At 66.8% G+C, this 56,093-nt stretch carries 52 protein-coding genes; 23 read left to right on the forward strand and 29 right to left on the reverse strand.

All coding sequences use genetic code 11. The annotated features are described in order from the left end of the window. Positions 1 to 415 precede the first annotated feature (415 nt). Positions 416 to 997 (reverse strand): hypothetical protein, encoded by a 582-nt coding sequence (locus tag VB734_RS07895; protein WP_323243235.1) that lies wholly within the window; start codon positions 995 to 997, stop codon positions 416 to 418. 82 nt (positions 998 to 1,079) lie between these two features. Then, complete coding sequence (locus VB734_RS07900; RefSeq protein ID WP_197163825.1) at positions 1,080 to 1,319, reverse strand: DUF3136 domain-containing protein; 240 nt, start codon at positions 1,317 to 1,319, stop codon at positions 1,080 to 1,082. A gap of 362 nt (positions 1,320 to 1,681) precedes the next feature. Here VB734_RS07900 and VB734_RS07905 point away from each other — a divergent pair, with 362 nt between their 5' ends. Beyond that, positions 1,682 to 2,044, forward strand: a complete 363-nt coding sequence (locus VB734_RS07905) for a 4a-hydroxytetrahydrobiopterin dehydratase (protein WP_197163823.1) — start codon at positions 1,682 to 1,684, stop codon at positions 2,042 to 2,044. On the opposite strand, the gene VB734_RS07910 is transcribed toward VB734_RS07905, so the two are convergent. Both VB734_RS07910 and VB734_RS07915 read right to left on the reverse strand, forming a co-directional pair. Next, positions 2,041 to 2,922 (reverse strand): transglutaminase family protein, encoded by an 882-nt coding sequence (locus VB734_RS07910; protein WP_322781573.1) that lies wholly within the window; start codon positions 2,920 to 2,922, stop codon positions 2,041 to 2,043. The two genes, VB734_RS07905 and VB734_RS07910, sit on opposite strands and share 4 nt — an antisense overlap. Before the next feature lie 450 nt (positions 2,923 to 3,372). After that, positions 3,373 to 4,386 carry a sensor domain-containing diguanylate cyclase gene (locus VB734_RS07915; protein WP_197163819.1) on the reverse strand — a complete coding sequence of 338 codons (1,014 nt, stop codon included), beginning with the start codon at positions 4,384 to 4,386 and terminating at the stop codon, positions 3,373 to 3,375. A 131-nt stretch (positions 4,387 to 4,517) separates the two neighbouring features. On the opposite strand from VB734_RS07915, the gene VB734_RS07920 reads away from it, so the two are divergent. The 5 genes from VB734_RS07920 to VB734_RS07940 are packed head-to-tail and all read left to right on the forward strand — an operon-like array spanning position 4,518 to position 10,845. After that, on the forward strand, positions 4,518 to 5,150 hold the full coding sequence (locus VB734_RS07920) for a succinate dehydrogenase cytochrome b subunit (protein WP_197163817.1): 633 nt from the start codon (positions 4,518 to 4,520) through the stop codon (positions 5,148 to 5,150). Beyond that, positions 5,150 to 7,060, forward strand: coding sequence for a fumarate reductase/succinate dehydrogenase flavoprotein subunit (locus VB734_RS07925; RefSeq protein ID WP_197163815.1), 1,911 nt, complete (start codon positions 5,150 to 5,152; stop codon positions 7,058 to 7,060). Before VB734_RS07920 ends, VB734_RS07925 begins: the two co-directional genes overlap by 1 nt. Next, a complete protein-coding gene (locus tag VB734_RS07930) occupies positions 7,057 to 7,803 on the forward strand; it encodes a succinate dehydrogenase/fumarate reductase iron-sulfur subunit (RefSeq protein ID WP_197163813.1) in 747 nt (248 codons plus the stop codon). Before VB734_RS07925 ends, VB734_RS07930 begins: the two co-directional genes overlap by 4 nt. A 49-nt stretch (positions 7,804 to 7,852) precedes the next feature. Further along, positions 7,853 to 9,439, forward strand: coding sequence for a bifunctional orotidine-5'-phosphate decarboxylase/orotate phosphoribosyltransferase (locus tag VB734_RS07935; protein ID WP_322781574.1), 1,587 nt, complete (start codon positions 7,853 to 7,855; stop codon positions 9,437 to 9,439). Between the two features lie 35 nt (positions 9,440 to 9,474). Continuing rightward, a complete protein-coding gene (locus VB734_RS07940; protein WP_197163809.1) occupies positions 9,475 to 10,845 on the forward strand; it encodes a cation:proton antiporter in 1,371 nt (456 codons plus the stop codon). Here the strand turns inward: VB734_RS07940 and pyrC are convergent. Next, entirely contained in the window at positions 10,842 to 11,912 is a 1,071-nt protein-coding gene (gene pyrC / locus VB734_RS07945) for a dihydroorotase (RefSeq protein ID WP_322781575.1), read from the reverse strand. The two genes, VB734_RS07940 and pyrC, sit on opposite strands and share 4 nt — an antisense overlap. Positions 11,913 to 11,979: 67 nt before the next feature. Next, positions 11,980 to 13,422 (reverse strand): TrkH family potassium uptake protein, encoded by a 1,443-nt coding sequence (locus VB734_RS07950; RefSeq protein WP_322781576.1) that lies wholly within the window; start codon positions 13,420 to 13,422, stop codon positions 11,980 to 11,982. Between the two features lie 94 nt (positions 13,423 to 13,516). On the opposite strand from VB734_RS07950, the gene VB734_RS07955 reads away from it, so the two are divergent. Genes VB734_RS07955 through VB734_RS07970 form a run of 4 tightly spaced genes read left to right on the forward strand, consistent with a single transcriptional unit; the run spans position 13,517 to position 17,623 of the window. Further along, a complete protein-coding gene (locus VB734_RS07955) occupies positions 13,517 to 14,587 on the forward strand; it encodes an amino acid ABC transporter substrate-binding protein (protein ID WP_197163805.1) in 1,071 nt (356 codons plus the stop codon). 59 nt (positions 14,588 to 14,646) lie between these two features. Beyond that, positions 14,647 to 15,588: an ABC transporter permease subunit gene (locus VB734_RS07960; RefSeq protein WP_231595007.1), complete on the forward strand. Its 942-nt coding sequence runs from the start codon at positions 14,647 to 14,649 to the stop codon at positions 15,586 to 15,588. A gap of 4 nt (positions 15,589 to 15,592) precedes the next feature. Then, positions 15,593 to 16,876, forward strand: coding sequence for an amino acid ABC transporter permease (locus VB734_RS07965; protein WP_197163803.1), 1,284 nt, complete (start codon positions 15,593 to 15,595; stop codon positions 16,874 to 16,876). Positions 16,877 to 16,879: 3 nt separating this feature from the next. Then, positions 16,880 to 17,623 (forward strand): amino acid ABC transporter ATP-binding protein, encoded by a 744-nt coding sequence (locus VB734_RS07970; protein ID WP_304623243.1) that lies wholly within the window; start codon positions 16,880 to 16,882, stop codon positions 17,621 to 17,623. 19 nt (positions 17,624 to 17,642) lie between these two features. Here the strand turns inward: VB734_RS07970 and chrA are convergent, their stop codons facing one another. Beyond that, the gene (chrA, locus tag VB734_RS07975) at positions 17,643 to 19,070 is read right to left on the reverse strand and encodes a chromate efflux transporter (RefSeq protein ID WP_322781577.1); all 1,428 of its coding nucleotides are present in this window, start codon (positions 19,068 to 19,070) and stop codon (positions 17,643 to 17,645) included. Between the two features lie 261 nt (positions 19,071 to 19,331). On the opposite strand from chrA, the gene VB734_RS07980 reads away from it, so the two are divergent. Together VB734_RS07980 and VB734_RS07985 are read left to right on the forward strand one after the other, a co-directional pair. Continuing rightward, positions 19,332 to 19,670 carry a P-II family nitrogen regulator gene (locus VB734_RS07980; protein ID WP_197163799.1) on the forward strand — a complete coding sequence of 113 codons (339 nt, stop codon included), beginning with the start codon at positions 19,332 to 19,334 and terminating at the stop codon, positions 19,668 to 19,670. A 63-nt stretch (positions 19,671 to 19,733) separates the two neighbouring features. Continuing rightward, positions 19,734 to 20,483, forward strand: coding sequence for a GAP family protein (locus tag VB734_RS07985; RefSeq protein ID WP_231594690.1), 750 nt, complete (start codon positions 19,734 to 19,736; stop codon positions 20,481 to 20,483). A 9-nt stretch (positions 20,484 to 20,492) separates the two neighbouring features. Here the strand turns inward: VB734_RS07985 and VB734_RS07990 are convergent, their stop codons facing one another. The 8 genes from VB734_RS07990 to VB734_RS08025 form a co-directional block, all read right to left on the reverse strand. Continuing rightward, complete coding sequence (locus VB734_RS07990) at positions 20,493 to 20,894, reverse strand: fasciclin domain-containing protein (RefSeq protein WP_197163795.1); 402 nt, start codon at positions 20,892 to 20,894, stop codon at positions 20,493 to 20,495. A gap of 32 nt (positions 20,895 to 20,926) precedes the next feature. Beyond that, a complete protein-coding gene (locus VB734_RS07995; protein WP_197163793.1) occupies positions 20,927 to 22,219 on the reverse strand; it encodes a CO2 hydration protein in 1,293 nt (430 codons plus the stop codon). Continuing rightward, on the reverse strand, positions 22,216 to 23,697 hold the full coding sequence (locus VB734_RS08000) for an NADH-quinone oxidoreductase subunit M (protein WP_322781578.1): 1,482 nt from the start codon (positions 23,695 to 23,697) through the stop codon (positions 22,216 to 22,218). The genes VB734_RS07995 and VB734_RS08000 overlap by 4 nt, the downstream gene beginning before the upstream one ends. A 27-nt stretch (positions 23,698 to 23,724) precedes the next feature. Further along, positions 23,725 to 25,551 (reverse strand): NAD(P)H-quinone oxidoreductase subunit F, encoded by a 1,827-nt coding sequence (locus VB734_RS08005; RefSeq protein ID WP_322781579.1) that lies wholly within the window; start codon positions 25,549 to 25,551, stop codon positions 23,725 to 23,727. A gap of 128 nt (positions 25,552 to 25,679) precedes the next feature. Continuing rightward, positions 25,680 to 26,996: an SLC13 family permease gene (locus VB734_RS08010; RefSeq protein ID WP_322781580.1), complete on the reverse strand. Its 1,317-nt coding sequence runs from the start codon at positions 26,994 to 26,996 to the stop codon at positions 25,680 to 25,682. Then, the gene (locus VB734_RS08015; protein WP_322781581.1) at positions 26,993 to 29,719 is read right to left on the reverse strand and encodes an HAD-IC family P-type ATPase; all 2,727 of its coding nucleotides are present in this window, start codon (positions 29,717 to 29,719) and stop codon (positions 26,993 to 26,995) included. The genes VB734_RS08010 and VB734_RS08015 overlap by 4 nt, the downstream gene beginning before the upstream one ends. 66 nt (positions 29,720 to 29,785) lie before the next feature. Next, complete coding sequence (ppsA, locus tag VB734_RS08020) at positions 29,786 to 32,212, reverse strand: phosphoenolpyruvate synthase (protein WP_322781582.1); 2,427 nt, start codon at positions 32,210 to 32,212, stop codon at positions 29,786 to 29,788. A gap of 27 nt (positions 32,213 to 32,239) precedes the next feature. After that, positions 32,240 to 33,433 carry a histidine kinase gene (locus VB734_RS08025; RefSeq protein ID WP_322781583.1) on the reverse strand — a complete coding sequence of 398 codons (1,194 nt, stop codon included), beginning with the start codon at positions 33,431 to 33,433 and terminating at the stop codon, positions 32,240 to 32,242. 73 nt (positions 33,434 to 33,506) lie between these two features. Here VB734_RS08025 and VB734_RS08030 point away from each other — a divergent pair, with 73 nt between their 5' ends. Beyond that, on the forward strand, positions 33,507 to 34,304 hold the full coding sequence (locus tag VB734_RS08030; RefSeq protein ID WP_322781584.1) for a hypothetical protein: 798 nt from the start codon (positions 33,507 to 33,509) through the stop codon (positions 34,302 to 34,304). A 35-nt stretch (positions 34,305 to 34,339) separates the two neighbouring features. Here the strand turns inward: VB734_RS08030 and VB734_RS08035 are convergent, their stop codons facing one another. The 5 genes from VB734_RS08035 to hemH all read right to left on the reverse strand — a co-directional run bounded on the left by VB734_RS08035 (position 34,340) and on the right by hemH (position 38,683). Then, positions 34,340 to 34,555: a GIVxVP protein gene (locus VB734_RS08035; RefSeq protein WP_322781585.1), complete on the reverse strand. Its 216-nt coding sequence runs from the start codon at positions 34,553 to 34,555 to the stop codon at positions 34,340 to 34,342. Next, positions 34,552 to 34,932: a hypothetical protein gene (locus VB734_RS08040; RefSeq protein ID WP_322782664.1), complete on the reverse strand. Its 381-nt coding sequence runs from the start codon at positions 34,930 to 34,932 to the stop codon at positions 34,552 to 34,554. The genes VB734_RS08035 and VB734_RS08040 overlap by 4 nt, the downstream gene beginning before the upstream one ends. Positions 34,933 to 34,961: 29 nt before the next feature. Then, entirely contained in the window at positions 34,962 to 36,734 is a 1,773-nt protein-coding gene (gene ilvB, locus VB734_RS08045; protein ID WP_322781586.1) for a biosynthetic-type acetolactate synthase large subunit, read from the reverse strand. 196 nt (positions 36,735 to 36,930) lie between these two features. Further along, positions 36,931 to 37,527, reverse strand: coding sequence for a M23 family metallopeptidase (locus VB734_RS08050; RefSeq protein WP_322781587.1), 597 nt, complete (start codon positions 37,525 to 37,527; stop codon positions 36,931 to 36,933). Beyond that, a complete protein-coding gene (gene hemH, locus VB734_RS08055) occupies positions 37,508 to 38,683 on the reverse strand; it encodes a ferrochelatase (RefSeq protein ID WP_197163777.1) in 1,176 nt (391 codons plus the stop codon). The genes VB734_RS08050 and hemH overlap by 20 nt, the downstream gene beginning before the upstream one ends. Positions 38,684 to 38,801: 118 nt before the next feature. On the opposite strand from hemH, the gene VB734_RS08060 reads away from it, so the two are divergent. The 5 genes from VB734_RS08060 (at position 38,802) to VB734_RS08080 (ending at position 43,203) form a co-directional block, all read left to right on the forward strand. Next, positions 38,802 to 39,956: a site-specific integrase gene (locus tag VB734_RS08060; protein WP_370594597.1), complete on the forward strand. Its 1,155-nt coding sequence runs from the start codon at positions 38,802 to 38,804 to the stop codon at positions 39,954 to 39,956. A gap of 47 nt (positions 39,957 to 40,003) precedes the next feature. After that, complete coding sequence (gene cobO, locus VB734_RS08065) at positions 40,004 to 40,681, forward strand: cob(I)yrinic acid a,c-diamide adenosyltransferase (RefSeq protein ID WP_197163776.1); 678 nt, start codon at positions 40,004 to 40,006, stop codon at positions 40,679 to 40,681. An 80-nt stretch (positions 40,682 to 40,761) separates the two neighbouring features. Continuing rightward, positions 40,762 to 41,475 carry a UMP kinase gene (gene pyrH / locus VB734_RS08070; protein ID WP_197163774.1) on the forward strand — a complete coding sequence of 238 codons (714 nt, stop codon included), beginning with the start codon at positions 40,762 to 40,764 and terminating at the stop codon, positions 41,473 to 41,475. Positions 41,476 to 41,500: 25 nt separating this feature from the next. After that, positions 41,501 to 42,040 carry a ribosome recycling factor gene (frr, locus tag VB734_RS08075; protein WP_197163772.1) on the forward strand — a complete coding sequence of 180 codons (540 nt, stop codon included), beginning with the start codon at positions 41,501 to 41,503 and terminating at the stop codon, positions 42,038 to 42,040. Positions 42,041 to 42,042: 2 nt separating this feature from the next. After that, positions 42,043 to 43,203 carry an NAD(P)/FAD-dependent oxidoreductase gene (locus tag VB734_RS08080; RefSeq protein ID WP_197163770.1) on the forward strand — a complete coding sequence of 387 codons (1,161 nt, stop codon included), beginning with the start codon at positions 42,043 to 42,045 and terminating at the stop codon, positions 43,201 to 43,203. Here the strand turns inward: VB734_RS08080 and VB734_RS08085 are convergent. From VB734_RS08085 to VB734_RS08105, 5 genes are all read right to left on the reverse strand, one after another. Continuing rightward, positions 43,200 to 43,574 (reverse strand): Crp/Fnr family transcriptional regulator, encoded by a 375-nt coding sequence (locus VB734_RS08085; RefSeq protein WP_197163769.1) that lies wholly within the window; start codon positions 43,572 to 43,574, stop codon positions 43,200 to 43,202. The two genes, VB734_RS08080 and VB734_RS08085, sit on opposite strands and share 4 nt — an antisense overlap. Before the next feature lie 35 nt (positions 43,575 to 43,609). Next, positions 43,610 to 44,788 (reverse strand): transaldolase, encoded by a 1,179-nt coding sequence (locus VB734_RS08090; protein WP_197163767.1) that lies wholly within the window; start codon positions 44,786 to 44,788, stop codon positions 43,610 to 43,612. A 64-nt stretch (positions 44,789 to 44,852) separates the two neighbouring features. After that, on the reverse strand, positions 44,853 to 46,709 hold the full coding sequence (locus VB734_RS08095) for a peptidoglycan D,D-transpeptidase FtsI family protein (RefSeq protein ID WP_416238047.1): 1,857 nt from the start codon (positions 46,707 to 46,709) through the stop codon (positions 44,853 to 44,855). Positions 46,710 to 46,711: 2 nt separating this feature from the next. After that, positions 46,712 to 47,218 carry a hypothetical protein gene (locus VB734_RS08100; protein ID WP_197163765.1) on the reverse strand — a complete coding sequence of 169 codons (507 nt, stop codon included), beginning with the start codon at positions 47,216 to 47,218 and terminating at the stop codon, positions 46,712 to 46,714. A 59-nt stretch (positions 47,219 to 47,277) separates the two neighbouring features. Continuing rightward, entirely contained in the window at positions 47,278 to 48,648 is a 1,371-nt protein-coding gene (locus VB734_RS08105) for a CPBP family intramembrane glutamic endopeptidase (RefSeq protein WP_323243236.1), read from the reverse strand. A gap of 136 nt (positions 48,649 to 48,784) precedes the next feature. On the opposite strand from VB734_RS08105, the gene VB734_RS08110 reads away from it, so the two are divergent. Together VB734_RS08110 and VB734_RS08115 are read left to right on the forward strand one after the other, a co-directional pair. Continuing rightward, entirely contained in the window at positions 48,785 to 50,143 is a 1,359-nt protein-coding gene (locus VB734_RS08110; protein WP_197163761.1) for a histidine phosphatase family protein, read from the forward strand. Continuing rightward, positions 50,143 to 51,408 carry a dihydroorotase gene (locus VB734_RS08115; protein WP_197163759.1) on the forward strand — a complete coding sequence of 422 codons (1,266 nt, stop codon included), beginning with the start codon at positions 50,143 to 50,145 and terminating at the stop codon, positions 51,406 to 51,408. The genes VB734_RS08110 and VB734_RS08115 overlap by 1 nt, the downstream gene beginning before the upstream one ends. Here the strand turns inward: VB734_RS08115 and lepB are convergent. Further along, entirely contained in the window at positions 51,350 to 52,027 is a 678-nt protein-coding gene (gene lepB / locus VB734_RS08120; protein ID WP_197167565.1) for a signal peptidase I, read from the reverse strand. The genes VB734_RS08115 and lepB overlap by 59 nt on opposite strands. A 214-nt stretch (positions 52,028 to 52,241) precedes the next feature. On the opposite strand from lepB, the gene VB734_RS08125 reads away from it, so the two are divergent. Next, positions 52,242 to 53,783 carry a hypothetical protein gene (locus VB734_RS08125; RefSeq protein WP_231594686.1) on the forward strand — a complete coding sequence of 514 codons (1,542 nt, stop codon included), beginning with the start codon at positions 52,242 to 52,244 and terminating at the stop codon, positions 53,781 to 53,783. Here the strand turns inward: VB734_RS08125 and VB734_RS08130 are convergent. Further along, the gene (locus VB734_RS08130; RefSeq protein WP_197163757.1) at positions 53,692 to 54,120 is read right to left on the reverse strand and encodes a Spx/MgsR family RNA polymerase-binding regulatory protein; all 429 of its coding nucleotides are present in this window, start codon (positions 54,118 to 54,120) and stop codon (positions 53,692 to 53,694) included. The two genes, VB734_RS08125 and VB734_RS08130, sit on opposite strands and share 92 nt — an antisense overlap. Further along, positions 54,117 to 54,479, reverse strand: a complete 363-nt coding sequence (locus tag VB734_RS08135; RefSeq protein ID WP_197163748.1) for a 2Fe-2S iron-sulfur cluster-binding protein — start codon at positions 54,477 to 54,479, stop codon at positions 54,117 to 54,119. The genes VB734_RS08130 and VB734_RS08135 overlap by 4 nt, the downstream gene beginning before the upstream one ends. A gap of 128 nt (positions 54,480 to 54,607) precedes the next feature. Here VB734_RS08135 and VB734_RS08140 point away from each other — a divergent pair, with 128 nt between their 5' ends. Beyond that, positions 54,608 to 55,291, forward strand: a complete 684-nt coding sequence (locus tag VB734_RS08140; RefSeq protein ID WP_197163739.1) for a class I SAM-dependent methyltransferase — start codon at positions 54,608 to 54,610, stop codon at positions 55,289 to 55,291. On the opposite strand, the gene VB734_RS08145 is transcribed toward VB734_RS08140, so the two are convergent. After that, on the reverse strand, positions 55,258 to 55,803 hold the full coding sequence (locus tag VB734_RS08145) for an inorganic diphosphatase (protein ID WP_197163737.1): 546 nt from the start codon (positions 55,801 to 55,803) through the stop codon (positions 55,258 to 55,260). The two genes, VB734_RS08140 and VB734_RS08145, sit on opposite strands and share 34 nt — an antisense overlap. Here VB734_RS08145 and VB734_RS08150 point away from each other — a divergent pair. After that, positions 55,796 to 55,918 carry a hypothetical protein gene (locus VB734_RS08150; protein WP_255518509.1) on the forward strand — a complete coding sequence of 41 codons (123 nt, stop codon included), beginning with the start codon at positions 55,796 to 55,798 and terminating at the stop codon, positions 55,916 to 55,918. The genes VB734_RS08145 and VB734_RS08150 overlap by 8 nt on opposite strands. The last annotated feature ends 175 nt before the right edge of the window (positions 55,919 to 56,093 follow it).

Here is a 56,093-nt window from a genome sequence, read left to right on the forward strand (position 1 = left end):
AGGGTTCATAATGGATCAATGGAGCTGCGCAATCAGCTTCCAAGCAGTCATCCCCTGACTGCTCCTGTTCACCCTCCGGAGAGGGTCACAGGACCTCCTGAGTTACACCACTCGGAGGGGCGCTACCTCTTTGGATGTGCCTGGTTGCCACTGGTTGTGTTCCGAGCCTGCAACGAGTTGGATCTCTTGGCCGAAGCCTTCTCTCTGTACTGCTGTTGCACGATCGGTGCTTGGTCATGTGTTCGCATTGGCGAGACTGACCAGCCGACATGGAGTGGTTTCGTTCGTCTGGCCTGTGCTTGGCGTGTTCGTTCGTTTCAGCAGGTTGTCCAGCCAGTGATTGCATGGGCCGCTGGGCTGACTGAAACCGGCCGCCCAGAGGCCTGGACAGGCTGCTCTGAGCCCTCGAGAGGGCTCATGGTGCAGGCTTGCCAGCAGGCTTGGCTGTGGTGGGGCTGGCTTTCGGTTTTCTGGTGGCCCCAGGCTGGGCCGGGGCTTCCGTGGTGGTGTTCGGAACAGGCCGGGCATTGGCGCAGAGATTGGCCACCATCTGGTCTTCGCCGCCTGTGGTTGCCGATTCCTCCACGCTCAGCGGCAGCCGCCATGACTCCCACTCGGCATCGGCAACCTGGCGGCTGATGCGCAGGCTCGGGCAGAAGACCGCCACGTTGCCTGTGACCGGCGGGTCACCGCAGCGGTAGGAGGTGGTGCGTACCCCCTTCCCACTCAGGCGCCAGGAGGTCCAGTCGTACTGGCAGGAGCCGAAGCTGCGCCAGCGGGGGGCCTTCAGCTTGCGGATCTTCTCCAGCAACTCCTTCTCCTTGGCTGTCGGAGCATCAGAGGCTTCAGGAACGACGGTTTTGGCCGGCGTTTCCGGAGTTGCGGTATCCGCAGCATCGCCCTGTCGGGGCGCCGCCTCCTGGGCCTGGGCACGGCCCAGGTCCGCGAACGGCAGCAGCGCCACCAGCACGGCACTGATCAGGCAGGGAGCTCCCATGGTCATGCGTTCAGGCCTGAGGTTCATGCTCATCAGCCTCCAACAGCCTGGTCAGGCTGACAAGCCTGGCGATGAGAGCAGTCTATTTCGCCTCCTTCTTCTGCAGATGCTCACGTCGCAGCAGAGTGAAGAGATAATCAGGTGCCTTGTACATGCTCGGCAGGCAATTGTGCAGTGTCTCCAGTCGACTCCAGCACACGGTTCGTTGAATTTCCTGCGAGGTTCTCTCCTCCATGATCAACATTTTCATGGCTTTGCAATAGAGGTGATAGTTCGCCTCAAGCTCGCCGACCGTCAGGGAGGCTGCTTCAGTCATGGCCATTCAGAACCGGTTGTTTCAGTGGAATTGGATCGTTCGGATCCTGGTCTGGACGCTGGGTTGATCAGAACATCCGTGACACGAGACCGATTCGGCATTCAGCGGCTCACGGATACAGACCACCCTAAGCCTCCGTTGGGGGCTGTGTGATCGCTGCCCTCGACCCATCCAGCCGCTGGAGTCAAGAAGGAGCTTCTCACCAGTCTCTGGTAGGACTGTCACAACCATTGGATGTTCAAGTTGCCGATAGTTGAAAGATATCGTCACCAGTGTTAGCCGAAATCAGCTCGATTGCTGAGGGGAAATACCTAGTTCGGCGCGTTTCCGCCTTCTTCGCCAGACTTGGAGCTCTGATCCGCACTGCCATGGAACTGAGCGACGAGCGCTGCGTGCCCTGCCGCGATGGGGCCCCCACCCTCACAACCAGGGAGCTGGAGGAGCTTCTGCCCAGCCTGGACGGCTGGCAGGTGGTCGACCACCACCATCTCCACAAAGGCTGGTCGTTTGCCGATTTCCAATCGGCGCTCGACTGGATCAACCGGGCCGGAGCGGTCTGCGAGGCGGCCGGTCACCATGCCGATTTCTCCCTGGGCTGGGGCCGTGCCGAGGCTGACATCTACACCCACAAGGTGAATGGCCTGACCCGGGCGGATGTGGTGCTGGCCGCCAAGCTCGATGCCATCGACACCACGCCGGCCTCCACCGCTGGGGACCATGCCGCTGGCTAGCCGCGTCCTTCTTCCGGGTCCGAGACCTTGAGGACGATGGTGTAGCTCAGCTCGGAGCCCACGTCGGTGCCCCGGTACGTGCCCGTGGTGGGTGCTGCCATCAGGTGGTCGGGCGATGCCGCCAGGGCGACATGGCCGTCGGCCACCGCCAGCCCCAGGCTTGGGTCGTAGCCACGCCAGCCACCGCCCGGGAGATAAACCTCGGCCCAGGCATGCAGTTCGTGCTCGCTCACCTCAGGCGGGTGATGCATGGAGTAGCCACTCACAAACCGTGCTGCCAGCCCCTGGCTGCGGCAGGCCGTCACGTAGAGCATCGCCGTGTCACGGCAGGCGCCGCAGCGGCTGGAGAGGGTGTCCTCCGGGCTGAGTGGCTCGCCGTCCAGCCGGCCGATGTGGTGGAAGCCATGATGAATGTCATCGGCCAGTCGCGTCAGAAAGTCAGGGGTGGAATGCTCCACCTGGGCGGCTATCGCCGCCGCCCAGGTGCCCACGGGGCTGGAACCGGGATCGCCGCTTGCCGGCTCGGAGCGGCTGGGAGCCAGGGAGACCGCTTCGGCGGCGGGGTAAGCCGCCGGCAGCCGCTGCGCCTGGGGGTGGGTGAGGATCCAGTCGAAGGGATTGCAGCGCAGGGTCTCCACCACGGAGTGCACCTGAAGGTGCAGGTGCTCACGCTTGTCGCTGAACCAGAGCACTCTGGCGTCGGTGCCATCGGGTTCGATGATCAGGCTGTGACCCGCCGGAGCCTCCGACACGGTCAGGTCATGGGAGATCAGCCGCTGGGTCACATCCTGGCGGGGACTGAGCCGCACGGTCATCGGCTCGAGGAACACCGGCCGCTCATAGCGGAACCGGATGGAGTGGTGGATCTCAAACAGCATGCCTGTGGTTGCGCGGGCTTAGGTTTCCGCGCTTCCAGGGATGATGCCAGCCCTGGGCCGGATCCTGCCGTGTGGGATCAGCGGCGGCCGAGCAGGTCCTCCCAGCTCGGGGGGGCCTGGTGCTGGGAGCCTGGGGTCTTGTGGCCGCCTCGCTGGCCTGCGGCACTCCTGGTGGGCCGGTCAGTGGACGGGAGACCCGCCGGGGAAAAGGTGATGGTCATGGGAAAACAGGTGTGATCTGGATATGGTTTCTGCACCGGGCTGCACCCGCAGATCCTGGGGGACCGTTGTGGCGGATGGCGCTGGGAACCTGATGGCCGCCCCGGGAAGCGAAGGGGCTGACACGGTGCTGGATCAGGCTCTGTGCGAGCTGCGCGGCCCGCCGGCTTCAGCCTGACCCAATCAATCTAGCTCCACAAGGCGGTCAGTCGCTGGCGCCGTCGCATGCCGTCATGGTCTGAGCATGGAGGCAACCTGGTTGCGGCCATTGGTCTTGGCCAGCTCCAGGGCCCTTTCAGCCCGTTGCATCAGGTCGCCGAAGCAGGTGTCGTCGTGGGAGAGCGCCGACACTCCGCCGCTGATGCTCAGGTGATAGCCGGAGTCGGAGAACACGCCAGTCATGCGGCTGGTGGCGTTGCGGATCTGCTCGGCCATCTGCAGGGCCTCCTCGCCTCCCTGGCCGATCAGCAGGATCACGAACTCCTCATCACCGAGGCGGGCGATGAAATCCTGTTCACGCAGAAACCCCTTGCAGAGACGACTGAAATCGAGCAGCACCTGGTCGCCGGCGGGATGTCCCCAGCGGTTGTTGATCTGACGGAAGTTATCGATGTCGAGACAGATCAGGGCCATGGGTTCATCGGCCTTGCGGGCCTGATCCATCTCCCGTTGCCCAACACTGAACAGTGCGCCGCGGTTGGAGAGCCCCGTCACGGGACAGAGGCTCGAGTCGTGGCGCCATTCGATTTCGCGCATCACCAGGTCGGCCAGCATGCGCAACTGCTGCTTCTGCTCCGGGCTGAACTCCCTGGGTTTCTGATCGATCACGCACAGCGTGCCCAGGTTGTGACCGTCCTTGGTGCGCAGGGGAGCCCCGGCGTAAAAGCGGATTCCTGGTGGGGAGAGCACAAGGGGGTTGCTGCTGAAGCGTCCGTCCTGCAAGGCATCGGGCACCACCATCACCTCGTCACTGGCGATGGTGTGGGCGCAGAAGGCCACCTCCCGCGGGGTCTCGGTCACCTCCAGACCCTTCCTCGAGAGGAACCACTGCCGGTCGTGATCCACCAGGGAGATCAGGGCGATGGGCATGTCGAAGATGGCGCTCGCCAGTTTGGCGATCCGATCGAAATGGTGATCACCGGCATGATCGAGCAGTTGATGACGTTGCAGTTCCCTCAGGCGCAGGGCCTCATCGGCGGGGACCGGGTAGGAGCGGGCCGACGGATCGCCTGAGGTCTCGTTCATGTCGTCCGTGTCAGCCCGCAACCCTGATGGCAATGTAGGCAGAACCGATTCACCGGGTCCTTGCGGGCCCCCCGGGCTGCATCCCTAGGATCCGGTCCTGACATGGTGCGGGCTGGAGCTCAGGCACGGGCATGGCCCAGGCAATCCCGATCTCGGCAGCAGGTCTGATGCTGTTCGTTCTGGCCCATGGACTGGGAGCCAGCCTGGCGCTGGTCGATCCGGCCGCCTTCGAGCGCTACGCCACGGCCCTGCATCACGCTTGGTGGTTGCCGCCCCTGGAGCTCAGCCTGGCGCTGGTCGCCCTCATCCACCTGAGCCTCACGCTCCAGCGCGTGATCATCAACCGGCGGGCCCGGGGTGCGGTTCCCTATGACCAGTGGCGCAGCCGGCGTTCTCAGCCCCTGGCAGCTCTGGCTGGCCGCTGGTCCCCATTCAGCGGAGCCGTGCTGTTGCTGTTCCTGGCTGTCCATCTTGCCCAGCTGCGCTGGCCAAGGCCTGGGGATGGGCTCGAGCGGCAGGCCCTGACTCTGGCGCTCGCCTCCCCCTGGGCCCTGGTGCTCTACGTCCTGGCGGGGGTGGCCCTGGGTCTGCATCTGCTCCATGGTGCCGAGAGCCTGGCCCGCAGTCTCGGCTGGCTGGATGAGAGCAACGCCATGGGGCTGCGCCTGGCCGGCCGTGCCTTGGCTGCCGTGATCGGCGGAGGCTTTGCCCTGCTGCCGCTGGCGCTGCGGGCCACAGGACCCCTGGCCGGGGCTGGGTTCTGATGCGGCTTGAACCCCGGCTGCCGACGGGCCCGGTGGCTGACGCCTGGGGCCGGCGCCGTCAGGAGTTGGCCCAGATCGCGCCCGCCAACCGCCGCCGGTACCGGGTGCTGGTGGTGGGCAGTGGCCTGGCGGGCGCGGCCGCCGCCGCCAGCCTTGCCGAGCAGGGCTATCGGGTGAGGGTGCTCACCTACCACGACAGTCCCAGACGGGCTCATTCCGTGGCCGCCCAGGGGGGTATCAATGCTGCCCGGAACTATCAGAACGACGGCGACAGTGTCGATCGATTGTTCCGGGATACGGTGCGCGGCGGTGATTTCCGCGCCCGTGAGCTGGGCTGCCACCGGCTGGCGGAGATCAGCGGCTCGATCATCGATCAGTGCGTGGCCCTGGGGGTCCCCTTCGCCCGTGAGTATGGCGGCACCCTCTCCAACCGCAGCTTCGGCGGCTCCCAGGTGAGCCGCACCTTCTACGCCCGTGGTCAGACGGGCCAGCAGCTCCTCTACGGCGTGGTCCAGGCCCTGTTGCGGCAGGTGGAGGCCGGGCGGGTGGAGCTCTGCCCCCAGCGGGATGTGCTCGATCTGATCAGCCTCGATGGTGTGGCCCGTGGAGCCATCTGCCGCCACCGGCTCAGCGGCGCCCTCGAGACCCACACGGCCGATGCCGTGCTGCTGGCCAGCGGTGGGTACAGCAACGTGTTCCACCGCTCCACCAACGCGGTGCGCTCCAACGCCAGTGCCCTCTGGCGCTGCCACCGCCGCGGTGCCCTGATGGCGAACCCCTGCTTCACCCAGATTCACCCCACCTGCATCCCCAGCGGCGATCCCGACCAGAGCAAGCTCACCTTGATGAGCGAGAGCCTGCGCAACGACGGGCGGGTCTGGCTGCCGCGGCGGGCCGGGGACCACCGCACCCCCGATCAGGTGCCGGAGGTGGAGCGGGATTATTTCCTCGAGCGGCTCTATCCCAGCTACGGCAACCTGGTGCCCCGCGATGTGGCCTCCAGACGCGCCCGTGAGCTCTGTGGGGCCGGCCATGGGGTCGGGCCTGCCGGCCGCTCGATCTATCTGGATTTCGAGGAGGCGATCGAACGGGAGGGCCGCGGGGTGATCCAAGCCCGCTACGGCAACCTCTTCTCGATGTACGAGCGCATCACCGGAGTCGACCCCTACCGGGAACCGATGCGCATCTACCCCGCTCCCCACTACACGATGGGTGGGCTTTGGGTCGACTACCACCTGATGAGCACGATCCCGGGGCTGTTCGTGCTCGGCGAGGCGAACTTCTCCGAGCACGGTGCCAACCGGCTCGGGGCCAGTGCCCTGATGCAGGGCCTGGCCGATGGGCTGTTCATCGCCCCGGCCACCGTGCCGGCCTGGCTGGCTGAGCATCCACACCCCGCGCTGCCCCACCATCACCCCGCCTGCCGCGACGCCGTGGAGGGCGTGCGCCAGCGCATCGCCGGCCTGCGGGCCATCGGAGGTAGCAGGCTGGCGGTGGACCTGCGGCGCCTGCTGGGGGGCCTGCTGATCGAGAGCTGCGGTATCAGCCGCTCGGCGGCTGGCCTGCGATCTGGCCTGGAGGGAGTGGCGGCCCTGCGCGCAAGCTTCGATCAGGACCTGCGGCTCCCCGATCCCGAAACACCACTGGATCCCGAGCTGGAAAGGGCCCTCCAGCTGGAGGATTACCTCGAGCTGGCCGAGCTGATGCTGCGCGATGCCCTGGCGCGGGAGGAGTCGTGTGGCGCCCATTTCCGCGAGGAGCACCAGAGCGAGAGCGGCGAAGCCCTGCGCCGTGACGCCGGGTTCAGCCACATCGCCGCCTGGGAATGGCGGTCTGATGGCGCACCCATCCGCCACCAGGAACCCCTTCACTTCCGTGCGATCAGCCCCACGGCCAGGAGTTACCGATGAGCAGCTCCTCAAGCCTCAGCCTCACCCTGCGGATCTGGCGTCAGCGCCAGGATGAGCCCAGGGGTCGCTTTCTCGACCACCACCTCACAGGCCTGAGTCCCGATCTTTCCCTGCTGGAGGCCCTTGATCGGCTCAACCAGCAGCTGCTGCTGGAGGGTGAGCGGCCGGTGAGCTTCGATCACGACTGCCGAGAGGGCATCTGCGGCTCCTGTGGATTTCTGATCAACGGGCAGGCCCATGGCCTCCGCAGTGGCACCACCGTCTGCCAGCTCTACCTGCGCGAGTTCAGCGATGGCCAGACCCTCACCCTCGAGCCCTGGCGGGCCCGTGCCTTCCCCCCGATCCAGGATCTGGTCGTGGACCGTTCCGCCCTCGATCGGCTGCTGATGGCCGGAGGCTATGTGTCGGTGAACATCGGCAGCGCCCCGGAGGCCAATGTCCTGCCGGTGGGGCGGGACCTGGCGGAACAGGCGTTCGAGGCCGCCAGCTGCATCGGTTGCGGAGCCTGCGTGGCGGCCTGCCCGAATGCCTCCGCCAGCCTGTTCGTGGCGGCCAAGCTCGCCCACCTCGAGCTTCTGCCCCAGGGCCAGCCGGAAGCCTCCCGGCGCTCCAGGCGGATGCGCGAGCAGATGGATGCGGAAGGCTTCGGAGTCTGCGGCAACCAGCTGGAGTGCTCGGCGGTCTGCCCGAAGGAGATTCCCTCCAGACTGATCAGCCGCATGAACCATCAGGCCATGGCTTGAGAGACCAGGGGGTGGCCTGCACTGCCATGCTGGCCCAGGGGCAGGCGCCATGAGCTTTTTCGTCAAACTCACCGAAGCGATGGCGAGCCGCCAGTCGCTGCTGATCACCGGCTTGGATCCCAATCCGGAGATGCTGCAGACCTGGACGCGCCACAACGCCGGCAGCGGGTCCTTCCTGGCCCAGGCCCGCCGCTGGATCAAGGCGGTGATCGAGGCCACCTCCGACAGCGTCTGCGCCTACAAGCCGAGCCTGGGCTTCTACCAGGCCCTCGGGCCGATCGGCCTCGAGTTGCTGCGCGAAGTGCGCGAACTGGTGCCGCTGGAGCTGCCGCTGATTCTCGATGCCAAGCACGGTGATCTGAACAGCTCCTCGGCCCTGGCTCACTACCTCTTCCGTGACCTCGGCGTGGACGCGGTCACCCTCTCGCCCCTCGCGGGCCAGGACATCGCCGCCCCATTTCTGCTGTATCCCGACCGGGCGGTGGTGCTCACCTGCCACAGCTCCAATCCCGGTGCCCGGGTGGTTCAGCACCATCCCAATGAGGACGATCCGCTTTACATCACGATCGTGCGGGAGACCCAGCTCTGGGGGACTCCGGAGCACCTGTTGCTGGAGGTGGGAACCAGCGATCCGGCCGTGCTGGCGAGGGTGCGGCGCGAAGCCCCGGAGCGTTTCCTGATCCTGCGCAGCCTCTGGGGCGAGGAAGAGCGGCTGGAGGCCTTGCTTCAGGCGGGTCTCAACGCTTCAGCTGACGGGCTGCTGCTGCCCCTGCCCCAGCATCTGCTGGTGGAGGAGGGCATGGCGGCCGGAACCCGGGCGCTCCGCCAGCAGATCGAAACCATGCGGGCCAACTGGGATGGGGGAACGGCCGACCGATGCGATCTCTGGCTGCCGGCACCCCGTACTGGATCAGCGGCGGCGGCACAGGCAGCATCGTCCGATGGTCTGCTCGATGTCGAGAGCCTCGAGCAGGGGCGGCTCGAGGATCAGCGCCTGGAGGACCTGCGGCTCGATGAGCTGCTGGTGGACCTGTTCGATATCGGTTGCCTGCTCTTCGGGGAGTACGTGCAGGCCTCCGGAGCTGTCTTCAATTACTACATCGACCTGCGCCGGATCATCTCCGATCCGAACCTGTTCCACCGGGTGCTGCACGCTTACGCTCAGCCGCTGGCCCAGCTGCGGTTCGATCGGATCGCCGGAATTCCCTATGGATCCCTCCCCACCGCCACGGGGCTGTCGCTGCAGCTTCATGTGCCGCTGATCTATCCACGTAAAGAGGTCAAGGCCCATGGAGCCCGCCGCCTGATCGAGGGAGATTTCGAGGAGGGCGAGACCGTTGTCGTCGTCGACGACATCCTGATCACGGGCGGAAGCGTGCTGGAGGGCATCGGCAAGCTGGAGTCATCGGGCCTGAAGGTGCGCGATGTGGTGGTGTTCATCGACCACGGCGGCAACGCATCCAGCCGGCTGGCCTCGGCAGGGTATGCCTGCCACGCGGTGGTGGGTATCCAGCGGATCACCACCGTTCTGCGTGCTGCCGGTCGTCTGAGCCAGGAGCAGGCGGACCTTCTGGCGGCTCACACCTCCGGGCAAGCCCGATCGGATCGTGCGCCAGCACCACGGTCCACCGCCTGAATCCATGGTCCCCGTGTTCAATCACGTCTAATCGGATGCTCATCAACCCCATGGTGGTTCTGGCTCAGGCCGCCACAGCCAATGATCAGGCGACTGTGCTGGACTTCCCACTCCAGGCCCATCTGTTGTTCATCGGCATTCTCTTTCTCGGAACTCTGGCCATCAGCAGGTTCTCCCCGAAGATCGGCATCCCCGCCATCCTCGGGGTCCTGCTGCTGGGCCTGTCGATCAACGTCAACATCCTGGAGATCACCCACGAGCAGGCTTCGACGTTTCAACTGCTCGGTCTGGCGCTGTTGCTGTTCTACGCCGGCCTCAAGACCGACCTGGCCGCGATACGGGGATTTCTCGAGTATGGCGTGGTGCTCGCTGTCGGCGGTGTGGTGGTCTCCTCGTTGATTCTGGGTGGATTGATCTGGCTCCTGGGCTCCCCCTGGGTCGAGTCGCTGTCCTCGGGGATCGAAGTCATTCCGCTTGGGGCCGCCATGCTGATCGCCGCCTGCCTCGGCTCCACCGATGCGGGAGCCACCCTGAGTGTGCTGCGCTCGGTACGTGACAAGGTTCCGCTGAGATTGCAGCACCTGCTGGAGTTCGAATCCTCAGTGAATGACCCGTCAGCCCTGCTGTTCTATGGACTGGTGGTGGGCATCTTCGTGGCCTCGAGCGCCGCTGGAGTCGGCCCCAGCCTGGAGAGCACCGTGCTCACACAGATCAAGATCTTTCTTCAGCAGATCGGCGCAGGCTTGGTGGTGGGCTTTGTGTTCGGCTATCTGGCCCGCTTCGTGATCAATGACCTGGTGGAGGAGCGCTCCCAGTTGCTGGTGGTGGCGATGTCGGTGGCCTTTGTGGTCTACGGTGCGGCAACCCTGCTGGGTGGCTCTGGCTTCATCGCCATCTACGTCACTGGACTGTTTCTCACCAACACAAGATATCGATCTCCCGAGATCAACCACGTCACGATTCAGGAGGTGCTGCTTCCCTTCAACACCATGACGGAGATCACGATATTTCTGGTCTTCGGTCTGCTTGTGTATCCTCCGGATCTGGTCGAGGCGCTGCCGGTTGGGATCCTCTCTGCTCTTGGACTGATGGTCGTGGCGCGTCCGATCAGCGTCTTGATGCTTCAGCCGCTTTCACCCTTCAGTTTCAAGGAGTCGTTGCTGGTCTCCTGGTGCGGGTTGCGGGGAGCCGTGCCACTGGCGCTCTCCTACGACCTCATCGTCGCGATTCCCAGGATCCGAGGCATCGATCCCTTGATTGTCGGGGAGCTCAGCAAGAACGCCGAAAGCATCATCTTCATCGTGGTGGTGGTCAACCTCTTCGTGCAGGGCATCAGCCTGCCGTTCCTGGCCCGCACGCTTGGGCTGAATTCAGCACCTGAGGTGAAATCAGGTCAGCCCACCTAATCAGGGGCGGCCACGATCCTCCAGGGAAGGGTGTCTCCAGCCTGGAAGGGAACCAGCCGCAGGGGAGCGTCGCCCTGCCCCCCCAGCTCGAGATGAGCAGGAACCTCCAGGGGTCGGCGCACCAGCTCGATCGTGGTCTCGTTCAGGGGCAGACCGTAGAAGCGGGCCCCGAAGACCGAGGCGAAGTCTTCCAGACGCTCCAGAGCCCGCTCCTGCTCGAACACCTGGGCGTAGCTCTCGAGTGCATGGGGAGCATTGAAGATGCCGGCGCAGCCACAGGCCGATTCCTTCGCTTCGCGCGAATGGGGGGCGGAATCGGTGCCCAGGAAGAATCTGGGATGTCCTGAGGTGGCGGCCCCACGCAGGGCGATCCGGTGCAGTTCCCGCTTGGCGACTGGCAGGCAGTAGGCATCGGGGCGGAAGCCGCCCTGGAACATGGCGTTGCGGTTGATCTGCAGGTGATGGGGAGTGATCGTGGCTGCCAGCGTCGGAGGCCCCCCCTCAACGAAGGCCACGGCCTCGGCGGTGGTGATGTGCTCGAACACCACCTTCAGCCCCGGATGACGCTTCAGCAGGAGCCGAAGGTGCCGCTCGATGAAGACGGCTTCGCGATCGAACACATCCACGTCGGGGTCGGTCACCTCCCCATGGATCAGCAGCGGCATGCCGATCCGCTCCATCGTCTCCAGCACCGGCGCGATGCGGGTCAGATCGCTCACCCCGGCCTCGGCGTTGGTGGTGGCCCGGGCGGGATAGAGCTTGGCGGCGGTGAAGGATCCCCCGCTGAAGCCCCGTTCCAGCTCACCAGGATCCGTCGTGTCGGTCAGGTAGGCCGTCATCAGTGGCTCGAATCCGGCACCCCCGGCCACTGCCGCGAGGATGCGCTCGCGGTAGGCCTCTGCCGCCGCCGCCGTGGTGATCGGCGGCAGCAGATTGGGCATCACGATCGCCCGCCGGAAGACCCGGGCCGTGCTGGGGGCCACGGCTCGCAGCATTGCCCCGTCGCGCAGGTGCACATGCCAGTCGTCGGGCCGGCGGATCACCAGCCGGTCGGGGAGAGCCGCCATGGAACCGGTGCCGCGCGCAGGCTCTCCATTCTCCGACCCCGCAGGGAGCTCCACACCAGCACCAGCCTCAGAGGTACAGCTCCTCGTGCTGGTAGGAGATGCGCGAGGTGGTGTGGCTGCCGAAGACCGCCGAGAGCAGCAGCAGGATGCCGATCCGGCCCACGAACATCCCCACCATCAGCACAAGCTGGCCCCAGCGGTTCAGCTCGGCGGTGACACCCACATCAAGGCCCACGGTGGCGAAGGCGGAGATGCAGGTGAACAGTTTCTCCAGGAAGCTGAAGGGCTGACCGTCGGTGCCGACCCCGCGGTCGAGACCCAGCACCAGAGCCATCAACAGCACGAACAGCAGTGAGGCGAGGGTGACGCCAACCGCCCGCAGAACCACCTTGTCGGAGATCGCCCGGCGCCGGATCACCACGGTGTCTTCGCCCCTGAGGGTGGAGCGGGTGGCCGCCACCAGACACGCGAAGGTGGTGGTCTTGATGCCGCCGCCGGTCCCTCCGGGACTGGCGCCGATGAACATCAGCGTCATCATCAGCAGAAGACCCGCTTCGGAGATGACCTCCACCGAGAGGGGCACGGTGTTGAAGCCCGCTGTGCGGGTGCTCACCGACTGGAAGAACACCACCTGCAGTTCCTGCCACCAGGGCAAGGGAGTGAGTCCGCTGGAGCGGGTGAAATGCTCGGTGAACAGCAGACCCGCCGCGCCGATCAGGATCAGGCCGATCGTGCAGCGCAGCACCAGGCGGGTGTGCAGGCTGAAACTGCGGATCAGCCGCACCTTGAACCGGTTCTGCCAGAGGTCGTTGGTGACGCGATAGCCGATCCCTCCAGAGACGATCATCACCATGATCACCAGGTTCACGACCGGATTGGCCCGGTAGCCCATCAGGCTGTCGCTCCAGAGACCGAAGCCGGCGTTGTTGTAGGCGCTGATGCAGTGAAACAGGGAGGCCCACAGCCGCTCGCGCGCCACGGGGATGTCACGGAAACCGACGGTATAGAGCACCAGCGTCCCGATGCCGATCACCCAGCCGGCGGTGATCAGGATCGAATGAAAGGTGTCGCCGATGCCGCCCACCCCGAATTCGTCCATGGCCCGTCCACGATCCAGGCGGCGCCGCAGCCTCGAGCCCCGCTGCACGAAGCCCTGCAGGAAGGTGGTGATGGCCATCAGCCCCAGGCCGCCGGTGAGGATCAGCAGGGCGAGCAGCACCTGCCCGGCAAAGGTGAGTTCCTGACCCACATCCACCACGGAGAGCCCGGTCACCGTGATGGCGGAGATCACCGTGAACAGAGCCTCCCAGAGGCCGACCCGCTCCGAGGAGAACACGGGCAGGGCCATCAGCAGGGTGCCCACGGCGATCACCAGCAGCCCGGTGATCACCGTGAACTGGGGGACGGTCAGCCGTGAGCGTCGTTGCTGGAAGCGCTCCAGCAGCACACGGAGTGGATTCTGGGTCGTGCTGGTGGATGGCCTGGAGGAGGAACTGGCGCTGCCTGGCACCCATCGTTTCCGGAGTGAGACCATTATCAGCCCGGGTTAGCGGCATCTCCGTGGCAGAGCTGGCAAACTGCGCCCACTGCTTCGCTCCTGGTTGATGCAACCCTCGCCCCGCTGGCTCCTCGCTCTGCCCCTGCTGCTGGCCTTCGCCCTCGGGGGGTGCGCCGACGACAGCGGCAGCGGCGGTGGTGTTCAGAGCGTGAAGCTCTCCACCATCCGCGGACGCGACAAGCTGGTCTGCGGGGTGGACGGCAAGCTGCCGGGCTTCAGCTTCCTCGGTCCTGACGGCACGTACAGCGGTCTCGATGCCGACACCTGCCGGGCCGTGGCAGCGGCGGTGCTCGGTGACCCCTCCAAGGTGGAATACCGCGACCTCAACTCCAGCGAGCGCTTCGCGGCCCTGGCCAGCGGCGAGGTGGACATGCTGGCTCGCAACACCACCATGACCCTGAGCCGCGATTCCGCCGGCGGAAACGGCATCTCCTTCGGCCCCACCACCTTCTACGACGGCCAGGGAGTGATGGTGCCCGTGGCCAGCGGGGCCAGAACGCTCAAGGATCTCGACGGCAAGCCGATCTGCGTGGAGAGCGGCACCACCACCGAGCTCAACCTGGCCGATCGCATGCGCGAGCAGGGCATCACCTACACCCCGCTCAAATTCCAGACCGGTGATCAGACCTATGCGGCCTACCTGGGCGGCCGCTGTGTCGCCGTCACCAGCGACCGCTCCCAGCTGGCGGCCAAGCGCAGCAGTTTCCCCAAACCCGATGAGCACATCCTCCTGCCGGAGGTGATGAGCAAGGAGCCGCTCACGCCCGCCAGCGTCAATGGCGACCCCGCCTGGGCCGATGCCCTGCGCTGGACGGTGTTCGCCCTCTTCCAGGCCGAGGAACTGGGCATCACCAAGGCCAATGTGGCCGCCAAGGTGGCGGAGGCCAAGGCCAACACCAACCTGGCTGACCTGCGCCGCTTCCTGGGGGTCGAGGGAGATTTCGGCAAGCAGCTGGGTCTGCCCGCCGACTTCGTTCCCAAGACGATCGCGGCCGTCGGCAACTACGGCGAAATCTTCGAGCGCAATGTGGGCGCCGGCTCGCCCCTCAAGCTCGAGCGGGCCGAGAACCGCCTCTGGACGCAGGGTGGACTGATCTATTCTCCGCCCTTCCGTTGAGCGCCACGCCCGTGAGCGCCACCCCCGAACGAATCCCCTGGTGGCGCGACCGCCGGGTCATGCCCTGGATCCTCCAGGCCGTGGTGGGCCTCGCCCTGCTCCTGGTGATCGCTCTTCTGGTGGGCAACCTGGTGCGCAACCTCACCGCCGCCGGGCTGTTGCTGAGCTGGCGCTGGCTGGGCCAGCCGGCCAGCTTCGATGTGGCCGAAAGCCTGATCCCCTTCGACGCCTCGATGCCCTACTGGCGTGCCCTGCTGGTGGGTCTGGTGAACAGCCTGCGGGTGATTCTCGTGGGCCTCGTGGGAGCCACGCTGCTGGGCACGGCCATGGGCATGGCCTCCTTCAGCAGCAATGGGTTGCTCCGGCGACTGGCCCGGGTGTACGTGGAAGTGATCCGCAACATCCCCCTGCTGCTGCAGCTCCTGTTCTGGTATTTCGTGGTGTTTCTGGCCCTGCCCAACGGCACAGCCGCATTTCAGCTGCCTGGGATCGTGCTCTCCAAGTCGGGGCTGTATCTGGCCTGGTTCGCCCAGGGCTTCAGCTGGCAGGGACCGGAGCTGGTGAATGGAGTCTGGCGCGCGCCACTGCGGCTGTCGGTGGAGTTCACGGCTCTGCTCACCGGACTGATCACCTACACCGGCGCCTTCGTGGCCGAGGTGGTGCGGGGCGGCATCGCCTCGGTGCCGAAGGGTCAGTGGGAAGCGGCCACCTCCCTGGGCCTGCACTGGAGCGCCAGCATGCGCTCGGTGGTGCTCCCCCAGGCCCTGAGGGTGATCGTGCCGGGCCTGAACAGCCAGTACATCTCCCTGGCCAAGAACTCCTCACTGGCGGTGGCCGTGGGCTATGTGGACCTGTATTCCGTTTCGGAAACCACCCTCAACCAGACCGGCCGGGCTCTGGAGGTGTTTCTGCTGCTGCTGGGCTCCTACCTGATCATCGATCTGCTGATCTCCGCCGTGATGAATGGTGTGAACCAGCTCGTGCAGATCCGGGAGCGCTGAACCGATGACCTCGAAACAGAACACTCCCGAGCGCGGTACCAACCCGCCCCTGAGGCCCGCCAGACCGGCGCCGGAGTCCGTTCAGCGCAGCTGGGCCGGTGCCCTGCGTCAGGAACTGTTCGCCAGTCCGACCGATGGGGTGGTCTCCCTGCTCCTGATCGCGGTGATCCTGTCGGCGGCGGTGGGTCTGTGGCGCTGGGCCTTCGGCCAGGCCAGCTGGGCCGTGATCCAGGTCAACACCACCCTCTTCACCGTCGGGCGTTATCCCATCCCGCAGCAGTGGCGCCTGTGGCTGCTGGTGGTGCTGGTCGCAGCCCTCTGCGGCCTCAGCTGGGGGCTGTTGCGGGCCTTTCCCCGAGCGGATCGAGGCGGCGAACTCTGGCCCTTCAACGATCGACTGACGGTGGCCCTGCTCGGTTTTCTCACGGCCTGGCTGCCGGCAGCCCTGGCTCTTGCCTTTCCGCTGCAGCTGCGCTGGTGGGCGATCACCGCTCTGCTGCTGGTCGTGCGCTGGCTCGCGGGCCGCTGGGGACGGGCCTGGCCGCCGCGGCTGGTGAAGCTGGTGCCCCTGGCCTGGCCGCTGCTCTACCTCTCCGGCATGGTGCTGATCGCCGGTGGCCTGGGCCTTCCCCGGGTGCCACCGTCGGAATGGGGCGGTCTGCTGCTCACTCTGCTGATGGCCAGCTTCGCGATCCTGCTCAGCTTTCCGATCGGGGTGGTGGTGGCGCTGGGGCGTCGCAGCACCCTGCCGTTGCTGCGCTGGAGCTCGGTGCTGTACATCGAGTTCATCCGCGGCGCCCCGCTGATCACCCTCCTGTTCCTGGGCCAGAACATCCTGGGGTACATGCTCCCCGGCGGCTGGGCTCCGGATCGTGTCTGGCGGGCGGCCTGGGTGCTCACCTTCTTCTGTGGCGCCTACCTGGCCGAGGCCGTTCGCGCCGGCCTGTCCGCCGTTCCCGCCGGTCAGCTCGAGGCCGCCCGTTCCCTTGGGCTCTCGATGCCCATGGCCCTCCAGAGGGTGGTGCTGCCCCAGGCCCTGCGCATCGCTCTGCCGGCCGCGGTGGGGCAGTTCATCTCCCTGCTGCAGGACACCACGCTGCTGTCCCTGATCGGCCTGCTGGATCTGCTCGGCACTGCCCGTACCGTGATGGCCAATCCCGAGTTCCTGGGCAAGAACGCCGAGGTTTACCTCACTCTGGCCGTGCTGTTCTGGTGTTGCTGCGCCGCCCTCGGGCTGGGCAGCCGGGCCCTGGAACGCCGCCTCGATCCCACCCATTCCCCCGCCTGAGCCATGCCGACCACCCAGCCGATGATCGAGGCCCGTGGGGTGCAGAAGTGGTATCCCAATGGCTTTCATGCCCTTCGAGGCGTCGATCTGAGCGTGTCGAAGGGGGAGGTGGTGGTGATCATGGGCCCCTCGGGGTCCGGCAAGAGCACCTTCATCCGCACTTTCAACGCTCTCGAGGAGTTTCAGGAGGGCTCGATCAGCGTCGATGGGATCGTTCTCTCCAACGACCTGCGCAACATCGATGCGATCCGCTGCGACACGGGGATGGTGTTTCAGCAGTTCAATCTCTTCCCCCACCTCACGGTGCTGGAGAACCTCACCCTGGCACCGGTGGTGGTGCGCAAGCGCCGTCGCAGTGAGGTGGAGGCCCAGGCCATGGCCCTGCTGGAGCGGGTCGGCATCGCCGAGCAGGCCCGCAAGTATCCCGGCCAGCTCTCGGGCGGCCAGCAGCAGCGGGTGGCGATCGCCCGATCGCTCTGCATGGAACCGCGCATCCTGCTCTTCGACGAACCCACCAGCGCCCTGGATCCGGAGATGGTGGGTGAAGTGCTGGAGGTGATGCGCGATCTGGCCGCCGATGGGATGACCATGGTGGTGGTGACGCACGAGATGGGCTTTGCCCGCGAGGTGGCCCACCGGGTGGTGCTGATGTCGGAGGGGCAGATCGTGGAGGAGGCTCCTCCTGAAACCTTTTTCACCAATCCGCAGCACGAGCGCAGCCGTCAGTTTCTGGCCCAGATTCTCTGAGGGCTCGGCGGGCGCCGTTTCAGCCTCCCAGGGGTGTGGTCAGAGCTCCCACAGCAGCCGCAGCCGCGATCAGCCTGAGCACGGGCCAGCGGCGGGCGATCAGCAGCCAGGCCCCCAGCAGCATCAACGCGAGGGCCCAGGCCTTGAAGGGTCCACCGGCCCCCTGCGGCCAGAGCACATGGCCCGCGAAGAACACCGCCAGGTTGGCGATCACCCCCACCACCGCTGCGGTGATCGCCGTGAGTGGCCCCTGCAGGCGATGGTCAGCACGACTGGCCTCCACGAACGGGCCGCCCACCAGGATGAACAGGAAGGAGGGCAGAAAGGTGAACCAGGTGACTGTGAGGGCTGCTGCGGTGGCCAGCGACAGAGCGGCCACCTCCGGTTGCGCAGCGTTCACGGCGCTGGTCCAGCCAGCCATGAAGCCCACAAAGGTGACCACCATGATCAGGGGCCCGGGCGTGGATTCCCCCAGGGCCAGACCGTCGATCATCTGATCGGCTCCCAGCCAGCCGTGCTGCTCCACCGCTCCCTGAGCGACGTATGGGAGCACGGCATAGGCGCCGCCGAAACTGAGCACCGCCACCCGACTGAAGAAGCGGGCCATGGTGGCAAGCAGCCCGTCCCAGCCACCGATCGCACTGAGCAGGGCGAGAGGAACCACCACGGCCAGCAGTCCTGCCAGGAGCACGCGCAGGGCCCGGCGGCGATCCAGGCGAGCGTGGGCCGGTGCCAGGGTGTCATCCCCATGCAGGAAGGCCTGTGCGGTGCCGATGTTGTTGCTGGCCTGGGCCCCGGGGACGTCTGTGGAGTCGCTTTCTGGCGAACCATGGCGCCTGTGCCCGCCATCAGCGACAAAGGCCCTGGGCCAGAAGCGGCAGCCAAGGCCACCGGTCAGGGCTGCCAGAGCCAGCAGCAGTGGAAAAGGCAGCTTCAGCACAGCCAGCCCCAGAAAGGCCAGCAGCGCGATGGCCAGAAGGGCTGGGGTGTGCAGGGTGCGGCGGCCGATTCGCCACGCCGCCTGGGCCACGATCGCCGTCACCGCCGGTTTCAGGACCATGAACACGGACGACAGCAACGGCAGGCTGCCCCAGACGGCATAGATGGCCGAGAGCAGGATCAGCAGCAGCAGGGAGGGAAGGATGAACAGTCCGCCGGCCACCAGACCCCCGGGGATGCCATGCATCAGCCAGCCGATGTACGTCGCCAGCTGCTGGGCTTCCGGGCCGGGCAGCACCATGGCGTAGTTGAGAGCGTGCAGGAAGCGCCTCTCCGAGAGCCAGCGGCGGCGCTCCACCAGCTCCGCGTGCATCAGCGCCACCTGGCCGGCCGGTCCACCGAAGCTGATCAGCCCCAGCCTCAGCCAGTAGCGGGCCGTTGCCCCCAGCGACAACGGTGGCGCTGCCTGGCTGGCGAGATCAGTCCTGGCTGGCAAAGCGGCTGGCATCGCGCCGAGCGGGCCCGGGACAAGATCGAGACATCATCGGCGGCGGTACCCACAGCTGGGGTGGATGAGGCAGTGATCCGGACCTCAGTCGAGCCAGCGATCGGCCTCCGTTTCGTTTCAAACAGGCCTGTGCGAGTCATTCTGTCTCGACAGCTACAGAGAAGAGCCGCCCTGACCCGCATTGTTCGCTTGATGCCTACGCGGCTGGGTAACCCCGCCCGTGCTTCCATATCGTTCAGGTTTGTCCCACTGTCATTCATCATGAAAAAGGTTGAAGCCATCATTCGCCCAATCAAGCTTGACGATGTCAAAACAGCTCTCGTCGATGCGGGCATCATTGGCATGACGATCACGGATTGCCGGGGCTTCGGTCGCCAGAAGGGTCAGGTGGAGACGTATCGCGGCGCCGAATTCACCGTCGAGTTCATCAACAAGGTGAAGGTGGAGGTCGTGGTCGACGACGACAAGGTGGATGCCGCCATCGATGCGATTGCCGGTCCCTCGCGCACCGGTGAAATCGGAGACGGCAAGATCTTCGTGACGGCCGTCGAGAAGGCCGTGCGCATCCGCACCTCGGAAACGGGCGCCATCGCCCTCTGAGCGGCCGACTCCTGCTCAGCTGGGGGGTGCCGGACCAGTACGGTCTCAGACGTCACTTCGGCGTTGGCGCCCCTCGTGCCCAGCCTTGATCTGCTCGGCCCCGCTCCGCACCTGAGCTCCGCAGCACTCTTCGGTCAGTCCTCACTCTTCGGTTTCGGCATCGCCTTCAGTCCACTTCACATTGCCGTGGTGGTTCTTCTCCTCCTGGGGACATTCCCCCTGAGGCGTGCCCTGGCCTTCGTCAGCGGTTGGGCCAGTGCCAATGGCCTGGCGGTCGTGGTCCTGATGGTGGTGGGCGACAACCTGTCCCTGGCCGTCAACCACGGAGAACGCGGGCAGGTGATGATCGACCTTGCCGGCGCTGCCGTGTTGATGGCTCTAGGCGTCTATCAACTCACCCCGGCCGCCGCCATCGGCGAGCAGGGCATGGCGATGCGTCTGATGCGTCAACTGCCCGACTTCAGCACACCGATGCTTGTGCTGATCGGGGCGGCCAGTGCCTTGGTCACGCCGGAGAATCTGGTCTTCTATCTCAAGGAAGCCGGCTTGCTGTTGATCAACCAGCCAGGAACGAGTACGGATCTCGAGCTCACCGGTGTGTTCGTGGCGGTGGCCAGCTCCCTGTTGCTCCTGCCTCCCCTGGCCTGGATCGCCACAGGCGGCCGAATCAGAGACCCCCTCAGCCGGCTGGAGGACTGGATGGAGCACCACGGTGAGTGGCTGGTCGGGGTGCTGGCCCTGCTGATCAGTGCCTATCTGATCTGGGAAGGGCTCCATGGACTCTGGCTGCTGCAGGGAGCAGCTCCGCTCTGAGCGGGAGAGTCAGCCTGGCAGCATCACCCGGTTGATCACATGCACGATGCCGTTGTCGCAGACCACATCGGCCGCATGGACGCTGGCATTTTTGACTTCGAATGGATCGGCGCGGCGGATCGGCAGGGTTGCCCCCTCCAGGGTGGTCCACTCCGGCTGACTGATCAGCTGCTCGCGGGTGTACTGGCCCGAGAGCACGTGATATTTGAGGATCCGCGCCAGTTGCGGGGGATTCTGGACCAGGGTCTGAACGGTACCGGCCGGCAGGGCGGCGAAGGCGTCGTCGACGGGGGCGAACACGGTGAAGGGCCCCGGGCTGGAGAGAGCCTCCAGCAACCCTCCGGCCTCAACGGCCGCCAGCAAGGTCTGGAAACAGCCGGCCGCGCGGGCGGTGTCGAGAATGTCTGGCACGGGGATGGTGGGCAGAAGAACGGTGGAACAGCTCAGCGGTAATCCTGTCCCTGCACGTCGCGGAGGCGTGCTTCGGGCTTGAGGAAGCGATCCATCTGGCTTTCAAAGAAGCGGCGGTTGGCCATGAGATGTTCCGGATCGGGATCATCCAGGGGATAGAACAGGGCGGCCCTGAGGGCCTGGATCACCGCCGAGGTCACGTTGTACATCGAGCGCTGGAAGGTGATGCCCAGCTGAATCAGCTGATCCTCTTCGCCGCGGCGGTGCTTGAGGTAGATCTCCTTGAGGTAGGGGGGCAGGAAATGCACCATGTCCTGCATCAGCAAAGTGGGTGGAATTCCGGCTGAACCCACAGGAAACACATCGGCATAGAGAATGCCATAGTGGAAATCCGCCTGATCGGCGGGCACCTGGCCCGCTTGAGCATTATAAGATTTGGTGCCTCGAAATGGCGCCGTACGATAAAAGACTGCCTCCACATAGGGCAGGGCTGCTTCGTAGAGCCAGGTGAAGCCTTCTGATTTTGGAATGATCTCGAGACACTCGCCGTTGATATAAACGTGGTGATAGATGGGGCGGCCAGCGACAGCGAAGATGCCGTTCACCAGGAAGTTCATGGCATCGGGAACTCCAGCGAAGCCCCCTTCGTCATAGATGTCACTCATCTCGAAGAAGACCGGGGCCATCACCTCCCAGAACAGGCCGAGGTTGGCGTAGTAACTGAGCTTGCGCACCTGCTCCAGGAACATCTCGGGAAACAGCTTGTGCAGACCCAGCATCAGTGGATTGCCCTTGAAATAGGCCTTGATCGCCCGATCAGCATTGGCTTTGTAGGTGTCGCTCTCCAGGTAGTCGTAGAAGCGACCGCCCATGCCCTGGTGCCAGAACATGGCATCCATGCAGGCCTCCGCAAACTCCATGTTGATGCGGTCGTGCCAGAGGTGGTGGAGCAGCTTGGGCATCCGCCGTGTCTCGCCCTTCTCCATGAAGGCCAGCAGCTCGGGGTGGGCTCCGGCCTCGCCACGCCAGATGCGCAGATCGGCACTCTCTCCGGCATAGGAATTGGGAAGATCGAGATACTCCTGACTGGGGAAATACTTGAACGCCGGCAGGGGGTTCAGGAACACCCGCTCGGCGATGTACAGCAGATCTCGCCAGTAGAAATCCATCGGCACGGCATAGGCCTTGTAGATGCCGATGATCTGAGTGAGGTTCTCAGGAGTGTCCGGCAGCATCGAGCCGCCCGCTTCCAGCCTCTGCACCACTTCGGCAAAAGGGTGGGTGGAAGGGGGAAGGACTGTGGGCCTGGGGGTCAGCACCGTCATGAGGGGAGCTCCTGCAGGGTTGAAGGGGCGGGGAGAGAAGCGATCAGGGGTCGGTGCTGAGCCAGGGGCGTGGTGACGGATTCACTCCAGCCCAGGGTGAGCGGCGGCCAGAGGCCACCCACCAGCACGAGAAGCGAGAGGGCCAGGGCCGGCAGGCGCTCGGGCCAGGTGGTGGCGGGATAGAAAGCCTTGGCGTTGTCCAGCTTGCCGAAGCCCACCCGGTTGAACAAGCGGACGGCGTAGACCGCCGTGAGCCCCGAGGCGAACAGGCACCCGAGGGTGGGCAGCGGGAAGACGCTCCAGCTGCCCTGGAAGACCACCAGTTCCGCCACGAAGCCGACCATGCCGGGCAGACCGGCGGCGGCCATCAGGGCCAGAAGGAACATCCCCAGGGTGAAGGGCAGACCACGCAGCGGATTGAGCAGGCCTGAAAGTTCGGGGATCTCGGTGGTGCCTGTCTTGGCTTCGATCAGTCCGACCAGACAGAACAGGAGTGCGGAGATCAGTCCGTGGGCCAGCACCTGGGCAACGGCCCCCTGAAGGCTCAGGGGGGTGGCCGCAGCCATGGCCAGCAGCAGCAGCCCCATGTGTCCGAGGGAGCTGTAGGCCACCAGCCGGCGCATGTCGGTCTGGGCGATGGCGTTCAGGGCTCCATAGACCGCACTCGCTGTACCGGCAACGGCGATGAGAGGCGCCCAGGCTTCCCAGGTGTCACCCATGAAGCCGACACCGAAGCGCAGCAGGCCGTAGGCGCCGAGCTTGGAGACGGCACCGGCGAGCAGCATCGCCACAGGGGATGAGGATTCGCTGTAGGCCAGTGGCTGCCAGCCATGCAGGGGGACCACCGGCAACTTGAGGCCAAAGGCCAGGATCAGCAGAGCGAGAATCCAGCCCCTGGAGCCCTGGGGCAGCAGCGCTGTCCCCATGTCGTCGTAGGCGAGGCTGAACCCGTTGGCATTGAGCAGGCCGAGGGCGAGCACCCCGGCCAGCAGGGATACACCGGAGACAGCCCCGTACAGCAGGTAGCGAATGGCGGCCTCACGGCTGCGCTCGTGGCCCCAGATGGCGATCAGAAGCGTGGTGGGAATCAGGATCAGCTCGAAGGCGATCACGAACAGCAGACCGTTACGGGCCAGCAGGGCCCCCTGAAGCCCCAGGTTGGTGGCCAGCACAAGGCCGAAGAACAGCCGTTGACGCGGGACCTCCGGGCTGGTGGCGGCAACGGCCATCAGAGTGAGGAGGGCGGTGAGGCCGATCAGGGGGAGGGAGAGACCATCCTGGCCGAGATGAAAGTCGAGTCCGATCTGCGGCAGCCACGCCAGCCTCAGGTCACTGGCGGGCTGCAGCACCATGCGGACGGCCAGCAGCAGCTGCAGCCCAGGGGTCACCAGAGCCAGGCGACGGGGCCAGGGCCCAGATGGAACCACGATCATCACCAGCGCGGCCGCCAGCGGAAGCAACAGAAGCAGAAGCAGCATCGGAGTCGGCAGCTGGGAAAACGGTCGTCAGAAACGAAGCAGGCTCGGCGTCAGGGCCGGCTGGCGCACCAGGATCCAGGCCCCCATCAGCAGCACGCCGATGAGCACGGTGAGGGCGTAGCCCTGAACCCGGCCTGACGTGCTCAGGCTGAGGCGTCGGGCACCCTCCATGGTCAGACCGCCGCTGCGGTCGCTGAAGCCATCCACCAGGCGGCGATCCATCCAGCTGCTGGCGGCGGCCAGCACCACCACCAGGCCCACAACGGTGCGCCGGTAGAAGGTTTCGGTGTGCAGATCGGCCGCCAGCCAGTGCTGCAGTCCGTCCAGGGGGTGAGGAAGCTGCTGCCAGGTGAGCGCTCCGCCCAGCAGGGTGGAGACCAGCAGAGGCAGCGCCAGAGGACTCCAGTGGAAGCCCCCGAACGGAGTGGGGGCCAGAAGGATCGGCAGATGGAGCACAAGCCCCGCCCCCACCATGGTGGGAAGCACCATCAGCCAGAGCACCTCCGCCGAACGGGCCGTGAACACCGAGGGGATTCCGCCCCAGATCCTCCTGAAGATGCGCACCAGGCCGGCGCTGATCAGGGTATTGGTCAGCAGCAGCACCGCCAGCAGGGCTGCCGGGGCGGGGCTTTCGAGGAGGGAAGCGGCCAGGTCGTTCAAGGCTCCGTAACCGGCGAGCGGAGGCAGAGCCACGAGGCCGGCCGCACCGACGAGAAAAGCAAGCCCGGTGAGCGGACGCCTCGACCAGAGCCCCCCCAGCTGGGTGAGGTCCTGGGTGACGTTGCTGCTGATCACCGTGCCCACGGCCATGAGCATCAGAGCCATCGGCAGGGGATAGATCAGAAGCATGTGCCAGGCGGCGTCCACGGAACCGCAACCAACGGCCATGAACAGAAGGCCGAACCAGCTGCTCACAAGAAACGACAGGGCCCGTTTGATGTCGATCTGGGCCAGGGCGATCAGGGCTCCCACCAGGGCCGTGGTTCCGCCGACCACCACCAGAAAGGCCTGGGCCGTGGGGCTGATGGCCAGCAGGGGGTGCAGTCGCAGCAGAACCCAGGCGCCTCCGGCCACCACCACCGAGCTGCGCAGGATCGTTGAAGGGAGGGGACCCTCCATGGCTTCATCCAGCCAGAGGTGAAGGGGAATCTGGGCGCATTTGCCCATCGGCCCGGCCACCAGGGCCAGCAGGATCAGGGTCAGGGCCGGAGACGGTTCGGCCTGAGCGGCCCAGACGGCCAGGTCATTGAAATTCCAGCTGCCGGCCATCGGCAGCAGGGCGATCACGCCCGCGAGCAGGACCAGGTCACCAACCCGTTTGGTGAGGAAGGCATCGCGCGCGCCCTTGACCACCAGCGACTGGTTGTACCAGGTGCCGACGATCAGATAGGTGCCCAGGGTGAGCAGCTCCAGGACCACATAGGAAAAGAACAGCGAATCAGTGAGCACCAGGGCGCAGAGTCCAGCTTCGAAGAGATTCAGTGATCCGAAGAAACGTGGCCAGCCCCAATCCATCTCCAGGTAGCCGATCGCATAGACCTGAGCAAGGAGATGAACACCGCAGATCATCGTCATCGCAATCAACACGCTGCGATCGATCGTGGCGTCGAAGTTGATGGTCAACCCAGCGGTGGACAGCCAGGTCCAGGAGAAGCTGAGCGAGCGGCCTGAACAGCCGATCCAGGCCAGCAGGCCATGGCCGAAGGCCAGGAGATTCATGACCAGGTTGAGATACCCGGCCGGCCTGGGACCACTCTGGCTGATCAGGCCAGGGGACCAGAGGAAGGAGAACAAACCGCCGAGCAACGGGTAGAGAGGAATCAGCCAGGCCGTCTCGAAGAAGGGGACGGTCATCGCGTTGTGCGGAAGATTCGCAGAACCATAGGGGCTTCCCGTCCGCTGCGGGGCGCCAATGAAGTTGCGTTGCCTATGACTCCGTTAAGCGTGGTTGATCGGCTCCAGCGCCCGTTCTGGCGCGCAAGTCAGACTGCCGCCGGTTGCCAGTGGTGCAGCCACACGGCCGAGGCCGCCAGCTGCAGCAGCACCGTGGGAACACCGAAGTTCAGCCACTGGCGGAAGGAGATCGGGCAACCCTCCTGGCTGGCGATGCCGGCGGCCACGAGATTGGCCGAAGCGCCGATCAAGGTGGCATTGCCCCCCAGCGTCCCACCCAGCATGAGGGCAAAGAAGCTGGGGAGCAGGGCCTCGGGAACCGTCCCCCCCGCTCCGAGCAGTCCCGCCTGGCTGCTGCTCTCCAGCAGCACAGGTGTGAGCGTGGCCACCAGCGGAATGTTCGGCACCACGGCGGAAGCCGATGCGGTGCCGAGCAGCAGCAGCTGGGCGCCGGCACCGCTGTTGCTCCTGATCAGTCCGCTGAGCATGGAAGCTGCGGACGCCAGAACTCCCTGCCGCTCGAGGGCACCGATCAGCACGAACAGGCCGATGAAATAGAGCAGCGTCGACCAGTCGAGACGGGAGAGCAGGCGCTCGACACTGATCAGTCGGCAGCGCTGCACCACCAGCAGGCTCACCGCCGCCCCAGCCAGCGCCGTGCCCTCGGGCCTGAGCGGAACTGGAAGGCTCTCACCCCAGAGGAACAGCGGCAGCATCACCAGCACAACCAGCAGCAGCAGGGCACAGGCCCCGGGATGGAGCAGCCGCGGCGCTTCCAGTTGCGGGGGAGGCAGACGCAGTGTCCAGATGCTGCGGTACAGCCAGGGCAGGGTGAGCAGCACCATGGCCAGGCTGAGGGCGCCGGCGCTCGCCACCTGCCGCCAGTAGGCGAGGAAGCCCAGGCCGATCTGGCTGGCCACCAGGTAGGTGGCGGGATCGCCGATCACGGTCAGCAGGCCGGCGCTGTTGGCCGTGAGCACCAGGAGAATCAGCAGCGGGCGCGGATCCAGGTCCAATTCCCTGGCCAGCGGCGGCAGCAGGGGGCCGATCAGCAGAACCGTGGCGGCATTCGGCAACCAGGCACAGATGGCGCTGGTGAGCAGCACCAGGCCGAGCAGAAGCCTGCGCCCTTCCCCCCGGGACGCCTCCATCAGGCGATGGGCCAGAACGGGAAAGGCGCCGGTGGTCTCCAGAGCCTGAACCACCACCATCATTCCGAACAGCAGCGTGAGCGTGCCCTGGGCCTGGGCCACGCTGCTGGCCGCCTCGGGCAGGCTGATCGCCCCGCAGAAGATCACCAGGGTTGCCCCCAGCAGGGCCGCCGCCGTGAACTGGGTCAGACCGATGGCGGTGGCTGTGAACACGGCCACCGCTGTGGCCAGGGTGATCCAGGCCTGGGGGCTCAAGATCCTCGCTCCACGGGTCCCAGCTCACGTCCAGCGGGGTCTGTGGTGGGATCCAGCCGTTGTCCCGCCAGGGCCACGGGCAGCATCGGCAGCATCGGCAGAGCGCAGATCAGCCACTGGTTCAGGCTCAGGGCCTCGGTTCCGAACAACTGGTTCATCCACCCCAGCTGGCTGAAGGTCACCTGCAGGATCAGGGCCAGAACCAGACCCAGCAGCAGCACCGGCGCCTGAGTCAGCTGGCCCCATCCCCGTTCGCCGAGGCGATGGAGCCCCTTGCTCACCTGACTGATGCTGAGCAGGTAGACCATCTGGGCCAGCACCAGCCCCTGCACCGCCATGGTGCGGGCGCCGGCCAGATCCAGACCGTTCCGGCGCCCCCAGGCGAAGAGACTGAAGATCAGGGCCCAGTTGAACAGCGACACCAGCAGGATCCGCCTGATCAGGCCGCCAGTGAGCAGGGGCTGGCGGGGAGGTCTCGGCGGCTGGAGCATCAACCCTTCACACCTGGGCTCAAAGGCCAGCGGCACCGACATGGTCAGCGAGCTCACCATGTTCAGCCAGAGCACCTGCAGTGCCGTGACGGGCAACTCCAGGCCCAGAAGCGCAGCCAGCAGGATCGTCATCGAGGCGGCGCCGTTCACGGGCAGCACGAAGGCCAGCGATTTGCGCAGGTTCAGGTAGACGGCGCGTCCCTCCTCCACGGCGGCCTCGATCGTGGCGAAGTTGTCGTCGGTGAGCAGCATGTCGGCGGCCTCACGGGCCACCTCGGTGCCGCCTCTGCCCATGGCGATGCCGATGTCGGCCTGCTTCAGGGCCGGGGCGTCGTTGACCCCATCACCAGTCATGGCGACGATTTCGCCATTGGCCTGGAGCGCCCGCACCAGCTCGAGTTTCTGGGCCGGGGCCACCCGGGCGAAGACATCCAGCCGATCCACGCTGCTGGCCAGGGCATCAGGCGCAAGACGGGCGAGGGCCGGACCATCGAGGCCCTCCAGGGGACCATCCCCGCTGCCCAGGCCGATCTGGCCGGCGATCGCCAGGGCTGTCTCGAGATGATCGCCGGTGATCATCTTCACCCGGATGCCCGCGGCGCGGCAGGCTGCCACGGCAGCGACCGCCTCAGGCCGGGGCGGATCGAGCATCCCCTGCAGACCCACGAACTGCAGTCCCATGGCCACGTGATGTTCCTCGAGGCTGGGTTGCTGGGGCTGGGCCTGGCCCACGGCGAAGGCCAGCACCCGCTGGCCACGGCCGGCCATCGCGGCCACCGCCTCGTGGATGGCGGTGTCATCCAGGGGCTGATCGTTGCCATCGGCACTCAGCTGACTCGGGCAGCGGGGCAGTACAGCCTCCACCGAGCCCTTCACCAGAATGCGCGCGCTGCCGTGAAGAGTGGCCATGTACTGCCGCTCGGATTCGAACGGAATCGCATCCCTCCGCGGGTGCTCGATCAGGCTGCGCTCGTGATCCAGGCCGGCGGAGCGGGCCGCCACCAAAAGCGCCGTTTCCGTGGGGTCCCCTACGAGCCCGTCCTCTTCGCTGTGGCGGGCGTCATTGCAGAGCAACCCCGCCAGCAGGGTTTCGCCGACGGCCCGGTTGGCCGCCAGGGAATCGCGGTCCCAGAGACTCTCGAGTGTGCACAGCTCACCACCGGCGTAGATCTCCTGCACCAGCATCCTGTTCTGGGTGAGGGTGCCTGTCTTGTCGGAGCAGATCACCGTGGTGCTGCCGAGGGCCTCCACGGCCGGCAGCTTGCGGATGATCGCGTTGCGCCGGGCCATGCGGTTGACGCCGATCGCCAGGGTGATGGTCACGATCGCCGGCAGCTCCTCGGGGATCGCCCCCACAGCCAGGGCCACGGCTCCGTCGAACATCTCGGCGGAACCCCGTTGCCGGATCAGACCGACGGCAAAGGTCAGGGCAGCCAGCACCAGGATGATCTTCAGCAGGGTCTGGCTGAAACGCTGAAACTTGCGCGTGAGCGGGGTGCTCAGGCTCTGGCGCTGGCGCAGCACCGTGGAGATCTGTCCCACTTCGGTGGCCCCGGCGCAGGCGACCACCAGCCCCGTGGCCTGGCCAGCGGTGACGAAGCTGCCGGCATGGGCCATGCCACGACGATCCCCCAGGGCGGCATCCACCGGGGCCGCCTGGAACGATTTCGTCACCGGCAGAGATTCGCCCGTGAGCGCCGATTCGTCGAGCCGCAGTTCGCGCACCTGCAGCAGGCGCAGGTCGGCGGGCACCCTGGCGCCAGCGCTCAGCCGCACCAGATCACCGACCACCAGCTGCTCGGAGGGCAGGCGCAGCTCCCGTCCGTCACGCACCACATCCACCTGCGTGCGCACTGAGCGGGCCAGTGCCGCGATCGAGGACTCGGCCCGATCCTCCTGCACGAAACCGATCACCGCATTGATCAGCGTCACGCTCCAGATCACCAGCGCCTCACCGAGCGAGTCGATCCAGAGCTTGATCAGGCCGGTGACCAGAAGGGTGTACAGCAGCGGATTGTGGAACTGATCGAGAAAGCGGAGCCACCCCGGGCGCCCCGGCAGCACCGTGAGCTCATTGGCACCAAGGCGGGAGAGGCGCCGGTTCGCTTCCTCGTCGCTCAGGCCACGCTCGGGATCGCTGCCCAGCCGGGTCACCAGCGTCGTGCCTTCGAGGGCGTGAAACGGGGGATTCCGGGAGTTCTCGTCCCCCGGTCGGGTGGTCGGGCCTGACATGGAGCAGCGCGACGGGAGGTGACGCTATCGGCCCCGTCTCCCGGCCGACTTGACCCTGCTGCGGTTTCAGCCTGCTGCCGCCCGTTCTGCCTCGATCGCCGCGATCGCCAGGCGGGTGCTGATCACCGCATCGGGGTTGAGGCTGATCGAATCGATGCCTTCGTTCACCAGAAAGCGGGCGAATTCCGGGTAGTCGCTGGGGGCCTGGCCGCAGAGCCCGATCGGACGGCCGCAGCGGTGGGCGGTGTGGATGGCGAGGCGGATCATCTCCTGAACGATCGGATGACGCTCATCGAACAGATCGGCGACAAGGGAGGAATCACGGTCGATGCCGAGAGTGAGCTGGGTGAGGTCGTTGGTACCGATCGAAAACCCATCGAAATGCTGCGAGAAGGCTTCAGCGCCGATCACGTTGCTGGGCAGCTCGCACATCACGTACACCTTGAGATCGTCTTCCCCGCGCACCAGGCCATGGCCGGCCATCTCCTCGAGCACCCGCTCGCCCTCCTCTGGGGTTCGGCAGAAGGGCACCATCGGAATGGTGTTGCGCAGACCCATCTGGCGGCGAACCCGGAGCAGGGCCTGGCATTCCAGTCCGAATGCTGCGCGGAATCCCGTGGAGGTGTAGCGGGACGCTCCCCTCCAGCCGATCATCGGATTGGCCTCCGTGGGCTCGAAGGCCTGGCCACCGAGCAGGCGGGCATATTCGTTGCTCTTGAAATCGGAAAAACGCAACACCACCGGCTTGGGATGGAAGGCCGCCGCGATCCGCCCCATGCCCTGAGCGAGCCGGTCCACGTAGTAGTCGGTGGGGTCGTCGTAGCCGGCGGTGAGGCTGGCGATGGCCTCGCGCTCGGCCGGATCGCTCACACGCTCGGGCTGGAGCAGGGCCATCGGATGCACCCGGATGTGGTTGGCGATGATGAACTCCAACCGGGCCAGACCGACGCCATCACAGGGGATGGCCGCGAAGCGGAAGGCCTTCTCCGGGTTACCCACGTTCATCAGGATGCGGGTGCGCGTGGGTGGCAGGTGCTCCAGCTTCTGCTCCTCCTTCTCGTAACGAAGCAGTCCGCGGTAAACCATGCCGTCTTCCCCTTCGGCGCAGCTGATCGTGATCGCTTCGCCGTCCTGGATGCGTTCCGTGGCGTCGCCGCAGCCCACCACGGCGGTGATGCCCATCTCCCGGGCGATGATCGCCGCATGGCAGGTGCGTCCGCCCTGGTTGGTGATCACCCCCCGGGCCTTCTTGAGGATCGGTTCCCAGTCGGGATCGGTGCGCTCAGTCACCAGCAGATCACCCACTTCGAAGCGATCGATGCCACTGGGATTGAGGATCACCCGGGCGCGGCCGCTGCTGATCGAGGCGCCGATGGCGCGTCCGTGGGTGATCAGCTCCGCGTCATGGGGCTTGAGAGACCAGCGGCAGAGCACCGAGTCCGACCGTCTGGATTCGACCGTTTCGGGACGGGCCTGAAGAATGAACAGCTCGCCGCTCTCGCCGTCTCGGGCCCACTCGATGTCCATCGGTGTGGGCGTCCCATGGCGGGCGCTGTAGTGATCCTCGATCAGGCAGGCCCAGCGGCCCAGGGTCAGGGCCTCTTCATCGCTGATGGCATAACGGCCGCGCTCCGGGAGCGGTACGGGTTCGTTGCGCACCGTGCCACCGTCGTCGTACACCATCCGGATCGCCTTGCTGCCCAGGCGCTTGCTCACGATCGCGGCATAGCCCTCCCGCAGGGTGGGCTTGAACAGCAGGATTTCATCGGGATTCACCGCGCCCTGAACCACGTTCTCGCCCAGGCCGTAGGCCGCATTGAGCAGCACGGCGTTGCGGAAGCCTGTTTCGGTATCGATGGTGAACATCACCCCGGCAGCGCCCAGGTCGGAACGCACCATGCGCTGCACACCGATGGAGAGGGCCACCTCCAGGTGATCGAAGCCGTTGATCTGGCGGTAGGAGATGGCCCGATCGGTGAACAGGGAGCTGTAGCAGCGCAGGCAGGCGGCCAGCAGATCCTGTTCTCCACGCACGTTCAGGAAAGTCTCCTGCTGGCCGGCGAAGCTGGCATCGGGGAGATCCTCCGCCGTGGCACTGGAGCGAACCGCCACCGGGCCGGCTCCGAGCTCGGCATAAGCCGCCGCCACGGCATCGGCGAGCTCGGGCGGCAGGGAAGCCCCAAGGATGAGCTCCCGTGCGCGCTGACCGGCCTGCTGAAGCGCCGTGAGATCGCCGCTGTCCAGATCGCTCAGGATCGCCTTAAGGGGAGTCTCCAGCCCATTGCATGCCAGGAACAGGCGGTAAGCGGCGGCGGTGGTGGCGAACCCGCCGGGCACCCTCACTCCCTGGCTGGTCAGCTCCCGGATCATTTCCCCAAGAGACGCGTTCTTGCCGCCCACCTCGGCGATGGCGCCGATGCCCACCTCTTCGAAATTCCGCAGCAGGGGTACGTCGCTCCTGGTGATGGCGGGCAGGGTTGTTCTGGGGCCCATGGCGATCGACTCGGGCAGAGACCCAGGCTAGGAACGGATGGCGGCCGGGTCTGCCTTCAGCGGCGTCAGCCGCAGTTCACCGGCCGGAGGAGTGCCGGGTGCGAGGTCCAGGCGGCTGGCGGCCCCGCGCAGAGCCACCGGCTTGCCGGCCCGCCGGGCTTTGAGGGCATAGCAGAGATCGAGGGGTGTGGCCTTGGGATCGAGCCAGTCGAGCGACCAGGTTCTCGAGGTCCGTCCGGCGAGAGAGGAGACGGCCACCAACTGGCCCGTGTCGAAGCCGGCGGCCTCCACCAGCCCCGGCGCATAGCCATGGCGTTGCTTGAAGGCCAGCTCGAAACGGTCCCAACCCGGACCGCGGCTGAGGGAGTCGACCCCCAGCTGGGCCAGCGGCAACGGCTCGCGCACGGGAAAGGGCCAGACCAGTGTGAGGTTGTCGGGAAGGTCGAGTTCGGCCACCGCCCGGGCCAGGGGGCTGCCCGGGGTCGTCATCACCACCAGGGAGGTGGGTGAGTACCAGCCCACGTCATCGCGCAGCTGATCCATCACCTTGGCATCGGGCTCCACGATCGCCTGGGGATCGTTGGTGGGACCCACGGTCCAGCCGCCGTTGCCTTCGATCGTCTCCACGAAGCGATCGGCGAGAGCCGCCTGCTCCGCTCCGCCGTCGTGGATGACCATCACCTTGCCCTTGTTGTCCTCCAGCAGGCCCTTCGCCAGCCGATCGGCCTCCAGACTCCGTGACGGCAGCACCGGCCAGATCCTGTCGGCGCCCACCTGGCTGGGCAGGCGACGCAGGGAGTAGCCCCGCTGCAACGGCAGCAGCACGTTCACTCCCCGGCTCTGGGCGATCCGTCCGAACGGCAGCAGATTGACCGCCGGAGGGGCGATCAGGAGCTCCGGCATCGGAACGCCGAGCAACAGAGCCTCAGGATCCTGTTCCTGGGGAAGCCAGCCCAGGGCATGGCCTGGGGGGCGCAGGCCGCAGGCCCTGGTTTCCTCCATGGCCAGTCCGTAGCCGCGGCGCAGACCATCTCCCACCCCCGCCAGCAACCCCTCACTGGGCAGCAGCATCAGCACCTCCTGGGGGAAGGGGGTGCTGGCCGCCAGGCTCTGAACCCCCAGCAGCACCGCCGCCAGCCCGACACCGACACTCCAGAGAGGCAGGCGCGATCCATGCCCCTGGGCGGGTGGTGGTCCGCTTCCCAGTCCGCCAGTGGTCATGGCCTGTACCGTCCAGCCCAGCGAGATTACGTGCAGCTCCGTCCCTAGGTTTGACCTTCTGCTCGAGGGACGCATGCCGGGCCCCATCGCTCAACTGCCGGCTTCACGGCCAGCGTCCCCTGCGGGATGTTCACGCCGCCGCCGCCGTCTGATTGCCCTGCTGGCCGGCTGCGCCGGGCTGGTGGGTCTGCTTCAGCCTCCGTCAGCGCTGGCGATCCCGGAGAAGGAGGCCATGAAGAAACTGGCTGTCATCCCGGTCTTCGTGCTGACCGATGCCAAGGGAATCCCCCTCCCCCTGCAACGGGAGAAGGCCCTGGTGCTCCCTCTCTACCTCGATCGGGGCAAGGCCGAACAGGAACTGGCCGCCTTTGTCAAGGCCAACCCCACGATCAAGGCCGGGGTGCTGCCCATGCCCATGAACGTGGCCCTGGAGCGGGTGCAGGAGCTCAACAAGTCGTTGAAGGACCGCAAACTGCTCTCACCGGTGATTCCAACACCGTCCGATCTGAGCCAGGCGCGCAGCCTGCTGGGCAAGCAGGGCATCGATCAGAAGACGATCCAGGAGGGTCTCTCCGTGCCGGTGTTTTTCACCAAGCCGCTGATCACCGTCAAGACGCCCCAGGGGGAGCGCGGGCTCTTTTTCTTCGACTACGCCTCGTTGCAGAAGGCGATGGCCAGCATTCCCGACCGCAACAAACTCACCGTTCAGGCCGCTGATCTCAGCGCCGTGATGGATCAGATCGTGAAGCAGGCGAAGGACACCTACGCCTTCTACCCAACACCGGAGTACTTCCGGTTGGTGGAGCAGCAGTCCAGAACCAAGGGGGCCGGCTCGGCCGGTTCTTCAGCACCGGCGGCCCCACGCCGCTGAATACGAACCGGAGTGGCGGCGGCTGAGCGTCTGGCCTAGCTCGAGCTGTCCTCCGGTTCGTCCTCCGGCTTCCCCTCCGGCAGCAGCTGGGTCAGCAGCCCTCCTGCCAGGAGCACCGCAGCGATGCCCAGCGCCAGGGGGCGATTGGTCTGCAGGCCGTCATCAGTCCAGAGTGCGGCGCTGAGGAAGGCACCCCCAAGCAACAGGGTCGGCACCAGCACGATTCCCTTGGCGGTGCGGTTCAGGCTCATGAGTCCTCGGTGTCGCCCTCCTCGGACGGACAACCCTGGGGGCGGATCAGTGACGGCAAGGGCTCGGCCAGGCCAGCGCTGATCAGGCCTGATCCCAGGTCATCACCCCCCTTCAGCACCTGGACACGGGCGAGCAGAACCCCATCAGCGGAACCCAGAGGACGCAGATTCACCCGCGTGCGGCGTGGCAAGTGCTGGCGCAGCCAGTCTTCCGCGTCTCCTGAATGCTCGGGGGTCACGCTGATGCAGCCCAGCTGGACCGGATAGCTGCGGTTCTGATCGCCCACCTGGAGCAGCACACCCGTCCGCACCTGCAGCACCTCCGCGGCGGCAGCGGGCAGGGCGAGGAAGGGATCGAGCAGCAGGCCCACCGCCAGGATCAGGGACAGAAGCAGAGGAAGGGGGCTCAGAGCTTGGCGCCGCAGCTGGGACAGAAGAGATGGGCGCTTTCGGTGCTGAAGCCGCAGGAGCCGCACTGGCGGGTGGTGTCGATCGCCAGCTCCGGATGGCTGGGAAGACCCACCATCTGAGCGTTGCTGGCGCCGGGTGGCACCATCGGATAGCAGTTCTCGTTGCGGCGCACACGCACGTCGATCAGAGCGGGTCCTGGATGGGCCAGGGCCTCGGCCAGCTGCTCGCGGAAGCTGGACCGCTCGCTGATTCCCACACCCTTCACGCCGAAGGCTTCGGCCAGCCGTGGGAAATCAGGCATGCCACGGGTCATCTCCGAGGCGGAGTAGCGCTCGCCGTAGAAACTCTCCTGCCATTGCCTCACCATCCCCTGCCAGCCGTTGTTGAGGATGACCACTTTCACGGGCAGGTCGTACTGGGAGAGGGTGCCCAGTTCCTGGATGTTCATCAGGATGCTGGCGTCGCCGGCCACACAGATGACCTGGTCGTCAGGGAAGGCCACCTGGACGCCCATGGCCGCCGGTAATCCGAAGCCCATGGTGCCCAGGCCGCTGCTGCTGATCCAGTGACGGGGGGGGTTGTTCAGGTACTGGGCGGCCCACATCTGGTGCTGACCCACATCGGTGGTGACGAAAGCGTCGGGGGCCAGGTCGCGCAGGGCCAGGACCACCTCCTGGGGGGCGATGGCCCCCTCCGGAGTGGGGATCACCAGCGGGTAATGGCGCTTCCAGCGGCTGATGCGCTCCAGCCAGGGAACGGTGCGGCCGTTGTCGCTCTCCCCGACCGAGGCCTCCAGCAGGGCCTCCAGGGCCAGGCGCACATCGGAGACGATCGGCACCTCAGGCAGACGGTTCTTCCCCACCTCAGCCGCATCGATGTCGATGTGGATCACCTGGGCGCGGGGGGCGAAGCTGTCGAGCCGCCCGGTGACACGGTCGTCGAAACGGGCACCGGCGGCGATCAGCAGATCGCATTCGGTGACGGCGAAGTTCGCGTAGGCGGTGCCGTGCATCCCCAGCATGCCCACGGCCAGCGGATGGCGCTCATCGAAGGCACCCTTGCCCATCAGGGTGGTGGTGACCGGCAGCTGGAAGCGCTCGGCCAGGGCGATCAGGGAGGTGTGGGCGCCGGAGCTGATGGCGCCGCCACCCACGTACAGCAGCGGGCGGCGTGCCTGGCGGATCAGCTCGATCGCCTGGGAGATCCGCTCAGGAGAGGGGCCACCGGGCAGCTGATAGCCCGCGGGAATGGCCGTGCCCGGCTCCACGGGGGTGTAGTCGAACTCCTCGAGCCCCACATCCTTGGGGACATCGATCAGGACCGGACCAGGGCGGCCCGTGGAGGCGATCAGAAAAGCCTCGGCCACGATCCGGCCGATGTCAGCGGGATCGCGCACGACCCAGGAGTGCTTCACGATCGGCAGGGTGATGCCGAAGATGTCGGTTTCCTGGAAGGCGTCCGTGCCGATGGCGGCGCGGGGCACCTGGCCGGTGATCACCACCATCGGCACGGAGTCCATCTGGGCCGTGGCGATGCCGGTGACCAGGTTGGTGGCGCCGGGTCCGGAGGTGCCGAAGCAGACGCCGACCCGTCCGGTGGCCCTGGCATAGGCGTCAGCTGCGTGGGTGCCCCCCTGTTCGTGCCGGACCAGCACATGCTTCAGCCAGCCCCGGCTCTCAGCCTTGTGCAGGGCGTCGTAGATGGGCAGGATCGCACCGCCGGGGTAGCCGAACACATCGGTGACGCCGTGACGATGGAGCGCATCCATCAGGGCGTCTGCGCCGCTCAGGCGTCCAGGAACGACCGGGGCAGCAGCCTCAGCGGGAGACCGGGCGTCATCGCCCGTCTCGGACCCTGCCGAGTGGGACGCGGGGCTGACGGTTGTCGAGGTCGTTGTCGAGGTCAAGGTGGTCACGGTCACGGTGGCGGGCAACACACGTAACGAAGACCGCCAGCGTAGGAGCTCACTTCCGACCTTGGGAGAACTGTTGCGGGGACTGTGGCTGCAACCGCCGGCCACGCACCATCGCCCGGAGAATCAGCCCCGGATCGAGCCAGGTGCCCCGGTAACGGATTCCCCAGTGGAGGTGGGGGCCCGTGGTGCGTCCGCTCAACCCCACATGGGCGATCAGCTGGCCGGCCCGCACCTGCTGGCCCCGGCGCAGCAGCACCGGGCCACTGGCGTAGGTGTCGCCACGGACCGTTCCGCCGAGGTGGCAGTACATGTGCTCGTACTCGCCAGAGCGGATCACCACCCCCACACCGCAGCCGCCGTCATGGAAGACGTCGACCACGGTGCCGGCCCACCAGTTGCGGATCGGCGAACCGAGCGGCGCGGCGATGTCGAGGCCGGAATGCATCTCCCGGCCGCCGCCCGGACCGGTGCGGCGACCGAAATGACTGGTGTAGCCAGCGAAGTGGACGATGGGGAACACCCCCCGTGCCCAGCGCAGATCCGATCGGGCCGGCTGGGGAGTCAGACCCAGGTCAACGGCCAGGCCGAGCTGCAGACCCACCAGGCCGGCCAGGAGTCCGCGAGGTCTAGAGGAGGCCGATGGCATGGAGCGGACCCCGACCACTCAGCAGCTCCAGCAGAAAAGCCGAGAAGCCGAGCATGGCCAGGCGTCCGTTCCAGACCTCGGAGCTGTTGTTCCACCCCCAGGCCCATTTGTCCTGGGGGTAGAGCTTCACCTGGGTGGGCAGGGAGGCGGCCTGATCCAGGTTCACTTCCGGGCCGGCCTGGGCCAGTTGCACCAGATCAGCCAGACCCTTGATGAAGGTGGGATAGGTGTCGAGAGCGGGCACACGCACGAAGTTGCTGATCCCGGCTTCCGTGGCGATCTCCCGGTATTCGATGTCGATTTCCTCGAGGGTCTCGATGTGTTCGCTCACGAAGCTGATCGGCACCACCACCAACTCCTTGACTCCTTCCTCCCCAAGCCGCACGAGGGCTTCGTCGGTGTAGGGCTTGAGCCATTCCACCGGACCCACCCGGCTCTGATAGGCCAGGGTGGAGGGATTGGGATGGCCGAGCAGCTCGTCCAGCTTGGCCATCACCAGCCTGGAGCAGGCTTCGATCTCCTGCTGATAGGGATCACCGGCTTCCTCCACGTAGCTCCTGGGCACGCCGTGGGCGCTGAAGAACACGTGGGCTGTGGCGGGATCGTGGCAGCTGCGCACGCCAGCGGCGATGAGTTCGGCCATCGCCAGCACGTAGCCGGGATGGTCGTACCAGCTGCGGATGCAGCGAATCGGCAGCTTGCTGAAGGCGGGATCGGCCTGGCGCAGGCGCTGGAGTTCGCGAAAGCTCGAGCCGCTGGTGCTGATGGAGAAATGGGGATAGAGCGGAAGCACCACCACTTCATCCACCGAATCGGCCTTGATGTCGCCCACAGCCGATTCCGTGAACGGATGCCAGTAGCGCATCGCCACGTAGGTGGTGGCCTGGACCCCGCGCTGGCGCAGCTCACTCTGGAGCTCGCGGGCCTGCTGCTCGGTGATGCGCCGCAGGGGGGAGCCGCCGCCGATGGCTCGGTACGCCTCCTTGGACTTGCTGCTGCGCAGGGTGCTGATCAGCCAGGCCAGGGGCTTCTGCAGCAGAGGTGTGGGCAGCCGGATGATCTCCGGATCCGAGAACAGGTTGTACAGAAAGGGGCCGACATCTTCGATGCGCTCAGGCCCGCCGAGGTTCAGCAGCAAGACGCCGACCCTGGCCATACCTGAAGTGGTCCATCGAATGGCTCAGAGCGTAACCCTGCTGGAGCCCGCTGGCGGTGGCGAGCACTGATCGATATCCTCGGCGCGCCCATCGCCGCACCCTGATCTGACCGTTGCCCTGAGCGCGTCCCTTGCCGCGATCGATGCGGCACTGAGCCAGGAGAATGCCCGTCTGGCGGCCAGCGGCCTGGCCCTGCGGCTGGAGCGGCGGGGAGGGCGGCTGGCCCTGCGCGGGCCCCTGCCCTGCCCACGGGGAGGCCCCCCGAGGGTGCAGCGCCTGAGCCTGGGCCTGGAGGCCAGCCCCAGTGGTCTCAACCAGGCCCGGCGGGACCTGAAACGGGTGAGCCAGGCCCTGCGCCAGCAACGGTTCGACTGGGGCGACTGGGGCCGACCCAGCGCAGCGGCTTCGGCGCTGGAAAGGCTCGAGGATTTCGAGAAGGCCTTCTTCAGCGATCCGCGCCGGCGTCGCAATCCCGCCGGCAGCCGCACCACCTGGAGCGCCGCCTATCAGCCGTACCTGCGCCGGCTGCGCGCCCGCCTGGAGCAGGGGGAGCCCCTGGTCAGCGAGCTGCTGGTCCAGGTCCTGGAGGCCTATCCCCCCGCCAGCCGCAGCCGTCAGCAGTGCGGTACCGCCCTGGCGTCGCTGGCCCGGCAGCTGGAGCTGCCCCTTCCCGCCGACTGGCGTGAGCGGGCCGCCGGCTATGGCCTGCACCAGGCCCAGTACCGACGGCTGCCCAGCGATGCCCAGCTGCTGGAGTGGGTGGAGCGCATTCCCAACCCCCGTTGGCGCCTGGTGTATGGCCTGATGGCCACCTACGGCCTGCGCAACCATGAGGTGTTCTTCGCGGATCTCTCCGCCCTGGCCCCAGGAGGTGACCGGGTGATCCGGGTGCTGCCCACCACCAAGACCGGGGAGCACCAGGTCTGGCCCTTCCAGCCCGACTGGGTGGACCGGTTCGATCTGGCCCCTCTGGGCGAGGGCGGCGACCGCCTCCCCGCTGTCTGCACCGACCTCCGGCGCACCACCCTGCAGCAGGTGGGCCGCCGGGTGTCCGAGCAGTTCCGCCGTTACGAGCTGCCCTGCACCCCCTACGACCTGCGCCACGCCTGGGCCGTGCGCACGATCCACATCGGCCTGCCCGACACGGTGGCCGCGCGGATGATGGGCCACTCGGTGGCGATCCACACCCGCACCTACCACCACTGGATCACCCGCCGGGATCAGCAGCAGGCCGTCGATGCGGCCCTGGCCCGCCAGCGGCCGACCCTCTGAGGCCACCAGCGCGCCAGAGTGCCCAGCGGTTGCCGAAGTCAGCGTCCATGTCCGACTCTCCAGCGACCGACCCGCTCGATCAGGTGGCGGCTGAGCTGGGGCCTGGCGGGGATCTCGCCCCCGAGCGCGATGTCGAGGCTTACCGCCGCCGCATGCAGCGGCGGCGGGAGGTGCAGCAGCAGCGGGTGGGGGAACGCAGCCTCGAAAAGGGGCTGGTGCTGGTGTTCACGGGAGATGGCAAGGGCAAGACCACGGCCGCCCTGGGACTGGTGCTGCGCACCCTGGGCCATGGCGAGGGTGTGGCGGTGGTGCAGTTCATCAAGGGCGGCTGGCAGCCGGGTGAGGCCCGGGCCCTGCAGCTCTTCGGTGACGACCTGGCCTGGCATGCCCTCGGCGAGGGCTTCACCTGGGAGACCCAGGACCGGGAGCGGGACCGGCAGCTGGTGCAGGAGGCCTGGCAGCGCTCTCTGGCCTATCTCGCCGATCCCGCCCGCAAGCTGGTGGTGCTCGATGAGGTCAATGTGGCCCTCAAGCTGGGGTATCTCGAGCTGGATCAGGTGCTTGAGGGTCTCGATCGCCGGCCGGAGCTCAGCCACGTGGCCCTCACGGGCCGGGGAGCTCCCCAGGGCCTGATCGATCGCGCCGATCTCGTGACCGAGATGAAGCTGGTGCGCCATCCCTTCCGCGAACAGGGGGTGAAAGCCCAGGCCGGCATCGAGTTCTGACCCTCGCGGTCGGCACGTCTGCATCTGCTGGAGCGCTTGCTACTCTGCCGCCGACTGTGTTCGCCGTGCGCGGAATTCCGATGGCTTACCAGCGTGTTCTGCTCAAACTCAGCGGTGAGGCGCTGATGGGAGAGCAGGGCTACGGCATCGATCCCGCCATTGTCCAGGCCATCGCGGCGGATGTGTCGGAGGTGGTCAACAACGGCAAGGAACTGGCCATCGTGGTGGGCGGAGGCAATATCTTCCGCGGTCTCAAGGGGTCCTCCGCCGGCATGGACCGGGCCACCGCCGACTACGTGGGGATGCTGGCCACCGTGATGAACGCCATCACGCTCCAGGACGCGCTGGAGCGGGTGGGGGTGCCCACACGGGTACAGACCGCCATCGCCATGCAGGAGATCGCCGAGCCCTACATCCGTCGCCGGGCCATTCGTCATCTCGAGAAGGGACGGGTGGTGGTGTTCGGCGCCGGCTGCGGCAACCCCTTCTTCACCACCGACACCACCGCCGCGTTGCGGGCCGCTGAAATCAACGCCGACGTCGTGCTCAAGGCCACCAAGGTGGACGGGGTGTATGACAAGGACCCGGCCCGCCACACCGACGCCATCCGCTACGACCAGCTCACCTTCCAGGACGTGCTCAGCGGCGAGCTGGCCGTCATGGACAGCACCGCCATCGCCCTCTGCAAGGACAACGCCATCCCGATCGTGGTCTTCGACCTGTTCGGGCCCGGCAACATCGGCCGCGCCATCGCCGGTGAGCCGATCGGCACCCGCATCGTTCCTGCCGGCTGACCCCGGACCCTTCCCCCCACCGCCCATGGATCTCGACGCCAGCATGCGCAAGTCGCTGGAAGCCACCCAGCGCACCTTCAACACCATCCGCACCGGCCGGGCCAATCCTTCCCTTCTCGACAAGATCACGATCGAGTACTACGGAACCGAAACCCCCCTGCGCTCGGTGGCCAGCCTCTCCACCCCCGACTCCCAGACGATCCAGATCCAGCCCTTCGACAGCGCAGCGATGGCCTCGATCGAGAAGGCCATTGCCATGAGTGATCTGGGACTCACCCCCAACAACGACGGCCGCCTGATCCGCATCAACATCCCCCCGCTGACGGCCGAGCGACGCAAGGAGTTCTGCAAACTCGCCGCCCGCTACGCCGAAGACGGCAAGGTGGCGCTGCGCAACATCCGCCGCGACGCAATCGACAAAGTCAAGAAGCAGGAAAAGGACGGGGAGCTCTCCGAAGATCAGAGCCGGGATGAGCAGGAGAAGGTGCAGAAGCTCACCGACCGCTACATCGCCGAGCTTGAGAAAAGCCTCGCGGAGAAGGAAGCCGACATCCTCAAGGTCTGAGCGTGGCCAGTGCTCCGGCCGGACCAGCCCTGGATGCTGATGTGATCGTGGTGGGTGCCGGTGCGGCAGGTGCTGCAGCGGCCTACCACCTGGCAGCCCGCGGCTGGCGGGTGAGGCTTCTGGAAGCAGGACGACTGCCCCGGGCGAAGCCCTGCGGCGGTGGCATGGCCGCTTCCGTCCAGGGACTCTTCCCGTTTGATCTCAGTCCGGCGGTCGATCGGGTGATCACCAGGGTGCGGTTCACCTGGTGTCTGGAGGATCCCGTGATCGCCGACCTGCCCGGGGAGGCCCCCTTCTGGATCGTCCGCCGCTCCCGGCTGGATCACTTTCTGGTGGAGCAGGCGGTGGGCTGCGGTGCCGATCTGCTCGAGGCCAGCGCCGTGGAGGAGATCACCCGGGAGGGGGATCACTGGCGCGTGCAGACGTCGGCGGGACGGCGGCTCAGCGCCAGGGCTGTGGTGATCGCCGACGGGGCTCACTCGGTCTTCGGCCAGCAGCTGGGGATCGGTTCGCCACAGCCCCGCTTCGCCTCGACCGTGTCGGTGGAGGTGGAGGGTGAGGTGCTGGAGCCCGACACGGCCCACTTCGAATTCGGCCTGGTGCGCCATGGTTTCAGCTGGGCCTTTCCCCGCCAGGGGGGCCTCAGCATCGGTGTGGGCAGCTTCATCGGCCGTGAGCCCCTCGAGGCCGAGGCCGTGCTGGGGCGCCTGCTGCCCAGCCTGGGCCTGCCACCCGACAGCGGCGAGCGGCGGGTGTCTCCTCTGCGGGTCTGGGACGGGCATCACCGGCTCCACCACGACGGCGGTGCCGTGGTGGTGGGAGATGCGGCCTCGCTGGTGGATCCCTTTCTGGCCGAGGGACTGCGCCCCGCCCTGCTCAGCGGCACCCGGGCCGCCGAGGCCCTCGACCGCTGGCTGGGCGGCGAGGCCAGGGCCCTGGAGGGCTACAGCGAGCGCATGCGCGCTGAATGGGGCCAGTCGATGGCCTGGGGACGACGCATCGCCCAGGTGTTCTACCGCCTGCCCCGTGTGGGGTATCAGCTGGGGGTGAAGCGACCCACAGCCCCGCGGCGCATCGCCCAGATCCTCTCGGGGGAGATGGGCTACGGCGACATCGCCCAGCGGGTGATCCGCCGCCTGATGTTCAACCGCTCGCCGAATTAACGCAGGCAGTCCTTGAGCTGACGCAGACGCTGATCGATGGAACAGAGCAGTTCGATGGCGAACATCGGCGATTCCTGGACGGCGAAGAGAAACTTCTCCCGGTTCATCACCAGGATCCGGCAGGGGGTGATGGCCCTGGCATTGCCGAAACGGCGGTGATCCGGGGTGACCAGGGCGCCGGCACCGAAGACATCCCCTTCCCTGATCTCCTCGTGGCCGGCGTCACCGTTCCAGCTGAGCAGGACGCTGCCCTGCAGCAGGCCGAACATGCAGTCGCCGGATTCTCCGGCCTTGAAGATCAATTCGCCCGGGGCGAACTCACGCACCTCACCCTGGGTGGCCAGGGCACGCAGGGTGTCGAGGGCATTCATGGTTCAGGCCAGGGGGGAGCGTCGAGTGTGGCTGATCAGGCACCGACGGCCGCGAGGGCCAGGGGAGCTCCGAGGCCGCCACGCACGTCCTCAGGCACCAGCCTGCCGTCGTGGTCGGTGTCGAGGGCATCGAAGACCGCGTCGCTGCCCAGCCACTCCTCGCGGGTGATGCAACCGTCGCCATCCATGTCGTTGAGCAGGAAGATCTCCTGGGCGGCGTGGGCGAAGGCGGCTTCCCCCTCCAGTTCAGCGAGGCGATGGGCCAGCTGCGCCTCGAGGGTTTCGATCGCCTTGCTGAAGCCGCGGATGCCCTCATCGAGCTTTTCGCTGGCCATGCGATCGGCCGCCATGGCGCTGACGTAGGCGCTGGCATCCAGGCTGAAGCGGGCCTCGGTGGCTGCCGGGCTGAGGGGATCGAGCTTGCGCGGCAGGGGAGCTTCGGTGGTCCGGAGCTGATCGAGGAGTTTCGGTGAAATCGTGAGCAGATCGCAGCCGGCCAGCTCGATGATCTCCTCGATGTTGCGGAAGCTCGCACCCATCACTTCCGTGCGGTAGCCGTGGGTTTTGTAGTAGTTGAAAATCTTGGTGACCGAGATCACACCGGGGTCTTCCGGACCGGGATAGTGCTCACGGCCCGTGTCCTGCTTGTACCAGTCGAGGATGCGACCCACGAAGGGTGAGATCAGGGTCACCCCCGCCTCGGCGCAGGCCACCGCCTGGGTGAAGCTGAACAGGAGGGTGAGATTGCAGTGGATGCCCTCCTTCTCCAGCGCTTCAGCGGCCTTGATGCCTTCCCAGGTGGAGGCGATCTTGATCAGCACCCGCTCCTTGCTGATCCCGACATGCTCATAGAGACCGATCAGCTTGCGGGCCTTCTCGATGGTGGCCTCAGTGTCGTAACTGAGCCTGGCATCCACCTCTGTGGACACCCGTCCTGGGACGATCTGGAGAATCTCCTTGCCGAAGGTGACGCAGATCTCATCGAGAGCTTCCAGCACCACCGCTTCGGCAGGGGCAGCGGCGCCGATCACCGTTCTGGAGGCCCGCAGGGATTCATCGATCAGCCGCTGATACAGCGGAATCTGGGCCGCCGCCAGGATCAGGGACGGGTTGGTGGTGGCATCGCGGGGAGTGAACTGCTTGATCGCTTCCAGTTCACCGGTGTCGGCGACGACCACCGTCATGGCAGCGAGTTGTTCGAGCAGGTTGGGCATGTCCCCAAACGTTGACGTCTGGATGAAGGCTAGCCAGGCACGGCTGGGCCCAACCGGAGCGTCCTCAACCCCGCACCGTTGGCTGAGCGGCGGGTTTGGTGCCGCTGCTGGGTGGAACTTTCTCGAGCACCAGCAGGGCTTCGATGATCTCCTTGGCCACCGGTACCGCCACCGTGGAGCCGTAGGCATTGCCCCCCTGGGGTTCATCCACCACCACGAGCACCACATAGCGGGGATCGTCGATCGGCAGGTGGGCCACGAAGCTGGTGATCCGGGCTCCCGGGATGTAAACCCCGTTGAGTGCCTTCTGGGCGGTGCCGGTCTTGCCACCGATGCGGTAACCAGGAACCTGAACGCCCTTGCCACTGCCTTTCTCCACGACCGTTTCCAGCCAGGCCATCACCTGCCTGGTGACGGCGGGTTGCATCAGCTGCAGGCCGCTGGGGGGAGGGGCCGGGGCCAGGCTGTCACCGGAGCGCAGGCCGCGGGTGATGTGGGGGCTCACCAGACGGCCACCGTTGGCGAGCATGGCGTGCAACTGCAGCAGCTTCAGCGGCGTCAGTGAGAACCCCTGACCGAAGGCGGCCGTCGCCGGTTCGATCGGCTGGGTGGTGAACTGCTCGCGGGTCTTGAGCTCTCCGGCCACGGCCCCTGGCAGATCGGTGTCCGGAATGGTGTCGATGCCGATCCGGCGCATCCACTCCCAGTAGATGGAGGGCTTGAGACGGCGCATGGCCTGCACCATGCCCACGTTGCTCGAGACCTGAAGAACGGTGGCGAAATCCAGAATGCCGTTGGCGCGGCGGTCGTGGTTGAAGATCGGCCAGCCTCCGATCGTGAGCTGACCGACGTCGTTGACGGTGCCGTTGGGCTGGATGGCCTTCTCCTGAAGGGCGATCGCCAGATTGATCGGCTTGAAGGTGGAGCCAGGTTCGTAGAGGTCCTGCACCGACCATTCCCGGAACAGACCCGGGGAAAACTTCCAGAACCTGTTGGGCTCGTAGCTGGGGCTCGAGGTGAGCGCGAGCATCTCGCCGTTGCGCACATCCATCACCATGGCGGAACCCCGCTTGGCCTTCCACTGCTTCAGCTGTCTGGCGAGCGCCTGCTGGGCCACCTGCTGAAGGCGGGAATCCAGGGTGAGCTGCAGCCGCAGATCATCGGTGTAGAGAACGCCGGCCTGGAGACCGTCGGGCAGAGGGGTGCCATCGGCGCCGCGGCGCATCTGACGAGTGGTTTCCTGACGGCGCAGGTCCTTGTCACGGCTCTGCTCCAGACCGGCCTGGGCCACCCGCTCCAGGTTGAGGAAGCCGACCACGTTGGCGAACAGCTGACCCTGGGGATAGATCCTCTGGGGGTAGGGCTCGAGGTCAAGGCCACTGATGCCGAGCTCCCGCAGACGGCGGGCTGTTTCCGGATCGAGATCCGTGGCGAGCTTGACGCCGGTCTTGCGGCCATCGATCGTGCGCATCAGATCCGCTGAAGGCACCATCAGCACTTTGGCGAGTTTCTCGACCGTTTCCGCACTGCTGCGGATCAGGTTGGGGTCGTCTCCGGGAAAGTTGAAGTAGCGGGGATGGGCCCAAAGGGTGAAGCGTTCCTCATCCAGGGCCACCAGCCGGCCCTTGCGGTCAACGATCGGCCGTCGCTTGCCGATCGGTTTCGTCTTCTGGGTCTGGATCGCCCGGGCCCGCTGCTGCAGCCGGTCACCCTCCTTGACCTGCAGCCAGGCCAGACGTCCGGCCAGGCCCAGCATGGCCAGGCAGAGCGTGAGATACACGGTGAGCAGGCGGCCGGCCGGCACCGGCTGCAGCTGGATCACCCGGCGTCTGCTGCTGTGGGTGTTGTCCGCCTGCGGTGAACCGCGCCCCCCTCCATGGAGGGGGATGGGGGGGGACCCAGTGGCGGAGCGTCGGACCACCCTCAATACCCAGCGCGAACGATCCGGGGGTCGAGGCTGATCCGGCTCAGCTCCCCACCGAGCGTGCGGGGGTCGAGCGCCTGGAGGCTGAACGGCCTGCTCTGGGGTTGGCTGGCCGTGGGATTGGACAGGCCCTGAGGAGCCCCGGCGCTGGGGGAAGGCAGATGGATCAGGCGCTGGAGGCTGGTGGGCACCAGCAGGCCGGGACGGCGAGCCATCGCCAGGTGGTGCTGCTCAAGCACCGCGGTGGATTCCTGAAGCCGGTGCTCCAGCACCTGGGTCGACTCCAGCAGCTCAAAGCTGCGGGTCCACTGACCCTGCCAGTGCAGGGTGAGAGCGGTGAGACCCACCATCGAGAGGCCGAGAGCCACAAGCAGGCCATCGGAGGCCCTGTGCAGACCGGCCAGCCAGGGGGCCTGGCGAACCACGCGCCGGGCGGAGAAGGAGCCCTGGATCAGTTCCAGGGAACGGCGCCTGAAGAAGGGCTGGGGCGACGGAACGGCGACCACCGGAACCTGACGAATCTCCGCAAGTGAACCATGGGGCGCAAGGGGCAGCAAGGCGACGATCAGCGTGCCAACAAGAGCAGGTTGGTGAAGGTGAGTCCGTTCCAGAGAGCGTGGAGCCCCACGCAGGTGCTCAGGCGGCCACTGCTCAGACGCAGCCAGCCCAGACCCAGGCCAAGGGTGAACAGGGGGGGGAATTCGCCGAGGCTGAGATGAGCGATGCCGAAGACTGCGCTGCTGATCAGCACCGCGGGCAGGGGCCCGATCTCCCGACCCACCACCGGCAGCAGAACGCCACGGAAGATGGTTTCCTCGAACAGCGGGGCCAGCACGATGGCCGTGAAGGCGAAACAGGCCAGGGTCAGGCCGTTGCCGCTGCGCAGCACCAGCTCCAGCAGTGGATTGCTCCCGCCGACGTCAATCCAGAAGTGCTGCTGCAGCCAGCCCACCAGGGACACCAGGGGCAGCACGATCAGCAGGTACTTCACCGACTTGCGCAGGGCTGAACCCAGCGGACGCCAGCGGAACTGAAGCCAGCCGCTCTCCGGGGCCTCACCACCCGACCGCAGCAGAATGACGAGCATCAGCAGCGGGGCGGCCATCAGCCCGAGGTACATGGTGAGCACCGTGAGGCCATCGGCGAGCGGAGGCTTGATCGCCAGTGCCGAGAGCGTGGCCTGCAGCAGGGGACCCAGCAGCACCGGCGTGAGCACTTCCCCCAGCAGCACGAAGCCTCCCGCGATCAGAAGCACCACATCGATCACCCCCAGATCGGGGCCCACCAGGGCAGGCAGCGGAGCCTGCTTGCCACGCCAGCGCAGCCAGCCTTCCCTCAGCAGCAGCGCCAGTCCGGCCAGCAGGGCCACGGCCGGCAGCAGGTTGATGCCCAGCAGCTGCAGCAGGGCCCGTCGCTCGGCGGCCGGCTCGGAGCACTCGCTGGCCATGTCGCCCAGCACTTCGCAGCTGAGACGCCGCACCAGCGGGTCCTGGAGCATGCCCACCGCCTCGACGGGTCTGCTGCCCCCCTGGGGCAGCAGGAGCAGCTGCTCGATCAGGGGCCGGTCCTCGTTGGCGACAAGCCGTTGCAGTTGAAGCAGCAACGGCCGTGCGGCGTCCGGTTGCCCCTGGCGCAGCTGCAGCAGCGCCCGCTCCAGCAGGCTGATCCTGGCCTCGCGTTCACCGCCGGCCTGGGCGGTTCCCGGGGCCGTGGTGCTGTCGCCGCTCTCCTCCGCCTGCAGGTCCAGCTCCGCCAGCAGGAGAGCTCCAGGGTCCACACCCACCAGCAGCGGCCGCAGCGATGGCGGAACCGCCGGGGCGGCCAGCACACTCAGTTCCAGTTGCCGCCGGGAGAGGTCGTCACCCACCGACGGGCGATCCAGACTCTCCAGCAGCCCGTTGAGCCAGAGCAGCAGGCTCAGCACCAGGCTGGCCATGGCCAGCCCCACTTTCAGGGACCCGGCCCGTCCTCGCCCTCCTGTTGCCACCCGAGCTCCTCGCAATCGAGCGATTCTCCCCCGAGCCCGACGGGATCCCTCCCATACGATGACGGCGCTTCCAGCTCCAGACCCCGTGCCCCTTCGGCTCCTGCTCGTCCGCCACGGACTCAGCAGCTTCAACACCGAGCGCCGCATCCAGGGCCGGGATGATCTCTCCTCCCTCACCGACGACGGCCTCAGCCAGGCCCGTCTCACCGGGGCGGCACTGGCTGACCTTCGTCTCGATGCCGTCTACAGCTCTCCCCTGAGCCGGGCCGCCGCAACCAGCACCGCGCTGCTGGAGGCCCAGGGCGGTGGGCTCAGCGCCGAGTTCGACGACGATCTGCTCGAGGTGGATCTGGGCCCCTGGTGCGGCCTGCTGGGCAGTGAGGTGAAGGAACGATGTCCCGAGGCCTACCGCCTCTGGAGGGAGGCTCCCGATCGGCTGGAGTTGGAACGCTCCGATGGCAGCCGCTTCCGGCCGATTCCGGAACTGATGGACCAGGCCCGCCGCTGGCTGGATCGCCTGGAGCGCCAGCATCTCGATCACGGCGATCAGGCGGGAGAGGATCTGACCACGGTGCTGGTGGTGGCCCACAGCGCCATCCTGCGCTGCCTGGTGCTGCAGCTGCTGGGGTTGCCCGCCAGCCGCTTTCAGGGACTTCGCCTGGAGAACGCCTCCCTCTCGGTGTTCAACCTGCAGCGTCAGACCGCCGGCGGCGTGCAGGTGCAGATCGAGTCCCTCAATGTCACCGCCCACCTCGGCAACGGACTGCCGCCGAAGGGGGCCGGGGCACGTCTGCTGCTGGTGCGTCACGGCGAGACCGACTGGAACCGCCAGGGTCGCTTCCAGGGGCAGATCGACATCCCCCTCAACGCCAATGGTCTGGCCCAGGCACACTCGGCGGCGGACTTCCTCAGCGAGGTGCCGATCCAGAAGGCCTTCACCAGCTCGATGGCCCGGCCCCGCCAGACCGCCGAAGCGATCCTCACGGCCCACCCCGGAGTGATGCTCAGCAGCCAGGAGGGCCTGGTGGAGATCGGTCATGGCCAGTGGGAGGGGCGCCTCGAGCAGGAGATTTCCCAGGAGTGGGGAGACCTGCTGCAGCAGTGGAAAGTCGCCCCCCACACCGTTCAGATGCCCGACGGTGAGACGCTCCAGCAGGTCTGGGATCGTTCCGTGGCCTGCTGGACGGCCCTCGCTGCAGGCCTGGAGGCTGAGGAGACCGCCCTGGTGGTCGCCCATGACGCCGTCAACAAGACGATCCTCTGTGCCCTGCTGGGCCTCACCCCGGCTGACATCTGGATGGTGAAGCAGGGCAACGGTGGCGTGAGTGTGATCGACTGGCCGCCACCGGGCCGTGCGGGCGCAGCCCTGCCGGTGGTGACCTGTCTGAACCTCACCACCCATCTCGGGGGCGTCATCGACCGCACCGCCGCCGGCGCCCTCTGATGACGGCCCTGCTCCTGCGGGATGTCCAGCTGCTGCAGGGGCCCGACCAGCCTCTGACACGCAGCGATGTGCTTCTCGAGCAGGGCGTGATCAGCGCCTTTGGTGCCAGCGCCCGCGAGGGGGCGACACGGCTGGGCCTGCATCCGAGCCCCGCTGATGCCTGGCTGCTGGCGCCGGCCCTGGTGGATCCCCACAGCGTGCTGGAGGAGCCCGAGGACGGCCGTGCCGAAACCCTCGAAAGTCTGGTGCGCTCAGCCTCGGCGGCCGGGTACGGCACCGTGGCGCTGCTGCCGCGGGCCCGCATCTGGCGCGACCGGCCCGAATGCCTCCGCCTTGGGGTGGAGGCCCCCTTCCAGTTGCCGCTGTGGGGGGCATTCAGCCTCGGCGGCCGGGGGGAGGACCTCTCAGCCCACGCCGATCTGCTGGCCGCCGGTGCCCTCGGACTGGCGGAGGAGGGGGAGCTGCCTCCGCTGCCGCTGCTGGAGCGGGGGCTCAGCATCGGAGAATGCGCGGATTGTCCCGTGCTTCTGGCACCACGGAACGCCAGCCTGGATCACGGAGGATTCGTGCGCGAGGGGGTGGAGGCCCTGCGTGCCGGCTGGCCCCTGGACCCCCCCCTGAGCGAGACCATCCCCCTGCAGAACCTGCTGGCCCTTGCGGCCTCACTGCCCCAGGTGAACCTGCGCGTGGCCAATCTCTCGACCGCTGCAGGAGTGAAACTTCTGCGGGCGGCCGATCCGTCTCCGATGGCCACGGTCTGCTGGTGGCATCTGGTGGCTGACAGCGGCGGCCTCGATCCCGTGGCCGAGGGCTGGCGGCTGGTGCCCTCCCTGGGCACCCCCGGGGATCGCCGTGCCCTGGTGGACGCGCTGGCCGACGGGGTGATCAGTGCCGTGGCGGTGCACCACCAACCGCTCGATCCCGAGGAACAGCTGCTGCCCCTGGATCAGCGCCGGCCTGGTCTGGCGGGTCACCGCTACGTGTTGCCGCAGCTGTGGCACCACCTGGTCCGGGAGCAGGGCTGGAGCCCGGAAGCGCTCTGGCAAGCCCTCTGCTGGGGCCCGGCCCGGCTGCTGGATCTGGAGGAGCCCGTGCTCGAGTGCGGCTCGAGGCGCTGGATCCTCTTCGACCCCGACAGGGAGTGGATCCCCACGGCCGATGGCTATGCCTCCAGGGCGGCCAACCAGCCCCTGGGGGGCGAGGTGCTCAGGGGGCGGGTGCTGGCGACGGGGCTGCTTCCCCGGCTTTGGCTGGGGCCCCGCTGAGGGGGTCCGGAGCCCCGAGGGGACCCGTGCGATCCAGCGGCCAGAATCGGTAGAAGGCCCGGCCGATGATCTCCTTGCGGGGCAGGAAGGGTCCCCCCGGCCAGAAGCGTCCGTCCCAGCTGTTGGCTCGGTTGTCGCCGAGGGCCAGCACGGTCCCCGGGGGCACCACGGTGTCGAGGGTGCGGCAGGGTCCGATGCCCTGGCTGTCGATCGGGCAGAAATTCTCGACGTAGGGTTCGCTGATGGCCTTGCCGTTGATGCTCACCTGCCCGCGCGGGTTGACCACCACCCGGTCGCCGGGAATCGCGACCACCCGTTTGATGTAGGCGTCGCAAGCCGGCTCCTGGAGGCCGGGGATCGAGCCGATCAGGGGAAGGTTCACCAGCAGGCAGCCAAGCGGGCTGGAGCGCCGGTTGGCCTGCAGGGCGGGGTCGAAGTGGAAGGGGGAGTGAAACACGACGATTTCTCCCCGCCTGGGGGCACGGCTTCGAAAGCTGATCTTCTCCACCAGCAGCCGGTCCTGGATCTGCAGGCCGGGCAGCATCGAGCCCGACGGAATGAAGCGCGCCTCCAGCAGAAACTGCCTGATGCCGAGGGCCACCGCCAGGGTGAGCACCACGCTGCGCCAGAACGCCCAGGAACTCTCCGGGTCCTGGCCCGAGTGCTCCTGCGGCTGAGATCCCTTCTCCGGCTCGTGATCAGGTGTCCCTGCAGGTGTGGTCGGTGATGGGGAGTCCTCGGCGCTCAATGCACTCCTGCTGGAGCCGGCCACCTTAGGGCTCCGGAGCGGGACGGACCCCCTCTCTACCCTGAGTCGATCGACGCTGTTCTCCATGGTGCGGCCGCGCTGGCATCTGAGGTCCTCGGCAGGCAGCAACAGCCTCGGGCACCGCTGGGATCAGTTCGTGGCCCTCTGGGCGGCCTTGAATCTGCTCTGGGTCTGTTTCGACATCACCTACGTGCCGCTGCGCACGTTCTGGCTGCAGCGCAACCTCTATCCGCTCCCCTCGGCCCCGCTGGTGCTGCGGCTCAGCTTCCTGCCCGACATCACGCCTTACTACGACCCGGTGAAGGGGATCGAAGCCCACCGGGAGACGCAGGCCTACCTGGAAGCCTTCGATCAGATGGACCGTGCCCTGCTGGATGGGGGGGCGGCCGTCGACCTGCGTCGGCGTCAGGTGATCCTCACCGAGCGGATGATCGACGACAACCCCTTCCTGGCCTCGGGGGGCGCCGGCACGCTGGAGAAGATCAAGAATCGTCTGCGCGAGCGGGCTGACCAGGATTCGGCCAAACAGTCGGCCGGGCAGCTCCTGGGGGACGACTGGCTGCGGAGCCGGCCCTGGAGCGAGGAGCGCCTGTTCTGGCAGCAGCAGGTGCTGCCGCTGGTGGCCACCAACTACTGGCGCTCCATCGATGAGAACGGCCGTCCCACCGACAATTTCTGGCGCTTCGATCTGGTGCTGTTCCAGAGCGTCTTCCTGGCGGACATCCTGCTGCGGGCGGCACGGCTGCGTCGCCGCCTGCCCGGCCTGAGCTGGGGAGAGGCCCTGCTGCGGCGCTGGACCGATCTGCCCCTGCTGATGCCGTTCTGGCGCTGGCTGCGTCTGGTTCCTGTGGTCGAGAGGCTGCAGACCAGCGGGCTCGTGAACATGGAGCCCCTGCGGGCCGTGGTCAGCCGGGCCGTGGTGGCCCTGCTGGCGGTCGAGCTGTTCGAGGTGCTCGCCCTGCAGCTCATGGACGGGGCCCAGGGGTTGATCCGCTCCCCCCAGTGGCCCGAACGCATCCGCCGCCTGCGCAGTCATCAGACCGTTTCGATCAACGACGAGCGCGAACTGGTGGAACTGATGCGCATCTGGGGTCCCCTGCTGCTCAGCGATGTCGGGCCCCGCCTGGCACCCCAGCTCCAGGCCGTGCTGGCCCATGCCCTGCAGCAGACGCTTCAGTCGATGGTGGTGCCCCCGGGGCTGCGCCAGCTGCAACTGCTGATGCAGGTGGAGCAGCAGCTGACCCAGCAGCTCGCCTCCGGACTGGTGGACAGCATGATGGAGCTCTCGCGCGGGGCCGGTTCAAGGCTGCAGCGGCGCGACAACCGCCAGATCGATCTGCTGCGTGACTGTGTCGATCGCTTCTGGGATGAGCTGGCCCAGGCCCTCGAGCGTGGTCCGGTGCTGGAGCGCAGCCAGCAGCTCGTCTGCGCGCTGCTGGAGGAACTCAAGCTCACCTACCTGGCTCAGATCAACCGCACGGGGATCGATGCCCTGATCCGCGAGCTGGATCAGCTCACGGTGCCACCGGCGGCGACAGTTCAGGACCAGCCAATGGCAGCTGAGCCTTCAGAGCGTCCTTCCAGACCTCGGGATCAAAACCCGTGAGCGGCGCAACGCCTTCAGCCAGCAGCAGGGGGCGTCGGATCAGCTTGCCATCGGCGGCCAGGGCACTGATGGCCTCGTCGGCAGACATCGCCCTGACCCGGGCGGCACCGAGGGCGCGATAGCTGGCCCCACTGGAGTTGAACAGCCGTCGGGGATCAGCAAGGCGGGGCCAGACCTGCGCCAGCACCTCTCTGGAGGGGGGCGAGAGAGTGATGTCGATCACGTCCACTTCAACGCCCTCAGCCGCCAGCCACTTCAGAGCCCGGCGACAGGTGGAGCATTTCGGGTAGCTGTACAGCCGTGGGCGGCCTCCGCCGGAGGCCCCAGCCGGGGTCACTTCCGCCCGACGAGTGATTTCAGTGCGCCGACAAGGCTGTTGGAGCCCTTGCCCACGGCGGCATCCGGACGGGTGCGGATGGTCACATCGCCATTGACGCTGGTGCGGCAGCTGAGGCGGTAGTTGGCGGGGCGATCGGAGAGGTACACCTGCTCGACGTCGCTGCGGGGAGAGAGATTCTGGGCGCCCTCAACAACTTCGACGACACAGGTGCCGCACTGGCCAAGGCCGCCGCAATTGTTGAAGTTGTTCAGGCCCTTGTAGGGGTTGATGCCCGCATCAAGTGCAGCCTGACGCAGGTTGGCCCCCTCGATGCAACCAACCTTCTGGTCTTCATTGACGAAGCGGATGGTGGGCACGGATCGCAGCGGCTACTGGCGCGAACCAACTTACCGTCCAGCGGGCCTTCGGACAGCCGCCTTGAAATGGTTGTTGGTCGGGGCGCGCGCCGCCGCTGCCTACGATCCAGGGGAGCACGCACAGGGCCATGGCTGCAGCGATCAGCGGCGAATCCTCCGGGTATGACCTGGTGGTGCAGGGCCTGATCCCTGGCTACGCCAGCCTGGCCAGGCTCGGAGTGGCTCTGCTGGCGGCCTCACCCCTTGCCGGCCAGGCCGGAGCGGAGGTGCTGGTGGCCGGCTGCGGAACCGGAGCGGAGCTGGTGGAGGCCCTGGCCCAGCGCCCCGACTGGCGGCTGAGCGCGATCGACCCCTCCGCAGCGATGCTCAGCGCCGCGCAGCAGCGCCTCGGCGCGGCGGCAACCGGCATCCACTGGCGGCAGTGCACGGTGGAGGCCCTGGAGCTGGAGGCCGGGTTCGATGGGGCGCTCTCGGTCCTGGTGCTCCAGTCCCTGCCGGATGACGGAAGCAAACTGGCGTTTCTCACCGCCCTGGCCCGCTGCCTCCGGCCCGGGGGCCAGTTGCTGCTGGTGGATCTGATGCGCCCGGCTCTTCCCCTGCTGGAGGACCAGGTGGCGGAGGCCTGGCTCGGTTTCCAGAGGGCGTCTCAGCTGCAGGCCCCACCTGAGCTGCTCGAGCCACTCACCCACGGGACCCATCCGGTGGGACTGGCGCGGCTCACAGCCCTGGTGAATGCCGCCGGCTTCGGGGATCCGGCGAGGGTCTTCCAGGGCCTCGATTACGAGGGATTCCTGCTGCAGCGCTCCTCCTGAGCGGCGAGGGCGGCCTGGATGCAGCGTTCCAGCAGGTCCGGCACGTCCTCGGCATCCTTCCAGCCGAGGATCTCGACGGCCCTTCCCTCGAGATTCTTGTAAGTGCGGAAGAACTCGGCCACATCCTCGAGCTGGTTGACGGCGATCTGGCGAATGCTGCGCAACCCGCTCTGACGACCATCGGCCTCGGGGACGCACAAGAGCTTTCCGTCATGGGCGCCGCAGTCGATCATGTCGAGATAACCGATCGGCCGGGCGGTGATCAGGCAGCCAGCGAAGGTGGGCTCCTCCATGATCACCATCGCGTCGAGGGGAGCCCCGTCCTCGGCCAGGGTGTTGGGGACGAAGCCGTAGTCGAACGGATAGCGGACCGAGGAATGGAGCACCCGATCGAGAGCCATCAGTCCGGCCACGCCGTTGTATTCGTACTTGTTGCGACTACCGGCGGGGATCTCCACCACCAGGTTCACCAATCCCGGGGATGGCGAGGCGGCCAGGTTGCTGATGTCCACGGCTGATGGGGATGGTGAAGCGGGGATCAGCCCGGAAGGCGCTGCGCTCCAGCAGAACGGCGGCCACTGGAACGATCAGAGCCAGCAGGGCGATCGTGGCTCCCAGCAGCGGTGACCCTGGGTCCAGGAAACCCTCTGGACTGTACGAATCATCCTTGGACTCCCCTCTGGCGGCTGTGGACCCCGGCGGCCGTGACTCGGCAGCGGCGGAGGTGAGGAGGGTGGCGAAAACAGCAGTGGAGGTGGCTTCGGCTGTGGCTGCGGGAGAGCCGGTTCGCGGAGGTTCGGAA

This window comes from Synechococcus sp. BA-124 BA4 (genome assembly GCF_034931165.1).

Excerpts from the sequence above, each read along its gene's own strand:
- VB734_RS07895 (WP_323243235.1), bottom strand. The coding sequence starts at position 997 with ATGGGAGCTCCCTGCCTGATCAGTGCCGTGCTGGTGGCGCTGCTGCCG.
- VB734_RS07900 (WP_197163825.1), bottom strand. The coding sequence starts at position 1,319 with ATGGCCATGACTGAAGCAGCCTCCCTGACGGTCGGCGAGCTTGAGGCG.
- VB734_RS07905 (WP_197163823.1), top strand. The coding sequence starts at position 1,682 with ATGGAACTGAGCGACGAGCGCTGCGTGCCCTGCCGCGATGGGGCCCCC.
- VB734_RS07910 (WP_322781573.1), bottom strand. The coding sequence starts at position 2,922 with ATGCTGTTTGAGATCCACCACTCCATCCGGTTCCGCTATGAGCGGCCG.
- VB734_RS07915 (WP_197163819.1), bottom strand. The coding sequence starts at position 4,386 with ATGAACGAGACCTCAGGCGATCCGTCGGCCCGCTCCTACCCGGTCCCC.
- VB734_RS07920 (WP_197163817.1), top strand. The coding sequence starts at position 4,518 with ATGGCCCAGGCAATCCCGATCTCGGCAGCAGGTCTGATGCTGTTCGTT.
- VB734_RS07925 (WP_197163815.1), top strand. The coding sequence starts at position 5,150 with ATGCGGCTTGAACCCCGGCTGCCGACGGGCCCGGTGGCTGACGCCTGG.
- VB734_RS07930 (WP_197163813.1), top strand. The coding sequence starts at position 7,057 with ATGAGCAGCTCCTCAAGCCTCAGCCTCACCCTGCGGATCTGGCGTCAG.
- VB734_RS07935 (WP_322781574.1), top strand. The coding sequence starts at position 7,853 with ATGAGCTTTTTCGTCAAACTCACCGAAGCGATGGCGAGCCGCCAGTCG.
- VB734_RS07940 (WP_197163809.1), top strand. The coding sequence starts at position 9,475 with ATGCTCATCAACCCCATGGTGGTTCTGGCTCAGGCCGCCACAGCCAAT.
- pyrC (WP_322781575.1), bottom strand. The coding sequence starts at position 11,912 with ATGGCGGCTCTCCCCGACCGGCTGGTGATCCGCCGGCCCGACGACTGG.
- VB734_RS07955 (WP_197163805.1), top strand. The coding sequence starts at position 13,517 with ATGCAACCCTCGCCCCGCTGGCTCCTCGCTCTGCCCCTGCTGCTGGCC.
- VB734_RS07960 (WP_231595007.1), top strand. The coding sequence starts at position 14,647 with ATGCCCTGGATCCTCCAGGCCGTGGTGGGCCTCGCCCTGCTCCTGGTG.
- VB734_RS07965 (WP_197163803.1), top strand. The coding sequence starts at position 15,593 with ATGACCTCGAAACAGAACACTCCCGAGCGCGGTACCAACCCGCCCCTG.
- VB734_RS07970 (WP_304623243.1), top strand. The coding sequence starts at position 16,880 with ATGCCGACCACCCAGCCGATGATCGAGGCCCGTGGGGTGCAGAAGTGG.
- chrA (WP_322781577.1), bottom strand. The coding sequence starts at position 19,070 with ATGCCAGCCGCTTTGCCAGCCAGGACTGATCTCGCCAGCCAGGCAGCG.
- VB734_RS07980 (WP_197163799.1), top strand. The coding sequence starts at position 19,332 with ATGAAAAAGGTTGAAGCCATCATTCGCCCAATCAAGCTTGACGATGTC.
- VB734_RS07995 (WP_197163793.1), bottom strand. The coding sequence starts at position 22,219 with ATGACGGTGCTGACCCCCAGGCCCACAGTCCTTCCCCCTTCCACCCAC.
- VB734_RS08000 (WP_322781578.1), bottom strand. The coding sequence starts at position 23,697 with ATGCTGCTTCTGCTTCTGTTGCTTCCGCTGGCGGCCGCGCTGGTGATG.
- VB734_RS08005 (WP_322781579.1), bottom strand. The coding sequence starts at position 25,551 with ATGACCGTCCCCTTCTTCGAGACGGCCTGGCTGATTCCTCTCTACCCG.
- VB734_RS08015 (WP_322781581.1), bottom strand. The coding sequence starts at position 29,719 with ATGTCAGGCCCGACCACCCGACCGGGGGACGAGAACTCCCGGAATCCC.
- ppsA (WP_322781582.1), bottom strand. The coding sequence starts at position 32,212 with ATGGGCCCCAGAACAACCCTGCCCGCCATCACCAGGAGCGACGTACCC.
- VB734_RS08025 (WP_322781583.1), bottom strand. The coding sequence starts at position 33,433 with ATGACCACTGGCGGACTGGGAAGCGGACCACCACCCGCCCAGGGGCAT.
- VB734_RS08030 (WP_322781584.1), top strand. The coding sequence starts at position 33,507 with ATGCCGGGCCCCATCGCTCAACTGCCGGCTTCACGGCCAGCGTCCCCT.
- VB734_RS08035 (WP_322781585.1), bottom strand. The coding sequence starts at position 34,555 with ATGAGCCTGAACCGCACCGCCAAGGGAATCGTGCTGGTGCCGACCCTG.
- ilvB (WP_322781586.1), bottom strand. The coding sequence starts at position 36,734 with ATGGATGCGCTCCATCGTCACGGCGTCACCGATGTGTTCGGCTACCCC.
- VB734_RS08050 (WP_322781587.1), bottom strand. The coding sequence starts at position 37,527 with ATGCCATCGGCCTCCTCTAGACCTCGCGGACTCCTGGCCGGCCTGGTG.
- hemH (WP_197163777.1), bottom strand. The coding sequence starts at position 38,683 with ATGGCCAGGGTCGGCGTCTTGCTGCTGAACCTCGGCGGGCCTGAGCGC.
- cobO (WP_197163776.1), top strand. The coding sequence starts at position 40,004 with ATGTCCGACTCTCCAGCGACCGACCCGCTCGATCAGGTGGCGGCTGAG.
- pyrH (WP_197163774.1), top strand. The coding sequence starts at position 40,762 with ATGGCTTACCAGCGTGTTCTGCTCAAACTCAGCGGTGAGGCGCTGATG.
- frr (WP_197163772.1), top strand. The coding sequence starts at position 41,501 with ATGGATCTCGACGCCAGCATGCGCAAGTCGCTGGAAGCCACCCAGCGC.
- VB734_RS08085 (WP_197163769.1), bottom strand. The coding sequence starts at position 43,574 with ATGAATGCCCTCGACACCCTGCGTGCCCTGGCCACCCAGGGTGAGGTG.
- VB734_RS08090 (WP_197163767.1), bottom strand. The coding sequence starts at position 44,788 with ATGCCCAACCTGCTCGAACAACTCGCTGCCATGACGGTGGTCGTCGCC.
- VB734_RS08105 (WP_323243236.1), bottom strand. The coding sequence starts at position 48,648 with ATGGCCAGCCTGGTGCTGAGCCTGCTGCTCTGGCTCAACGGGCTGCTG.
- VB734_RS08115 (WP_197163759.1), top strand. The coding sequence starts at position 50,143 with ATGACGGCCCTGCTCCTGCGGGATGTCCAGCTGCTGCAGGGGCCCGAC.
- VB734_RS08125 (WP_231594686.1), top strand. The coding sequence starts at position 52,242 with ATGGTGCGGCCGCGCTGGCATCTGAGGTCCTCGGCAGGCAGCAACAGC.
- VB734_RS08140 (WP_197163739.1), top strand. The coding sequence starts at position 54,608 with ATGGCTGCAGCGATCAGCGGCGAATCCTCCGGGTATGACCTGGTGGTG.
- VB734_RS08150 (WP_255518509.1), top strand. The coding sequence starts at position 55,796 with ATGTCCACGGCTGATGGGGATGGTGAAGCGGGGATCAGCCCGGAAGGC.